The 57,671-nt window shown below is 52.4% G+C and carries 51 protein-coding genes and 1 pseudogene (2 of these 52 running past the window's edge); 44 read left to right on the top strand and 8 right to left on the bottom strand.

What is annotated here, in order from left to right; genetic code table 11:
- From murJ to AC1WNR_RS03650, 5 genes are all read left to right on the top strand, one after another.
- Window positions 1-241, top strand: the 3' portion of a protein-coding gene (gene murJ / locus AC1WNR_RS03630) for a murein biosynthesis integral membrane protein MurJ (RefSeq protein ID WP_481645357.1). It extends 1,253 nt beyond the left edge of the window; only the last 241 of its 1,494 coding nucleotides appear in the window; the start codon falls outside the window, past its left edge; the stop codon is at window positions 239-241.
- Between the two features lie 277 nt (window positions 242-518).
- A complete protein-coding gene (gene ribF / locus AC1WNR_RS03635) occupies window positions 519-1,451 on the top strand; it encodes a bifunctional riboflavin kinase/FAD synthetase (protein WP_481643180.1) in 933 nt (310 codons plus the stop codon).
- A 14-nt stretch (window positions 1,452-1,465) separates the two neighbouring features.
- Complete coding sequence (gene ileS / locus AC1WNR_RS03640; protein ID WP_481643181.1) at window positions 1,466-4,273, top strand: isoleucine--tRNA ligase; 2,808 nt, start codon at window positions 1,466-1,468, stop codon at window positions 4,271-4,273.
- Window positions 4,251-4,778: a signal peptidase II gene (gene lspA, locus AC1WNR_RS03645; RefSeq protein WP_481643182.1), complete on the top strand. Its 528-nt coding sequence runs from the start codon at window positions 4,251-4,253 to the stop codon at window positions 4,776-4,778. Before ileS ends, lspA begins: the two co-directional genes overlap by 23 nt.
- Window positions 4,779-4,786: 8 nt before the next feature.
- Window positions 4,787-5,215, top strand: coding sequence for an FKBP-type peptidyl-prolyl cis-trans isomerase (locus tag AC1WNR_RS03650; RefSeq protein ID WP_481643183.1), 429 nt, complete (start codon window positions 4,787-4,789; stop codon window positions 5,213-5,215).
- On the opposite strand, the gene AC1WNR_RS03655 is transcribed toward AC1WNR_RS03650, so the two are convergent.
- Entirely contained in the window at window positions 5,212-5,625 is a 414-nt protein-coding gene (locus tag AC1WNR_RS03655; protein WP_481643184.1) for a type IV pilin protein, read from the bottom strand. The genes AC1WNR_RS03650 and AC1WNR_RS03655 overlap by 4 nt on opposite strands.
- Before the next feature lie 67 nt (window positions 5,626-5,692).
- Here AC1WNR_RS03655 and AC1WNR_RS03660 point away from each other — a divergent pair, with 67 nt between their 5' ends.
- The 6 genes from AC1WNR_RS03660 (at window position 5,693) to AC1WNR_RS03685 (ending at window position 12,677) form a co-directional block, all read left to right on the top strand.
- On the top strand, window positions 5,693-6,232 hold the full coding sequence (locus tag AC1WNR_RS03660) for a GspH/FimT family pseudopilin (protein ID WP_481643185.1): 540 nt from the start codon (window positions 5,693-5,695) through the stop codon (window positions 6,230-6,232).
- Entirely contained in the window at window positions 6,226-6,864 is a 639-nt protein-coding gene (locus tag AC1WNR_RS03665; RefSeq protein WP_481643186.1) for a prepilin-type N-terminal cleavage/methylation domain-containing protein, read from the top strand. The genes AC1WNR_RS03660 and AC1WNR_RS03665 overlap by 7 nt, the downstream gene beginning before the upstream one ends.
- The gene (locus AC1WNR_RS03670; RefSeq protein WP_481643187.1) at window positions 6,854-8,125 is read left to right on the top strand and encodes a PilX N-terminal domain-containing pilus assembly protein; all 1,272 of its coding nucleotides are present in this window, start codon (window positions 6,854-6,856) and stop codon (window positions 8,123-8,125) included. Before AC1WNR_RS03665 ends, AC1WNR_RS03670 begins: the two co-directional genes overlap by 11 nt.
- Entirely contained in the window at window positions 8,125-10,392 is a 2,268-nt protein-coding gene (locus AC1WNR_RS03675; RefSeq protein WP_481643188.1) for a type IV pilus modification PilV family protein, read from the top strand. Before AC1WNR_RS03670 ends, AC1WNR_RS03675 begins: the two co-directional genes overlap by 1 nt.
- 69 nt (window positions 10,393-10,461) lie before the next feature.
- Entirely contained in the window at window positions 10,462-10,947 is a 486-nt protein-coding gene (locus tag AC1WNR_RS03680) for a pilin (protein WP_481643189.1), read from the top strand.
- Between the two features lie 101 nt (window positions 10,948-11,048).
- On the top strand, window positions 11,049-12,677 hold the full coding sequence (locus AC1WNR_RS03685) for an NAD+ synthase (RefSeq protein ID WP_481643190.1): 1,629 nt from the start codon (window positions 11,049-11,051) through the stop codon (window positions 12,675-12,677).
- Here the strand turns inward: AC1WNR_RS03685 and AC1WNR_RS03690 are convergent.
- Both AC1WNR_RS03690 and AC1WNR_RS03695 read right to left on the bottom strand, forming a co-directional pair.
- The gene (locus AC1WNR_RS03690; RefSeq protein ID WP_481643191.1) at window positions 12,674-13,291 is read right to left on the bottom strand and encodes a methyltransferase family protein; all 618 of its coding nucleotides are present in this window, start codon (window positions 13,289-13,291) and stop codon (window positions 12,674-12,676) included. The two genes, AC1WNR_RS03685 and AC1WNR_RS03690, sit on opposite strands and share 4 nt — an antisense overlap.
- A 273-nt stretch (window positions 13,292-13,564) precedes the next feature.
- Window positions 13,565-14,530, bottom strand: a complete 966-nt coding sequence (locus AC1WNR_RS03695) for an outer membrane protein assembly factor BamD (RefSeq protein WP_481643192.1) — start codon at window positions 14,528-14,530, stop codon at window positions 13,565-13,567.
- 172 nt (window positions 14,531-14,702) lie between these two features.
- Between AC1WNR_RS03695 and rluD the strand changes: the two genes are divergently transcribed.
- Window positions 14,703-15,671 carry a 23S rRNA pseudouridine(1911/1915/1917) synthase RluD gene (gene rluD / locus AC1WNR_RS03700; RefSeq protein ID WP_481643193.1) on the top strand — a complete coding sequence of 323 codons (969 nt, stop codon included), beginning with the start codon at window positions 14,703-14,705 and terminating at the stop codon, window positions 15,669-15,671.
- Window positions 15,668-16,405: a peptidoglycan editing factor PgeF gene (gene pgeF, locus AC1WNR_RS03705; protein ID WP_481643194.1), complete on the top strand. Its 738-nt coding sequence runs from the start codon at window positions 15,668-15,670 to the stop codon at window positions 16,403-16,405. The genes rluD and pgeF overlap by 4 nt, the downstream gene beginning before the upstream one ends.
- A 17-nt stretch (window positions 16,406-16,422) precedes the next feature.
- Here the strand turns inward: pgeF and AC1WNR_RS03710 are convergent, their stop codons facing one another.
- The gene (locus AC1WNR_RS03710; RefSeq protein ID WP_481643195.1) at window positions 16,423-19,290 is read right to left on the bottom strand and encodes an HD domain-containing phosphohydrolase; all 2,868 of its coding nucleotides are present in this window, start codon (window positions 19,288-19,290) and stop codon (window positions 16,423-16,425) included.
- A 281-nt stretch (window positions 19,291-19,571) separates the two neighbouring features.
- On the opposite strand from AC1WNR_RS03710, the gene imuA reads away from it, so the two are divergent.
- From imuA to AC1WNR_RS03725, 3 genes are read left to right on the top strand one after another with little or no spacing between them, the layout of a single operon-like run.
- Window positions 19,572-20,201, top strand: a complete 630-nt coding sequence (gene imuA, locus AC1WNR_RS03715) for a translesion DNA synthesis-associated protein ImuA (protein WP_481643196.1) — start codon at window positions 19,572-19,574, stop codon at window positions 20,199-20,201.
- On the top strand, window positions 20,201-21,592 hold the full coding sequence (locus tag AC1WNR_RS03720) for a Y-family DNA polymerase (RefSeq protein ID WP_481643197.1): 1,392 nt from the start codon (window positions 20,201-20,203) through the stop codon (window positions 21,590-21,592). Before imuA ends, AC1WNR_RS03720 begins: the two co-directional genes overlap by 1 nt.
- Complete coding sequence (locus AC1WNR_RS03725) at window positions 21,576-24,755, top strand: error-prone DNA polymerase (RefSeq protein ID WP_481643198.1); 3,180 nt, start codon at window positions 21,576-21,578, stop codon at window positions 24,753-24,755. The genes AC1WNR_RS03720 and AC1WNR_RS03725 overlap by 17 nt, the downstream gene beginning before the upstream one ends.
- Before the next feature lie 22 nt (window positions 24,756-24,777).
- Here AC1WNR_RS03725 and AC1WNR_RS03730 read toward each other — a convergent pair whose 3' ends face one another.
- Window positions 24,778-25,719 carry a DMT family transporter gene (locus AC1WNR_RS03730; protein WP_481643199.1) on the bottom strand — a complete coding sequence of 314 codons (942 nt, stop codon included), beginning with the start codon at window positions 25,717-25,719 and terminating at the stop codon, window positions 24,778-24,780.
- Between the two features lie 284 nt (window positions 25,720-26,003).
- Here AC1WNR_RS03730 and AC1WNR_RS03735 point away from each other — a divergent pair, with 284 nt between their 5' ends.
- The 7 genes and pseudogenes from AC1WNR_RS03735 to AC1WNR_RS03765 all read left to right on the top strand — a co-directional run.
- On the top strand, window positions 26,004-28,301 hold the full coding sequence (locus tag AC1WNR_RS03735) for a hybrid sensor histidine kinase/response regulator (protein WP_481643200.1): 2,298 nt from the start codon (window positions 26,004-26,006) through the stop codon (window positions 28,299-28,301).
- Window positions 28,294-29,403 carry a response regulator gene (locus tag AC1WNR_RS03740; protein ID WP_481643201.1) on the top strand — a complete coding sequence of 370 codons (1,110 nt, stop codon included), beginning with the start codon at window positions 28,294-28,296 and terminating at the stop codon, window positions 29,401-29,403. Before AC1WNR_RS03735 ends, AC1WNR_RS03740 begins: the two co-directional genes overlap by 8 nt.
- A complete protein-coding gene (locus AC1WNR_RS03745; RefSeq protein WP_481643202.1) occupies window positions 29,403-30,566 on the top strand; it encodes a sensor histidine kinase in 1,164 nt (387 codons plus the stop codon). The genes AC1WNR_RS03740 and AC1WNR_RS03745 overlap by 1 nt, the downstream gene beginning before the upstream one ends.
- A 226-nt stretch (window positions 30,567-30,792) precedes the next feature.
- Window positions 30,793-31,512 carry a hypothetical protein gene (locus tag AC1WNR_RS03750; protein ID WP_481643203.1) on the top strand — a complete coding sequence of 240 codons (720 nt, stop codon included), beginning with the start codon at window positions 30,793-30,795 and terminating at the stop codon, window positions 31,510-31,512.
- 169 nt (window positions 31,513-31,681) lie between these two features.
- On the top strand, window positions 31,682-34,258 hold the full coding sequence (gene clpB, locus AC1WNR_RS03755) for an ATP-dependent chaperone ClpB (RefSeq protein WP_481643204.1): 2,577 nt from the start codon (window positions 31,682-31,684) through the stop codon (window positions 34,256-34,258).
- Window positions 34,259-34,365: 107 nt separating this feature from the next.
- Window positions 34,366-34,497, top strand: coding sequence for a DUF4160 domain-containing protein (locus AC1WNR_RS03760; protein WP_481643205.1), 132 nt, complete (start codon window positions 34,366-34,368; stop codon window positions 34,495-34,497).
- A 33-nt stretch (window positions 34,498-34,530) separates the two neighbouring features.
- A pseudogene (locus AC1WNR_RS03765) lies at window positions 34,531-34,710 on the top strand (DUF2442 domain-containing protein); the annotation flags it as partial.
- Window positions 34,711-34,769: 59 nt separating this feature from the next.
- On the opposite strand, the gene pyrC reads toward AC1WNR_RS03765, so the two are convergent.
- A complete protein-coding gene (pyrC, locus tag AC1WNR_RS03770; RefSeq protein WP_481643206.1) occupies window positions 34,770-35,807 on the bottom strand; it encodes a dihydroorotase in 1,038 nt (345 codons plus the stop codon).
- A 114-nt stretch (window positions 35,808-35,921) separates the two neighbouring features.
- On the opposite strand from pyrC, the gene AC1WNR_RS03775 reads away from it, so the two are divergent.
- A complete protein-coding gene (locus AC1WNR_RS03775; RefSeq protein ID WP_481643207.1) occupies window positions 35,922-36,593 on the top strand; it encodes a hypothetical protein in 672 nt (223 codons plus the stop codon).
- Window positions 36,593-37,429 carry a 23S rRNA (adenine(2030)-N(6))-methyltransferase RlmJ gene (locus AC1WNR_RS03780; RefSeq protein WP_481643208.1) on the top strand — a complete coding sequence of 279 codons (837 nt, stop codon included), beginning with the start codon at window positions 36,593-36,595 and terminating at the stop codon, window positions 37,427-37,429. The genes AC1WNR_RS03775 and AC1WNR_RS03780 overlap by 1 nt, the downstream gene beginning before the upstream one ends.
- Before the next feature lie 12 nt (window positions 37,430-37,441).
- On the opposite strand, the gene AC1WNR_RS03785 is transcribed toward AC1WNR_RS03780, so the two are convergent.
- Complete coding sequence (locus tag AC1WNR_RS03785) at window positions 37,442-37,711, bottom strand: hypothetical protein (RefSeq protein ID WP_481643209.1); 270 nt, start codon at window positions 37,709-37,711, stop codon at window positions 37,442-37,444.
- Between the two features lie 513 nt (window positions 37,712-38,224).
- Between AC1WNR_RS03785 and AC1WNR_RS03790 the strand changes: the two genes are divergently transcribed.
- The 16 genes from AC1WNR_RS03790 (at window position 38,225) to AC1WNR_RS03865 (ending at window position 55,613) form a co-directional block, all read left to right on the top strand.
- Window positions 38,225-39,946 carry an acetolactate synthase 3 large subunit gene (locus tag AC1WNR_RS03790; RefSeq protein WP_481643210.1) on the top strand — a complete coding sequence of 574 codons (1,722 nt, stop codon included), beginning with the start codon at window positions 38,225-38,227 and terminating at the stop codon, window positions 39,944-39,946.
- A gap of 3 nt (window positions 39,947-39,949) precedes the next feature.
- A complete protein-coding gene (ilvN, locus tag AC1WNR_RS03795) occupies window positions 39,950-40,441 on the top strand; it encodes an acetolactate synthase small subunit (RefSeq protein ID WP_481643211.1) in 492 nt (163 codons plus the stop codon).
- Window positions 40,442-41,027: 586 nt separating this feature from the next.
- Window positions 41,028-42,029, top strand: a complete 1,002-nt coding sequence (locus AC1WNR_RS03800) for a BMP family lipoprotein (protein ID WP_481643212.1) — start codon at window positions 41,028-41,030, stop codon at window positions 42,027-42,029.
- 10 nt (window positions 42,030-42,039) lie between these two features.
- Window positions 42,040-43,626 carry an ABC transporter ATP-binding protein gene (locus AC1WNR_RS03805; protein ID WP_481643213.1) on the top strand — a complete coding sequence of 529 codons (1,587 nt, stop codon included), beginning with the start codon at window positions 42,040-42,042 and terminating at the stop codon, window positions 43,624-43,626.
- A complete protein-coding gene (locus AC1WNR_RS03810) occupies window positions 43,623-44,747 on the top strand; it encodes an ABC transporter permease (protein WP_481643214.1) in 1,125 nt (374 codons plus the stop codon). The genes AC1WNR_RS03805 and AC1WNR_RS03810 overlap by 4 nt, the downstream gene beginning before the upstream one ends.
- Window positions 44,747-45,721, top strand: a complete 975-nt coding sequence (locus tag AC1WNR_RS03815; RefSeq protein WP_481643215.1) for an ABC transporter permease — start codon at window positions 44,747-44,749, stop codon at window positions 45,719-45,721. The genes AC1WNR_RS03810 and AC1WNR_RS03815 overlap by 1 nt, the downstream gene beginning before the upstream one ends.
- Before the next feature lie 22 nt (window positions 45,722-45,743).
- Window positions 45,744-46,709, top strand: coding sequence for a nucleoside hydrolase (locus tag AC1WNR_RS03820; protein ID WP_481643216.1), 966 nt, complete (start codon window positions 45,744-45,746; stop codon window positions 46,707-46,709).
- Between the two features lie 515 nt (window positions 46,710-47,224).
- Window positions 47,225-48,052 (top strand): dienelactone hydrolase family protein, encoded by an 828-nt coding sequence (locus AC1WNR_RS03825; protein ID WP_481643217.1) that lies wholly within the window; start codon window positions 47,225-47,227, stop codon window positions 48,050-48,052.
- Window positions 48,053-48,196: 144 nt separating this feature from the next.
- Entirely contained in the window at window positions 48,197-48,970 is a 774-nt protein-coding gene (gene pssA / locus AC1WNR_RS03830) for a CDP-diacylglycerol--serine O-phosphatidyltransferase (RefSeq protein ID WP_481643218.1), read from the top strand.
- A 244-nt stretch (window positions 48,971-49,214) separates the two neighbouring features.
- Window positions 49,215-50,213, top strand: coding sequence for a protein-methionine-sulfoxide reductase catalytic subunit MsrP (gene msrP, locus AC1WNR_RS03835; protein WP_481643219.1), 999 nt, complete (start codon window positions 49,215-49,217; stop codon window positions 50,211-50,213).
- Between the two features lie 4 nt (window positions 50,214-50,217).
- Window positions 50,218-50,835: a protein-methionine-sulfoxide reductase heme-binding subunit MsrQ gene (locus AC1WNR_RS03840; RefSeq protein ID WP_481643220.1), complete on the top strand. Its 618-nt coding sequence runs from the start codon at window positions 50,218-50,220 to the stop codon at window positions 50,833-50,835.
- Entirely contained in the window at window positions 50,832-51,026 is a 195-nt protein-coding gene (locus tag AC1WNR_RS03845) for a DUF2970 domain-containing protein (protein ID WP_481643221.1), read from the top strand. The genes AC1WNR_RS03840 and AC1WNR_RS03845 overlap by 4 nt, the downstream gene beginning before the upstream one ends.
- 106 nt (window positions 51,027-51,132) lie before the next feature.
- Entirely contained in the window at window positions 51,133-52,569 is a 1,437-nt protein-coding gene (gene coxB / locus AC1WNR_RS03850; protein ID WP_481643222.1) for a cytochrome c oxidase subunit II, read from the top strand.
- Window positions 52,566-54,167, top strand: a complete 1,602-nt coding sequence (gene ctaD, locus AC1WNR_RS03855; RefSeq protein WP_481643223.1) for a cytochrome c oxidase subunit I — start codon at window positions 52,566-52,568, stop codon at window positions 54,165-54,167. The genes coxB and ctaD overlap by 4 nt, the downstream gene beginning before the upstream one ends.
- A gap of 1 nt (window position 54,168) precedes the next feature.
- Window positions 54,169-54,747, top strand: a complete 579-nt coding sequence (locus AC1WNR_RS03860; RefSeq protein ID WP_481643224.1) for a cytochrome c oxidase assembly protein — start codon at window positions 54,169-54,171, stop codon at window positions 54,745-54,747.
- Window positions 54,744-55,613, top strand: coding sequence for a cytochrome c oxidase subunit 3 (locus tag AC1WNR_RS03865; protein WP_481643225.1), 870 nt, complete (start codon window positions 54,744-54,746; stop codon window positions 55,611-55,613). The genes AC1WNR_RS03860 and AC1WNR_RS03865 overlap by 4 nt, the downstream gene beginning before the upstream one ends.
- A gap of 9 nt (window positions 55,614-55,622) precedes the next feature.
- On the opposite strand, the gene AC1WNR_RS03870 is transcribed toward AC1WNR_RS03865, so the two are convergent.
- Window positions 55,623-55,826, bottom strand: coding sequence for a DUF2909 domain-containing protein (locus AC1WNR_RS03870; protein ID WP_481643226.1), 204 nt, complete (start codon window positions 55,824-55,826; stop codon window positions 55,623-55,625).
- 3 nt (window positions 55,827-55,829) lie between these two features.
- Here AC1WNR_RS03870 and AC1WNR_RS03875 point away from each other — a divergent pair, with 3 nt between their 5' ends.
- The 3 genes in view from AC1WNR_RS03875 to AC1WNR_RS03885 are tightly spaced (each overlapping or abutting the next) and all read left to right on the top strand, a layout consistent with a single transcriptional unit that may run on beyond the window.
- The gene (locus AC1WNR_RS03875; protein WP_481643227.1) at window positions 55,830-56,573 is read left to right on the top strand and encodes an SURF1 family protein; all 744 of its coding nucleotides are present in this window, start codon (window positions 55,830-55,832) and stop codon (window positions 56,571-56,573) included.
- Window positions 56,570-57,019 carry a hypothetical protein gene (locus tag AC1WNR_RS03880; RefSeq protein ID WP_481643228.1) on the top strand — a complete coding sequence of 150 codons (450 nt, stop codon included), beginning with the start codon at window positions 56,570-56,572 and terminating at the stop codon, window positions 57,017-57,019. Before AC1WNR_RS03875 ends, AC1WNR_RS03880 begins: the two co-directional genes overlap by 4 nt.
- Window positions 57,020-57,671 carry the 5' portion of a COX15/CtaA family protein gene (locus tag AC1WNR_RS03885; protein ID WP_481643229.1) on the top strand. The gene runs 353 nt beyond the window's last position, so 652 of the gene's 1,005 nt are visible here — the first part of the coding sequence; it begins with the start codon at window positions 57,020-57,022; its stop codon lies off the right edge, out of view.

The following is a 57,671-nucleotide window of genomic DNA, read 5'->3' on the forward strand; positions in this document are numbered from 1 at the left end:
GCTTAAGCAGGGCGTTTATAAGTTTGCGCCGGGTTGGGGTAAGTGGATCTTTCAGCTCACTGCCGCGAACGTTGCGATGGGAGTTTTGCTTTACACGTTTGCGCCGGCTCCGGCGGGCTGGCTAGCGGCAGGGCTTTGGGATCGTGTGACGTGGATGGCGATGCTGGTTGTTGGTGGTGGGGCTGTTTATGCGGTTGTTTTGGTTTTGCTGGGGCTGCGGCCGCGTCATTTGAAAGGGTGAGGTTGTTTTAAAAGCTGACCCACTAGTTTAGATCGTCTCTTGAGGCGACAAACTTGTTTGTCCAGCAAGAGCTTTGTCGCGAACGTGCGTTTTGCGCAGATCGCTCGTACCTCTCGAGTCGCGAACGTGCGCTTTGCGCAGATCGCCCCTACCCAATCCATTCAAAATTGCCGAAAAATCCTTGGTTTCTACCGCTTGGGTCTTAATCCGCACCCCTTGCATGCGCTATACTTGCACGCTTGTGTATAGCTATTGCCACAGTGGTGTGTATATCTGAATGGAACTGATTCGAGGGCTTCATAATCTGCGCGATAAGCATCGCGGCTGCGTTGCCACAATCGGTAATTTCGATGGTGTGCATCGTGGGCATCAGCAGGTGCTTAACTCGGTGCGTCGTAAGGCGGATGAGTTGGGTTTGCCGAGTATGGCGATTATCTTTGAGCCGCAGCCAAACGAGTTCTTTAATCCAGACAAAGCGCCGCCACGTCTGACGCGCTTTGGCGAGAAGGTGCGTTTGCTTCAAGCCGAAGGTATCGACCGCATTCTCTGTTTGAGTTTTAACGAACGTCTGCGTTCGCTTTCGGCCGACCAGTTTATCGAAGAGCTGCTGCTAAAAGGCATCGCAGTGAAGCACTTTGTGGTGGGTGATGACTTCCGTTTTGGTTGTGACCGACGGGGTGACTACGCTCTGCTAAAAGAAGCAGGCGAACGCCACGGGTTTACCGTTGCTGACACTGAAACATTGAAGATAGATGGCGATCGCGTCAGCAGCACACGTATCCGTGAAGTGTTGCTGAACAATGATCTGCAACTGGCCGCGCGCCTGCTGGGTCGTCGCTACCGTGTGACTGGCCGGGTGCAACATGGCCAGAAGTTGGGTCGTGAGCTCGGTGCGCCGACTGCCAACGTGCGTATGCACAAGCATATCTGCCCAATGCGTGGTGTCTATGCAGTGCGCTGTAGTATTCGCAACGAACGATACCTTGGCGTCTGCAACGTAGGTATGCGACCAACCGTGAACGGCCTGCGCCCGGCGCTGGAAGTTCATCTGTTGGATTTTGATGGCGACCTGTACGGGGAGCTGCTGAGCGTTGAATTTCTGCACCCGCTCAGACCAGAGCGCAAGTTCGAGTCTCTCGATGCGCTACAAACACAGATTCAGCTGGATATAGCCGCAGCGCGTGAGTGGTTCGCGTCTGCAAACCTTTAACTTGGGATCAAACAATGACCGATTACAAACCGACTCTTAACCTTCCGGATACAGCGTTTCCGATGCGCGGCAACCTGCCGCAGCGCGAGCCGCAGCGCCTGGCGCAGTGGTACGAGATGGATCTGTATTCGCGAATTCGTGAAGTCAGTGCCGGACGTCCCAAGTTTATTCTGCACGATGGCCCTCCATACGCGAATGGCAGCATCCATATCGGCCACGCGGTGAACAAGGTGATCAAGGATATGATCATCAAGTCCAAGACGCTGTCTGGCTTCGATGCGCCATACACGCCCGGTTGGGATTGTCACGGTCTGCCAATCGAGCACAAAGTTGAGACGATGATCGGTAAGGCGGGTGAGAAAGTTCCGTACCGCGAGTTCCGCCACAAAGCGCGTGAGTACGCAACTGAGCAGATCGCTGGCCAGAAGGAAGATTTCAAGCGTCTGGGCGTTCTCGGTGACTGGGATAATCCCTACCTGACGATGAACTTTAAAACCGAAGCCGACACCGTGCGTGCGCTGGGTAAGATCATCGAGAATGGTCACCTCGTCAAAGGTTACAAGCCGGTGTACTGGAGCGTTGTGGGTAAATCCGCTCTGGCCGAGACCGAGGTTGAGTACCAGGATAAGACCTCTACCGCGATCGATGTACGCTTTCGCTTTGTTGATCAGGCGAAAGTGAACGGTCTGTTCGGTACCGACAAGCCAAACGTCTCACTGGTTATCTGGACCACAACGCCATGGACCATACCAGCGAACCAGGCGGTGTCACTGAATGCTGAGCTGGACTACTCGCTTGTAGAAGTGCACCTCGAAGAGAGTGTGGATTACCAAGTTCTGGCGACTGCGATGGTCGAAGATATCATGCAGCGTTGGGGTGTCGATAAGTACGAAGTGCTAGGCACCGTGAATGGTAAAGAGCTCGAGCTGCTGCAGCTTAAACACCCTGTTTATGACCGCGAAGTGCCGGTAATTCTGGGCGATCACGTTACAACAGATGCCGGTACCGGTGCTGTTCATACTGCGCCAGACCACGGTATGGAAGACTTTGTAGTGGGACAGGCTTACGGTCTGAACACAATGAACCTCGTACAGGCTGACGGTGTCTACACGGATGCAGCGGGTGAGTTCGCGGGCGTTCACGTCTACAAAGCAGACGGCCCGGTGTGCGAAGCGCTTGAGCGTGAAGGCAAACTGGTGCACCTGAAGCGCTTCCAGCACTCCTACCCACACTGCTGGCGCACCAAGACGCCACTGATCTACCGCGCGACGCCACAGTGGTTCATCTCGATGGAGAAAAAGAACCTCAAAGCGGACGCGATGGATGCGATCAAAGGCGTGCAGTGGTTCCCAGATTGGGGTCAGAACCGTATCGAGTCGATGGTTGAAGGTAGCCCAGACTGGTGTGTATCGCGTCAGCGTACCTGGGGTTCACCTATCACTCTGTTCACGCACAAACAGACCGGTGAGATTCACCCCCGTTCGGTTGAGCTGATCGAAGAGATCGCTAAGCACATTGAGGAGGGCGGTATCGACGCTTGGTTCGAGCTGGATGCCGAAGCGCTGCTGGGTGATGAAGCAAAAGATTACGATAAAGTTACCGACACCATGGATGTCTGGTTCGACTCGGGCGTGACGCACCACTCCGTGTTGCGTCAGGTCGATAGCCTTCACTTCCCAGCGGATATGTACCTTGAGGGTTCAGATCAGCACCGCGGTTGGTTCCAGTCGTCGTTGAAGACCTCGATTGCGATCAATGGTGTTGCTCCATACAAGCAGGTACTGACCCACGGTTTCACTGTCGACGAGAAGGGCTACAAGATGTCCAAGTCGCTCGGTAACGTGGTTGCTCCGCAGTCGGTGAATGACAAACTTGGCGCTGATATCTTGCGTCTATGGGTAGCCTCGACTGACTACTCTGGCGACATGGCGGTATCGGATCAGATCCTGCAGCGGACTGCCGATAGCTACCGTCGTATCCGTAACACCGCGCGCTTCCTGCTGTCGAACCTCAACGGTTTCGATCCTAAGGATGCAGTGCCTGCAACCGAGATGATGGCTCTAGACCGTTGGGCTGTTGATGCGGCGCTGCGTCTGCAGAAGCGTGTTGAGGATGCTTACAACTCATACCGTTTCCTTGAGGTTTATCAGGCGGTGCACAACTTCTGTGTTGCAGAGCTGGGCGGTTTCTACCTCGATATCATCAAAGATCGCCAGTACACCACGCGGGCAAACAGCCTGGCGCGTCGCAGCTGTCAGACGGCTCTATACCATATTGCTGAGGCATTGGTGCGTTGGATTGCCCCAATCACTAGCTTCACCGCAGATGAGATCAACGATGTACTGCCAGGCGAGCGTGTAGACTCTGTGATGCTGCTGACTTGGTACGAAGGCTTGTTTGCACTTTCTGATAACGACGCTTTTGGCCGCGATTACTGGGCGCGAGTTATGAAGGTGAAAGAGGCGGTTAACAAGTGTCTTGAAGATGCCCGTAACGAGAAGTTAGTTAAGGCCTCTCTGGGCGCTGAAGTGACGCTGTATGTTGATGACGCTCTGAAAGCTGACCTCGATCGCCTTGGTGATGAGCTGCGCTTCGTACTGATCACCTCAACTGCGACGCTGAAGCCTCTATCTGACGCGGGTGATTCGCGTGAGACGCTGGTAGACGGTCTGAAGGTAGCGGTTAAAGCGTCGGAGCACGCCAAGTGCGCGCGCTGCTGGCACCATCGTGAAGATGTAGGTCAGCATGCTGAACACGAAGAGCTTTGTGGCCGTTGTATTGAGAACGTAGAGGGTGAGGGTGAGCAGCGAAGCTTCGCCTAAACCCGCATCGATCGCCGCAAGTGCGCTGAGCTGGTTATGGCTCAGCGTGCTGGTGATTGTTCTGGATCTGGGGACCAAATTCTGGGCTAGTAGTGTCTTGCTTTATAACGACCCAGTTCCAGTGCTCCCGGTTTTCGATCTACGTTTATTGCACAACACCGGCGCAGCGTTTAGTTTTCTCGCTGCCGCGGATGGTTGGCAACGCTGGCTGTTTGCCGCGATTGCTCTAGCCGTAAGCTTCTTTATTTTGCGCTGGCTGCGTGAGACTCCCAAGTCGGTTGCGTCGCTTGCGATGGCCTATACCCTGATACTTGGCGGTGCTCTGGGCAACCTGTTCGATCGTATCGTACACGGGTATGTGGTCGACTTTATCTCCGTGCACTACGCCGGCTGGTACTTCCCCGCATTTAATATCGCCGACATCGCCATCACCTGCGGTGCCGCGCTGCTTATTATCGATATGCTGTTCTTCGCCAAAGCGCGTGAAACAGCCGTCACGCAATAGGATTTCCGATGTCTGAACTCACAATCGGCCCCGGCCGCAAAGTCACCATGCACTTCGCCATCAAGCTCGAGGATGGGCAGGTTATCGATACTAACTTCGATAAGGCGCCGGTCGAGTTTGAAGTAGGGGATGGGAATATTCCTGAGGGATTTGAGTCGGCGCTGACTGGCTTGAAGGCGGGTGATCATGTTGAGCTCACGATCGCGCCGGAGCGCGGATTTGGACAGCATAATCCGAGCAATATTCAGCGAATGAAACGTTCGGATTTCAAAGATATGGATCTCGAACCCGGTCTAGTCGTTTCGTTCCAAGAACCGGGTGGTGAGATTCCTGGGGTTGTGGTTGAGTTTGATGATACGAATGTGAGCATCGACTTTAATCATCCGTTGGCAGGGAAGACTCTTACGTTCGAAGTAAAAGTCCTAGGTATCAATTAGTTCTGCCAGCAGTCCGCAGGTGTCTTAACGTTCGACTGATCTAGCGTTAAATTGTCGCTTCCGCCCCCTACGCATTCTTGATGCTGAGATTTGGCATCAATTGGGTTCGCCGTTATTGTGTAACTTGAGGTCCCGACGCTGCTTAAACTGAATAGATAGTAACCATCATCCGTTGTTATCGCTAAGCTCTCATCGGAAAGTGACGTCGCATTGGACGGATAACTGTTGTTGTAGCCACGGTAGCGCTCCATCTTTATTTGAATATCCAGCATGTTGGCTTGCGCATCAGAGCGACGAGCCTTCTTCACGTAGTCCGTATACGCCGGATATGCAACAGCAGCCAAAATCCCCACAACTGCCACAACAATCATAAGTTCTATCAAAGTAAAACCAGTCACACTTTTTTTCATGTCGATACCGCGAGCGTCTGCTACTTTTAAATCATAGAGTAATACTAGCAGAAGGACACACCTTCACATGGAACGAAGGGATTTTTTCTTGAAGCGCACTCAAGCAGGTTTAACCTTAATCGAGTTAATTGTGACAGTCGTTGTGATTGGAATTCTGGCGACTGTTGCAGCGCCTTCGTTTAGCGGTTTTTTTGAGCGGCAGAGATTAGTTGGTGCCGCAGATTCACTCTACAGTTCGCTGCGTTTTGCTCGCGCAGAAGCACTAAAAGCTGACCAAACAGTAACCTTAACATTTGATGACTCGACTGCAGCTGAGTGGTGTATCGGAATCAAAGATTCAGCTGGTAGTTGTGATTGTGAAGCGTCTGACTGTACGGTCGATGGGGCGCTTAGGGTCGTAAGTTATACTGATTTTCCGGGGGTGTCGGCATCTACTATTGGTAACACTTACCAGTTCGACTCAAAGCGGGGAACTGTGTCTTCGACGGATGAAATCACATTTACAAATTCGTCTGGAAGTCAGCTTAGAATCGAAATGACCAAGTTAGGACGACCTTCTTTGTGTGCTCCTTCAGGTTCGACCGTTTCGGGGTATAGCGGATGTTAAAAACTCAGCGCGGTATTACGCTAATTGAGCTGATGGTCGGAATGGTGCTCGGTCTGCTCGTAACAGGTATTGCGATTCAGATGTACATTTCCACTCTCGGTATTACGAAGCAAACTACAGAAACCATCAGGTTGAATCAGGAACTCCGAGCGGTAGCCGATCTAATTGTTACCGACCTCCGACGAGCTGGCTATTGGTCAGGTGCTTCGGCTGGCACCACAAATCCATACTCTGAACTAGTTAGTGATGGTTCGGGTGGTGGTGCGCATGTTGGAGTTTTTAATTCCGGAACATGTGTTGTGCTTGCCTACGAGAATTCCACAGCAAGTCCAAATGAACACATATACGGTTATCGCGTTAGTGGGGCAGTAGTACAGATGCTTACCGTAACAAGCTATGCATCAGGTAGCTATGCTGATTGTGGTACTCCCGTTGGAACAGGCAGTTGGGATGATCTGACTGATTCCCGCGCGGTACAAATCGAATCGTTGACGTTTACTCTCGATCCTGCGACCTCTTGGGCTGAAGCCAGTTCTAAGTCAATTCAAGTTGATTTAGTCGGAACGGCAACCGGAGATGGTAACTTAAGACGCGCCATATCCGAACAGGTGAGGATCCGAAATGAGTACTAGGGCTTTACTTTTAAAAACTAAAAAACAGTCGGGGATGGCGACGCTAGTGATTGTTGTAATTCTCCTCGCACTGCTTACTTTAACAGTTCTGATCGTCAGTCGCGCTACGGTGACCGAGTTGAAGGTGTCAAGCAATCAAAATAGAGAGAAGGAAGCCTTTGCTGCAGCCCAAGCTGGGCTCGATAGAGGGGCGCAATCTTTCCTGCAGTCTGGATCCGTTGTTACTAGTAGTGGCGCCATAGGTTCGACAGATTCTGTTTATACCTATTCGGGCACTGTTTCGGGTGGCGAAGCAACTATCACGGGATTTGGCTCGTCACTTGATGGTACAGGTAGTGCAACTGTTTCTGAAATTATCACGCTATCTTCAGCTCCAGGGTACGGTAAGCTTGTGCCGTTTCTTGCGAGCGGAAATATTCCTACTGGCGGAGGTTTCACACTGGTGCCGAATCCCAACGCAGGCAGTCAGATTGACGGTAATGGGGTTCCAGTAGCAGCGTGGTCAAGCAATGCTGGTGCGAGTGGTCTTTCATCTTGGGACGTTTGCGAGTACGACGAATATAAAAGCGATCAATGCATAGGTGCTGCAAGCAAAGGCGGTTATATGTGCACTAAAGATATCGAAGATAATTGCCCGGCATTCGTCCAAGATAGTGGTGTACCCGATCCATTTGCTACGCTTTTTAACTTGGAGAATATCGGTTGCGATGCCAATGGTTTTAGTGATGACTCCAGCAGTTGTGCGATAACACTCCTTCGCAACTCTTATACGGCCGCAAATAATGGGAGTAACCCTTTCACTTGTGGTACTGATGGACCAAGACCAGCCTCTGGGCTTACATTCGACGAGGCCATATCCAAGAGCAAGGCATTTGGTCCGCTTGGGCTGCCTGTGATTTGGATTGAAGGTGATTGCGATATTAAATCCGATTTGGGTTCAGAAGATTCACCAGTAATCGTAGTAATAGAAGGTGATGTTGGACTACAAAGTGGCGAAACTTTTGGAATCGTACTTGCATTGACTGATGAGTATACCGCTGCGGGGCAAACGGCAATTGCTGATAACGGTGGCTCTTATAATGAGCTCAAATATAACGGTAATGCGGTTATCAATGGTGCGGTTCTAACAAATAATGAGATCACACAAACAAACGGTAGCGGAGTTGTTGCTTGGTCGCCAGGGGTGCTGTCAAAGCTCACAGAAGATGGTGAAGATGGTCTAGGTGTAGTTCGTGCTCAAGGTACATGGAGGGACTTCTAATGAAACGCTCCGAATATCCTAACTCCCGTCTTTCGCTTGGATTTACGTTGCTAGAGGTATTGATTGCTCTCGTTATACTAGCCGTTGGTACGGTTGCGGTAATTCAGCTACAGTCCGCCCTGCTTGATACAGCACGCGAATCTGAACAGAGAGCAATTGCTTACAGTATTGCCGACGCTATGATCGAGGACTTGAGAAACTACCAGAGTAAAGCAGATTTTTATCAGATTAGTTCCTCAAGTTTGGTATCTACCTCCCCAACGCTTGATTATGGTAACAGTGGAGCAGCGCTAACGTTTAACTTCAATGGTAGTGTTGTAAACGCTTTTGACGCAGATGGAGTGAGTGTCGATGTAGCCTCCGATACAGCAAAATATAAAGAGATCGAACTCCGAGTAAATTGGAATGAGAGCGAATCGATCACGTTGAACACCATTATTGGGTTAGTTGATCCAGCTTTACGGGGGTACGCAAACGCAGCAGGGGATGGCGCGGGCGGCGCTACCCCTGATGTTGACTATCAGGTTGGGGATCAGCCCGATGTAATACCAATTCAGATTGGGGATGGCACAAATAAAGAATCAACTCGGCCGCTTCCTGAGGTCTCGTCAAAAGGTGGAAGTACAGAAGTTAGTTTTCAGGCAATTCGCTACACACCAGATGGCAGTGGAGAGTCAGGAGTTGAAGAAACACTAGAGGATTACGTTTCAGTAAATTGTACCTGTGAGTATCCATCTGATCCCGACCAGGTAATTGGCAGCGGGCTGAAGCCGGCTTATCTGGAATACAACACTGAGACGCAAGCTTTAGAAGTTAATTATTCCACAGAGTTTGTATCAAAAGCCGTTGCATCGCCATATGTTCCATCGGGCGAGCAAGAACAATCTTTTTTATGTACACGTTGTTGCAGAGATCATCACGATGGCGGCTCAGATGAGGAGAGACTCGCTCGTTGGTATTGGCCTGAGCGCACTGCCAATAATAATGAATATTGGTACGATACTTTGGGTCCAACGCTGGGGGATCATGAGCACTTTTATAATGAAACGGGCGATACAACCTACGTAAGAGCTTTACCATTCTCGTCAAGCCCAGGTGCTAACAAGCTATATGTTGAGAACTGCCGTTTTCGCCGCGTTGACGGAATATACCGCTTGATGCAGGACTGGAGGTTGGTTGACCTTACTGTATTGCCATCGGCCTATGTTGAAACAGATACCGGATTGCTGGCATACCAGAATTATTTCGTTAGCGCTGCGGCGTCCATGCTTGCCTCTGCAGCAGTCAGTTCTGATGGATTCGGTTCAGTTATACCATCTGGAGTGTCGAAGCCGACGGCCAGAGACTACAACGTAGCGGGCCTAGGCGTCTTGGGTACGGAGAGGAATCGCCAGCTTCAGGTTCGTGCAACGTTCGTTGATCCTTTACCCTCAACAGCGGCCCAGAGCATCCTGGCAATAAAGGAAGCGGGTGGGACGTGGCTGGACAAAGTTCCAATCGTAGAGGTTAATTACACTCTATTGGCTGAGTGGGCTAGTTCGGATGATTCAACGGCTAGCGTGACAGCTAAACCGGTGAAATCGATAGAAGATCCTGACAATTACCTTGAGTACGACGGCAATTACAGTCGCGGTTTGATAACGACTGGTAATGATGGGTCCGCGACTATAACTGCTACCGCAGCAATTACAAATACAGGCGTGGTAGGTCACCGCGTTCAGACTGCAATCAATGACGACACTCAGTTTAAGTACGTTTGGACTGATAGCATATACGATCCTCTAAACACTATCAGTGACTTTATTGAGGTTGTTGTATCAGAGGCAGCGGCATCGGAATCTATCACGCGTATCGCTGGGACAATAGAATGTTATCAGTGGACATTTAATGACAATGACGAGGATAGTTTAGATACCTATACGTACAGCAGTTGCGCTGCGTCTAAGGTTCCAGTGGAGTCCATTAATATCTCAGTGAACGGCACCTCCTGCGCATCTCCATACAAAGAAGGTAGCGCAGTGCTATTCGCATGCGACGATATTCCGATTACGACTCAGTATGACATTACCTTTGCGGCTTCGGGGCTGACATATACTCACGAAAATACTTCAGTGGTGGCCGGAGTAGAAACAACTAGCACAGTATCCCTTTCTCCAGAATTTTATGCTGACACAGACTTTACTTTGGACTCAGCCTCAAACCCGTACACGGAGACTAATATTGGGGATGGAGCGGGGAAGGCATTCCACATAATAGTGAAAAAATAGGATCAAGTTAAAGGGGAAGGGCCCCTCAAACGATAAGTGTCAAAAACCCTCAAGGATGAGGAAAGAACAATGGAAAGGATTCCAATCTCAGCCCCAGGCAGGGGCTTTACACTCATAGAGCTGATGATCGTAGTCGCGATCATCGGGGTCCTCTCATCGGTCGCGATTCCTCAGTACCGTAACTACGTCACTAAGGCCAAACTAACCGAAGCCTTCTACGCCATCACGCCAGTGAAATATGGTCTGGTTGAGTACGTTTCGGTCAACGGTGATACATCAGGGCTGGCTGGCAAATCATGGACGACGGTCCTTAAAGAGATCGGCGTAACCAGTAACTTCTTTGGCGATAACTCCCGTTACGTCAAAAATGTCTGGTGGAACAACACTAAATCCGAAATCCGCGTCTCGTTTACAGATAACCTTCCCGAAGCGAGCGGGCGCTATTTGGTCATGCGTGCGGATCTGTCGGGCGGTGCTTTTCGTTGGAGCTGCTTATCTTCTGCTACGTACTCGTTGGCACTGCCGCCGGAGTATCTTCCGTCCAGCTGCCTCTGAGTTTCTAGCCTATCCAAATCAACTGGCTGGGTCGCGGGTTGGCGAGTGCTGGCGTATAATCTCTGTCCTTAAATGTTCGCTTTAGGATTGGATAACTCCTTATGTCGCAGAAGCTTGTTGTTGCTCTGGCTCAAATCAACTTTCTTGTCGGTGATATCCCCGGTAACACGCAGCGCGTAATTGACTGTGCTAATTCGGTTGCGGCTGAGGGTGGTTGTGATCTGGTGCTGTTCTCTGAGTTGGCGCTGACTGGTTATCCGCCGGAAGATTTGTTGCTGCGTCCAAGCCTGAAACGCCGTATTGATGAGGCGCTGGCGCGGATTCGGGCTGAGGTGCGCGGCGTTGCTGTTGTTGTCGGTTATCCGAAGGAGCAGGGCGGTAAGCTGCGTAATATGGCCGGTGTAATTACTGACGGCCAACTGTTGTACGAGTACGCCAAGCAGTGTCTGCCTAACTATCAGGTGTTCGATGAGAAGCGCTACTTCGAGCCCTCGTCTGAGACGGGGATTTTCGAACTAAACGGTCAGAAGATCGGTCTCGCTATCTGTGAAGATGTTTGGCATCCAGAGCCCATCGTCGCGATGAAAGAGGCGGGTGCCCGCGCCATCCTCTCTTTGAACGCTTCGCCATTCCACAAAGGTAAAACAAAAGAGCGCACGCAGTTGATGGCTGAGCATGCTCGCCTCGCTGGATTGCCGCTGATCTATGTGAACCAGGTGGGCGCGCAGGATGAGTTGGTCTTTGATGGTGGTTCGCAGGTGCTTGATGCTGAGGGTGAACTCGCCTTTATCGGCGCGCACTATGAAGAGGCGACCTACAAGGTTGAGCTAGATCTTGAGACCGGCGCGGTGAATCCTCTGCAACCGTCGATTCCAGAGCCATCTTACGAGGCGAGTATCTATCAAGCCCTGGTTGTTGGTGTGCGTGACTACATCAACAAAAATGGTTTCAAGGGTGTGGTGTTTGGCCTGTCTGGCGGTATTGATTCGGCGCTCACTGCAGCGGTTGCTGTTGATGCGCTGGGCCCGGACCGCGTGGAGTGTGTCATGATGCCATTCACCTATACATCTTCAATGAGTATCGAGGATGCTGCGCTTGAAGCTGAGGCTTTGGGCATTAAGCACTCGGTGATCTCAATCGAGCCGATGTATGAGAGCTTTATGCAGCAGCTATCAGGTGAGTTTGAGGGCTTGCCGCTGGACGCGACTGAAGAGAACCTCCAAGCGCGCTGTCGAGGTGTACTGCTAATGGCGATCTCGAATAAGAAGGGTTATCTGGTGCTGACCACCAGTAACAAATCTGAGACCGCGGTGGGCTATTCAACTCTTTACGGTGATATGGCCGGTGGTTTCTGTGTTTTGAAGGATATCCCGAAGACATTGGTTTATCGCCTATCTCGTTACCGCAATACCCTCAGTCCGGTTATTCCCGAGCGGGTTATTGAACGTCCACCTTCAGCTGAATTGCGCCCGGATCAGACCGATCAGGATAGCCTGCCCGATTACGATGAACTGGATGCCATTCTCGAGCTCTATATCGAGAAAGATCTGAGTGCCCGAGCGATTATCGATAAGGGCTACTCGGAAGAGACGGTCTTGCGAGTGGTGCGTTTGGTGGATATCAACGAGTACAAGCGTCGCCAGGCGCCTATAGGTACGCGTATTACCCAGCGTGGTTTCGGGCGTGACCGTCGTTATCCTATCACCTCGGGCTGGAAAGCTGGCGTTTAAGCCTGCTCCTTCGCATTCCCAAACGGCCATTTTGCTGTCTGTTGCAGGTAACCTGAGTACTCGGGTTCCTGCACCAACTGCTTCTCCTCTTCGCCCGCCTGGCGCGTCAGCGCCCACACACCGGCTATCAGACAGACAAGTGTAAAGAGACTGGGTAGCGCCATCGCAAACCCCAGCATGCCTAGCATTACCGCCGAAAACAGCGGATGGCGGCAGTAGTGGTAAGGTCCAGAATCGAGCAGTTTGAAATGCTTGGTATCCAATCCCGATTGCCATTGGCTGGCCATGTAGGCGTGGGTGTAGCTGATAAAGAAGAAGCTCACTAGCATGGTGATTGCACCTATCGCACGCACGAACTCCTCGGCTGGGAAGCTAAAGCGCATAATGATGCTGTCTAGATCTGGATAGAAGAGGCGCAAGATAACGAGCAGGAGTATAGCGAGCCGAAAAGCGTTGAATACCCAGCGTACGACCCAGGTACGGGAGCCAGACTTACCGTAGTAGATACGGGTGCGGCCGTCACGATGCTTCAGGCCAAGGGTTGTAGCGGTGTAGTGCAGACCGATTATTGTGAAGTAAGCGGCCATAAAGATGTCGACCAGTAACGCAGTCATACCTGGCCTCCGTTTTTTGTTGTTGTCTTAGGGTAGGTGATTCTGGAGGGTTTGGCTAGCCGGTCTGACCAAATGGAATAGGACAGAAAAAGGGTCGAACAAACAAAAACAGAGCCGCTGGGCTCTGTTTCTGATAAGTCGCGACCTGCGGCTTTGCCGCAGATCCCTCGTACAGAAGTAAGTGGTCGCGAACCTGCGCTTTGCGCAGATCGCTTTACGCCATGGATGGCGTGTATGCAGCCAATGCAGGAGAAATTGGCTGCCACACCAAAATTACTTGTCGTCGGAAGAGAAGACGCCGAAGGTGATGCGATCGAAGAAGCCGCGCTCCTCCTCTTGAGGGATCGCTTCTAGAGTCTCGCCCTCTGCTGGCGCGACTGGCTCTGGAAATTCTGTAGGTGCCAGCGGACGCGCAACGGGCTCATCCGAACCTTCGCCGATCAGGCCGAAAGTTGCAGTGTAGACTAGATCATTACGGTTCTCTTGGAAGGTGCGCACTTCGTAGCTGGGGTAGTTCAGTTCCAGAACGGAGCGCGCATCAGCAGCCAGATCATCTAAGCCCAGTTCAGTGTAGGCTTCGGCCATAATCGCAAGTGCATCAGCTACGGCTGGGGTTTCCTGCATGTTTTCAACTACGTATCGGCCGCGGTTAGCCGCAGCCAGCCAAGCCTGGCGCTTCATATAGTAGGTCGCAACATGAATCTCGTAGGTTGCTAGGCGGTTCTTCAGGTACTGCATACGCTTCTGCGCATCCAGAGCATATTCAGAATCTGGGTAGCGGTTAAGCAGGGTTGTAAATGCGTCAAAGGAGTCACGTGCCATACCGGGGTCGCGCTGGGCAACATCGATTGGTAGGAAGCGCGCGAAGAATGAGCGCTCAGCTTCGAATGCAGCTAGGCCCTTCATGTAGTAGGCGTAGTCGATGTTCTCGTGATTGGGGTGTAGACGGATAAAGCGATCTGCTGCAGCGGCAGCTGAGGTCTGCTTATTGTTTTTGAAGTAGGCGTGGATCAGCTCGAGTTGTGCCTGCTCAGAGTAGCGTCCGAAAGGGTAGCGCGCTTCGAGTTTCTGCAGTTTTTCGATTGCGAGCAACCAGTTACCGGCATCAATCGCGCTGATAGACTCCTCGTAAAGCTGATCTTCAGGAATATCGGGCTCCGCGCGCTCGCCACTGAAGATGCTACAGCCGGTTAACAGGCTGACAATAACAAAGGTGGAGAGCAGTTTGGTTAAACGCATGTTCTGTTCCTAGTTCGTCCGGTCCGCTCGGCGGAGCGGGGTGGATTCGGATATACTGTCCATTGTTGAGCTATTTAAACATAGACTTAGACCTGCTGGAATCCAGAAACCGACCGGATTTCGTGCTTTTAACCGCTATTTTTTGCGTTCCTCGCTCAGATTAAGGCCAAAGATGTCAGAACAGATCCAACTTGAAGCAACCGTACCCGATTCCATGTTTGGACTGCGTCTGGACCAAGCGGTAGCACAGCTATTTCCCGACTATTCGCGCTCGCGCATTCAGGGTTGGATTAAAGAGGGTGAGCTTACCGTCGACGGCAAGGTGATTCGTCCGCGCGATAAGCTCAACGGTGGTGAGCAGATTGTTGTTGCTGCGACCATCGCCGTGATCGAAGAGCACAAGGCCGAACAGATTCCACTCGATATTGTGTTTGAAGATGAGCATATCCTGGTGCTGAATAAGCCCTCGGGTTTGGTTGTGCACCCTGCAGCCGGTCATGCTGATGGCACACTGCTCAATGCGCTGCTGCATCATGCACCCGAAGTGGCGCAGGTGCCGCGGGCCGGTATTGTCCACCGTCTGGACCGCGAAACCACAGGTTTGATGGTGGTCGCCAAGACAATTCAGGCACAGACGGACCTGGTTGAGCAGCTGCAAGACCGCTCGATGGGGCGTGAGTATGAAGCGGTGGTACAGGGCGTGATGATTGGTGGCGGTAAGGTCGATGCACCGATGGGGCGTCACTCGAAGAACCGCCAAAAGATGGCGGTTGTCGGTATCGGTAAGGAGGCAGTGACGCACTACCGTGTACTGCATAAGTTCCGCTCGCATACCCATATTCGCTTAAAACTTGAGACAGGTCGTACGCATCAAATTCGCGTGCACATGTCGCATATCAACTATCCGCTGGTGGGCGATCCGATGTATGGCGGCCGTTTCCGTTTGCCGAAAAATACCAGTGAGAAGATGCAGCAGGTGTTGAAGAACTTCCGTCGACAGGCACTGCACGCTAAGAAGCTTGAACTCTGGCACCCATCAACGGGCGAGCACTGCAGCTGGGAGATTGATCTGCCAGAGGATATGCAGCAGCTTCTCGCCGTACTTACCAGAGATGCTGACAGGTACGACTACGAACTATGAGGCTGATTCGCGCTAACTGGGATGCACCGGCGCAGGTTCATGCGCTGACCACGACTCGCCTCGGTGGGCAGTCGGTGGCACCCTATAACGGTTTGAATCTGGGGGATCATGTGGATGATCTACCAGAGGCTGTCAGCGCGAATCGCCAGCTATTGATGCAGGCGACTGGGCTAGAGCGCTCGCCGCAGTGGCTGCAGCAGATTCACGGTACAGACGTTGTCGAAGCCAAAGATGATGCGCAGGTTCGAACGGCAGATGCCTGTTTCTCCGCCCGACCTGGTCAGGGGTGCATCGTGATGACGGCAGACTGTCTACCTGTTCTGTTTACCAACGCCCAGGGTACTCAAGTAGCCGCGGCTCATGCTGGCTGGCGCGGTTTGGCGGCGGGCGTTCTGGAAAATACACTCAAAACCTTTAATCCTAACGACGAAATTTTAGCCTGGTTAGGTCCAGCTATCGGTCCGCTGGCCTTTGAGGTAGGTGGCGAAGTGAAGCAGGTCTTTGTTGAAGAGCACGCTGAAGCTCAGAGCGCTTTTCGGGCTAGCCCTACACATCCGCAAGACCGTTTTTTAGCTGACATCTATCATCTCGCTCGCATTCGCCTCGCCGCTGCTGGAGTGGCTCGTGTGAGCGGAGGTGATTACTGCACGTTCAGCGATACTGAAAACTTCTTCTCCTACCGCCGTGACGGAATAACTGGTCGCATGGCGAGCTTGATCTGGATCGAGGATTAAGCCCATTTAAGTGCTTTTTAGCTCGCGACTGCCCCGGTTAAGCGGGCTTCAAAGATCTTAATGATTGCGCGCTTATCGACGTCGTCGCGCTGCTCATGGTCCAGGAAACTCTTGGCATAGCTCAGGTAAACCTCCTCCTCCACGAAGAGTTTGAAGATATGTGGATCTATGTGTCCTTCGGCTGCCATATTGGCCAGAATAACGAGCGACTGTGATAGTTTCTTTGCCGGTTTATAGGGCCGGTCAGAGGCTGTAAGTGCCTCAAAGACGTCGGCAATCGCCATGATGCGCTCTGGAATACTCAACTCACTTGCCGTGAGCTTGCGTGGATAACCTCTGCCATCCATACGCTCGTGATGGTTGCCAGCAATTGCAGGTACATCACGCATGTTGCGGGGTAGCGGCAGGGACTCGAGCATTACAATGCTCTGTACAACGTGCTCGTTGACCTTGAAGCGCTCTTCAGCTGTAAGTGTCCCGCGTTGCACGCTGAGGTTATAGAGTTCACCTAGATTACGCGCATGGGTGGGTAACTGCATATCAAAACCCCAGCGGTTATTGGGGTCGTCCTTCTGTACCGGTGGAAGTTTTTTGCCCCACTCAATCAGGTGATCTTCGCGGTCCTCGAGTAAATGCTCCGTCGCCGGCAGAGTATCGAATTTGGTCCCCGCTTTTTGGAGGCGATCGGCCTCTGCGTAGCTCAACCCAATTCGGCGGTCGAAATGACGGGTCCAGGTCTGTTTAGCGATCAGGTGTAGTTGTTCGATCTCTTCGGCTTTTAGCGGTACATCTCCGATATTTGCTCGCGCGACCAGATCGAACTCCTGACGTAAACGCGCCTGTGTGGCTTTGAGTTCGTTACGGAGCGCCATTTCATTACCCTTATTGACCAGACCAGAGAGATAGTGAATCTCTGCATCACGCCAGAGCACCTCAAACCGAGTGCGTATTTCATGGATACGGTTGTACAGAGTCTCAAGCTTGACGGCTTTATCCACCACATACTCGGGGCTAGTGATTTTACCGCAGTCATGAAGCCAGGCCGCGACCGAGAGCGAGTAGCGCTCCTGCTCGGTTAGTTTGAACGACTTAAACTCCGGTGCATTCGAGTGCTCTACAGCATTAGTCAGCAGTTTGGCCAGTTCAGGAACGCGTGCGCAGTGGCCGTGTGTGTATGGGGATTTCGCATCAATGGCATCGGCCAGCAGTTTAATGATCGCTTCGGTCAATTGTTTCTGTTCAGCGATTAGAGATCGTGTTGCAATCGCGGTGGCGGCGAGTCCGGATAGCTCGTGTACAAACGCACGGTAATCGGAATTCTGGCGCAGGGAGCTGTCGTACAGCTCGATTTCAACAAGGCCGAGGGTTTCATGATCCCGATCAAACAGTGGGATGACCAGATACTGATGCTCACTTTTTGGCAGCTCCAGTTTCAGCCGCTCGACCTGTGCCTTACTGTCATTCGGCACATTGGTTATGACCTCGGGTGTGCCATGGCTCTGGCCGTAATGACTCGTGCGGGTCAGAGTACGTTGGTCGATATCGTACAGGTAGATAAGACTGCGGCGTCCACCGACGGTTTCAGCAAGTAGGTGGTTGACCTTGTGCAGCATCCTATCCGTGTTTTGCTCGGCCGCCAGTGTATGTGCGATCTGACGAAAACGGGTGATTGTAGCGGTCATACTCTCAAGTTGATTGCAGAGTTCATTGACCTCTTTCACATTGGAATCCACCTCTGGCGGCTGGCTAAAGTCAAACGCAGCCAGGCGCGCTACCTGGTCTCCCAACTGCTGCAACGGTCGTGCAATGCGCCGCCCAATCCACCAGCCTCCGCTGAGCATCAACCCTGTTAATACTAAGGCGATAAGCAGGGTGTTACGCTGCAGAGAAATAACATCACCAATCAGGTTTTTCGCCGGTATGCTAACCAGAAGATCGATCTGAATGTTCCACTGCTCGAATATGCTCATCCGATAGCCAAGGTAATCATTGCCGGCGCTATGCCCCTCCACCAGAGTTTCTAGCGGGATGTCGGTAAACTGATTGATCGAAAATTCGGGATGGTCCGAGAGGCGGGTAAGTTGTAAATCCGCCTGATCTGTCGCGACGGGCTCTACATCCGGAGATGCGATAACGCGCAAGTCTCGAGTGATCAATGCAAGTTCCACACCCTCCCCAAGGGACTGATTTGCCAAGTATTTTGAGAGGTCGTTGAGTGCGAAATCGATACCGATAACTGCACCTGTCGGCGAGCCACGGCTCAGTGTTACGCCCGCTTCTCGGGTTGTGAAAAAAACATAGGGGTCAGACACCTGCATCTGATCTGACTTGAGTGCGATATCAAACCAGGGACGTACTCGGGGGTCGTAGGTTACAGCTGGGTCGATGCGCCGTCCGATCTGTTGTAACTGCGCATTATAGAAACGCCACTCTTCAAGCCCGTCCTGTTCAATAAATTCACCCACAAAGCGTGTGCCTACGGGTGCTTTGAGTAGCGCGCGTACGCGCTCGGTGCGCACGGGCCGCACCAGAATAAAGTCACCATCGTCAAAGCCGACATAGATGGCATCAGTGACGGGATCATTACGCAACATATCCGCGAGCTGGGGTAGGCTGCGCAGACGCTGTTCAGTAGTTTCGCTATACATCAATTGATCCCAGCGCATCAATTCCAGTGTGCGCTGTGCCGGCAGGAAGGTTTTCTGTAGCAGTCCGTTTAGCTCATCAGCAGCTAGCTGTACGCGATCAAGCGTCGCGTCTTTAAGCAGTTCACGGTTGTAACTGTAGCTGATTGCCATGATCACACTGGCGACAAGCACGATAGCGATGACGATTGCGCCGCTAATCATCGATTGGAGTGAGTAACTGCGGTTATTCCAAGACATCGGTGTATTTCCTTACCTTTATACACTTAGTTTAGCAGCGAATTTTCTAGGCTCCTGATTCTAAAAAGAATTTATTCCTGGGGTAGTAACTTAGAACAATATCGACTCTATCAATGCCATTTTCGTACTTGAAATAGTCCAGGTACTGGATAAGAATACTGTATAAATAAACAGTATATTTGGTTTTTCATAGCAGCTTTCATATCTGCCATAAGGGTCGCCTCGAGGGCCGCTTTTATGGCGGTTCCTATAGCTGCTCCTATAAAAAGGAGGAAGTGCAGATGTTGGCCGAGCTTATTCAGCAAGGGCAGGTTTGGCGTGCACAGGACGCCCCTGCACGCCCGGCGCAGCCACTGCTGCCTACAGGGTATCCTGAGTTAGACCAGTGTTTGGCCGGAGGCTGGATGCCAGGTCAGTTGATTGAACTCTTGGTTGATCAGCCGAGCAGTGGCGAGTTGCGCCTATTGCTGCCGCTGCTCTCCAAAGTGAGTCAGCAGCCGGGCCTCATTATGTGGATAGATCCACCCATGCACCCCTATCCGCTGGCATTAGCCCAAGCGGGTATTCGCTTGAAGGATCATCGCGTTATTCGGACTCAATCTCTGGATGAGCGTCTTTGGGTGATGGAACAGGCGCTGAAAAGTGGTTGTGCACCGGTTGTGATGGGATGGTTGGATAAAGTCCCCGCAACAGCGTTACGACGTCTGCAGTTGGCGGTGCATCAAGGCGAGGGGCTGGCGTTTATTGTGCGTTCTAGTGCAATGGCGGCTCAACCATCGCCGGCAACCTTTAGACTGCACCTCAAAGCTCAGACTGACGGTGTTAAGGTCGATCTGTTAAAACGTCGCCAAGCTTGGGCGACTGAAGGGCCAGTTCTACCACTCATACAAAAAGATCTGCGAGCGAGTTGATGCGCTGGTTGGTGGTCTACTTCCCTTTGCTGGCGCTGGAGTGGGAGCAGGAGAACGCGACTCCGCGCGCCCTGCTCGATGGCGCTGCACGGCGCATTGTATTGGCTAACCCTGAGGCAGAAGCCGTAGGCGTAGTGCCGGGCCTTGCTCTAGCTACAGCGCTGTCACTCGCCCCAGATTTGGAAACTGCCAGCTATGATGATGAACGACTGAAGCGTGCCAGTCAGACTTTAGCGCTGGAGTTAGGACGCTGGTCGGGTCGTATTAGCTGTATCGACTCGCTAACGATTCTAGCTGAGGTCGCTTCGATGCAGCGCTACTTCAATGGCATCGAAGCTTTGGTTAGCGATCTGAAACAGGCGTTGCAGACACAGCAACTGAGCTTTGTTCTGGGACTAGCCAATACTCCACGCGCAGCATTGGCACTGGCGCGTGCCAAAGTACAGTTAACCTATGATGAGTCCGCCATAGCGCAGCAGATAAGCCAACTGCCTCTACGTCTTCTGGGATTGCCCGCCAAAGATCTGGATGCACTGCGTGGACTTGGCATAGAGCGTGTAGAGCAACTGGAGCGTCTGCCGCGCCAAGAGCTTGGCAGCCGCTTTCATCCAGATCTTCTCAAACGTATTGATCAGTTACGAGGTAAACAGGAGTGGTTACCGCCTGCGTTTGAACCCCCCGAAATTTTTGAGCAGCATGCCGATTTACAGGCCGAGATCAGTTACGCTCAAGGCCTGCTGTTTCCTCTGCAACGCATTTTGGGGCGCTTAGAGGGCTATCTTAATCTGCGTCAACAGCATGCGCTGGTCATGAGTATTGTGCTCTTTCATCGCGATAAAACCGAGTCACACCTGCGCCTTGGGCATGCGGGTGGCTGTTACAGAGCGCAGGAGTGGCTGGCACTATTGCGTCTGAAGCTAGAGCGCTACCGCCTGACTCAACCGGTACTGGAACTCTCCGTTCGAGTAGAGCAGTTTCGCGACTGGGATGAGCCCGCGCGTGATCTGTTTGAACCAACACAGGCCGGTCAGGAGACGCCGGAGCAACTCCTCAGTCGTATCCAGATCCGCTTGGGTTCTCGCGCCATTGATGAATTGGCGATCAGTCATACCCATCTGCCGGGTGGCGTTGCCAGCCTGCTTGAGCCAACCAAAGATCAGCGCCTGCCGTATGCCCAGCGTCCTCTCTGGTTAGTGGAACCGCCGCAGCGCTTGAGCCGCAATAGGCTTGAGCATCTGCGCTTCAGCTTGGGACCTGAGCGGATTCAATCAGACTGGTGGAATGATGCGCCTCGGCGTGACTACTTCACCGTCGACTGGAGCGACGGGCGTTCAGCCTGGGTCTTCAGAGATCCACAACAACACTGGTATCTACATGGCTGGTTCAGTTAGTTACCTCTCGGCGGTTAAAAAGCAACGCACTAAAGCTCTAGAGTCGGCTGATAAGGCCGAGTCAACTGCGTCTGTTGCGGCTCCTCAAGAGCCTGATTATGCCGAGCTACATATGCTCTCCAACTTTACCTTTCTGGAGGGGGCGAGCCATCCAGAGGAGCTTGTACTGCGTGCGGCCGAACTAGGCTACAAGGCGGTAGCGATTACCGATGAGTGCACCCTCAGTGGCGCGGTGCGCGCGCACATAGAGGCAAAAGTTCAGGGTATTAAGTTGTTAGTCGGTAGCCGTTTCAAAGTGGATGGACGGTTGATCATTTTGCTGGCGATGGATCGTCAAGGTTATGCGCAACTCTGCGAACTGATTACCCGCGGGCGCAGGCGGGCAGAGAAGGGGAGTTACCAGCTTGCACTTGCAGACTTCAAGCAAGGTTTAGAGCGCTGTCTCTGTTTGCTACAACCCGGGCCTGAAATCAGAGATCTTGAAGTTGAATCTAGCTGGTTAGCCGAGCACTTTCCTCAACGTGGCTGGTTACTGGCTGAGCGCCTGCTGGATAGCGACGACGGCTGGCGCTATCAGCGTATCGCCGATTGGGCGCGTGATCACAAGTTTCCCTGTGTCGCAGCCGGTGCTGTGCTAATGCATAGCGCCAAGCGCAAACCGCTACAGGATATGTTGCGTGCGATAAAACTTTGTAAGCCCATCGATCAATGCGGATGGGCGCTGGCAGCGAACGCTGAGGGAGCACTGCGTTCGCGTCAAAAGCTGGCGCAGCTCTATGCGCCTGAGCTTTTGCAAGAGACTCTGCGCGTCGCTAATGCCTGCGACTTCTCATTAGATGAGCTGCGCTATGAGTACCCAGCGGAGCTGGTACCTGAGTGGCTCAGTGCGCCAGAGCATCTGCGCAGGCTCGTGGAAGAGGGTGTACTGCAACGCTTTCCAGACGGAGTGCCACAGAAAGTACGTGATCTGATTGAGCATGAGTTAGCAGTCATTGCCCAGCTTAACTACGAGCCCTACTTTCTCACCATCGATGATATCGTCCGCTTCGCACGCTCGCAGGGGATTCTTTGTCAGGGACGCGGTTCTGCAGCGAACTCGGTGGTCTGTTACTGCCTGCATATCACCGAGGTTAACCCACTCAAGGTGAATCTACTGTTCGAGCGCTTTATTTCGCCTGAGCGTAACGAGCCGCCCGATATCGACGTTGATTTTGAGCACCAACGCCGTGAAGAGGTCATCCAATATATCTACAGCCGCTATGGGCGAGACCGGGCGGGACTGGCTGCTGCAATTACTACTTACCGCACCCGCAGTGCGTTGCGTGATGCCGGCAAAGCGCTCGGTTTTGACGAGCAGTATATCGCTTGGTTGCTGTCGCAACTGGATAGGCGTGACCGAGTGCACAACTGGTTTGAACAGTTGGAGACTCTGCTTGGTGAGAAGCGTTCAGAGCGCATGCAGTGGTTACTGGTGCTGGTGCAACAGCTCCTCGGTTTCCCGCGTCACTTAACGCAGCATGTGGGGGGCTTTGTTATATCAGCCGGTCCTCTGCATCAACTGGTGCCGATCGAGAATGCAGCGATGGCAGAGCGCACGCTGATTCAGTGGGATAAGAATGACCTCGAAGCCTTAGGACTGTTGAAGGTCGATGTACTGGCGCTCGGTATGCTCAGTGCTATTCAGGGCGCACTGCGCATGATGAGTGAGCGCGACGCTAAACGCTGGCGTCTGCAGGATATTCCGCTTGAGGATCCGCAGGTCTACGAGATGCTTTCCCAAGGTGACTCCATGGGCGTGTTTCAGGTGGAGTCTCGCGCGCAGATGAATATGCTGCCGCGCCTGCAGCCGCGAACCTACTATGACCTCGTTATTGAGATCGCCATAGTACGCCCTGGGCCGATTCAAGGGGATATGGTGCACCCCTATCTGCGCCGGCGGCAGGGGCTAGAGGAGGTTATCTACCCCAGTGATGCTGTACGTGAAGTGCTGGAGCCGACCCTAGGCGTGCCTATCTTTCAGGAGCAGGTGATTAAACTTGCGATGGTCGCCGCCGGTTTTACTGGGGGGGAGGCGGATCAACTGCGCCGCTCGATGGCCGCCTGGCGTCGGCGCGGTAAGTTGACTGAGTGGCAGGAGCGTTTGACGCGCGGGATGCTGGAGCGCGGTTATGACTTAAGCTTTGCTGAACGTATCTGCCGTCAGATAGAGGGCTTTGGTGAGTACGGTTTCCCCGAGTCACATGCAGCTAGCTTTGCGCTACTGGTCTACTACTCCGCCTGGCTCAAACATTATGAACCCGCCATCTTCTGTGCAGCCCTGCTGAATGCTCAACCCATGGGGTTTTACTCACCCTCACAGCTTGTTAAAGATCTGCGCGAGCATAAGCATGAAGTGCTGCCGGTCTGCGTTAACCGCAGTGATTGGTTGAGTTCAATCGAGCAGGTCAATGGTAAAACGGTGCTGCGTTTGGGGCTACACCGCGTACGTAATCTTTCTGAACAGGCGGGGCAGCAATTGGTGGAGCGTCGTCCCGCTAATGAAGGCTACCAAAACTTAGCGCAGCTACGCCGTACAGTCTCGTTGAATAAGGGCGAATGGGATGCACTGGCAGCGGCAGATGCACTGCATAGTCTGACCGGTGATCGCCGCTCCACCCGTTGGGCATTGCTAGAGAGCCGGCCTGATCTGGCATTAGGTGAGAGTGAGTTTGAGGTGCAAGAGGCAGTTGTGCTTCCGCAGGCGAGTGCGCAACAAGAGCTTGAAGAGGATTATCAACATCTGGGTTTGAGCTTGCGTGGCCACCCGATAGCACTGTTGCGCAGTGAGGGTAAACTTTGGCGCAGTCGCACTGCTGAAGAACTGATGCATCTGACGCCGGGTAAGCCGGTGCGCGTCTGTGGCCTAGTCGTCTGTCGCCAGCGACCTGGCACCGCGTCAGGCGTCACCTTTGTGACCCTCGAAGATGAGACCGGCAATATCAACCTAATCGTCTGGCAAGCCACCGCCCGCGCCCAACGCCAAGCGCTCATACGCGCCCGACTGCTACAGGTCGATGGCATCCTACAGCGCGAAGGCAGCGTCATCCACGTTGTCGCCGGCAAACTCACCGACCGTACCGACCTCTGGCAAGCCCTAGATGCCCGCTCAAGGGATTTTCACTAACGAGGTGGACAACTGACAACTATTAACGGATGGTTCGTTTGAGTTTGGTTTTCAACTCATTAGGCTTGAGGTAGCGCATCACACCCGACGTGAGAATGCCGGAGATGATAATTATCGCTGTACCGATCAGCGTCCAGCTATCTGGGAGGTCGGCGAAGAACATCCAGCCCCAGATAATGCTCCAGATGATCATGGTGTACTGCAGCGGGGCCAGGATCACTGCGAAGGTGATATCCAGCGCGCGGATGATGAAGAACTCTCCAAAACCGGCGGTCAAAGCCACTAGAAAGAAGAGACCATACTGGTAGAGCGTCTCGGGTGTTTTCCAGTAGAAGGGCAGAATAAAGCTCAGCACGAGAACAGAGACGGTACCTGCGTAGGCCACTGTGGTACTGGTTCGATCGACCCCAGCAACCATGCGTGATATCACCTGGCGCAGTGCAAAAGCGGTTGCTGCCAGCAGCACAAATACTGTACCAAACTGAAATACTCCCAGCCCCGGACGCACAATAATCAGCGTTCCAATAAAAGCGCCGAGAATGCCAAAGAACTGCTTGCGGCTAATGTGCTCGTTCAGCATCAAAGCGCCAAAAATCACAACAAGAAAGGGGGCAACAAAGGAGACCGCGACGGCGTCCGCCAGAGATATCTGCGCCACTGCCATAGTAAAAAGTACCGGTGAGGTAGAGGCGATTACTCCGCGCGCAATCTGTAAACCCGGTCTTTTGGTGTGAAACACGATAAACCCGCGCTGGATCAGCAGAAATATCACACCACTCAACAGCCCAAGTTGGCGCGTCCAACCGATTTGTACGGCATGAAAATCCGCAGTCAGCAACTTAGCCACTAGGTCCGACAGGGAGTAGAGCAGGAAAGCAAAACTCATCAACAAGACGCCGCGCCACATATTGGCGCGATCGAGAGCCGCTGTGGCCGGTTCTGTTTGAGTAGAATCGGTTTTCAAAGATAAGTCCAGCGCAGAGGTTAAACGCAGATGATGCGCCAAACTGTCTGTCTACACCAGAAGTATCTGAGTGCGTTCGCGCAACAAAAAAATCTGGCCTCGGTCATTTGGGCAAACTAAAGCAGTTGTGACTACACTTATTTGTGCGACTCCCGCAATCGCGGAATAAGCAAAAGAATGGCCCGCAGGACCTCTGGCCCGGTGACCCAATGCAACGATGAAAAGTAATAAAAAACATGGATAAGTTAGAGCAAAACCGTCGATCGAGATTTGGAGCCCTTTTTGTGGTGCTAGCCACCCTGACTGCACTGCTAGCTTATTTCGGTTACTCGGCACTCAAGCAGGAACTTTTCGCCGAGCAACTTCTCGTCAACGAGAGTAAGACCGACGCGCTTGCTGTGCGAATCGATCGTTGGCTCTCGACGCGTAAAACCGAGATCAGTGCACTTGCGAACACTCCTGTCATACGAGCCATGGATTGGTCACAATCCGGACCATTTCTAAAAGAGAAACACGAGCGCTACCCCTGGTTCTACATCTTCGCGCAGATTAATCCCGATGGGACCTACTACAACTCGAAGGTCGACTACGCAGAGGGTAAAAACCTCAGTGACCGGGCGCACTTCAAGGCGTCGATCGCCGGCAATGTCTATGCGTCGGATCCGGTCGTCTCACGCACGCTGGGAACCGATATCGTCGCAGTCACCTCGCCGGTTTACAGCAATGATCGATCTGACGCCAAGATCATCGGCGTTTTCGGCGGAATGATCGATACATCGACGATCGTCGATGAGCTTGGACGATTTGAAAATGGCCCGGATAGTTATGCCTTTGCGGTGAACTCATCTGGCATCGCGATCTCGCATCCCGATGAAGCCAGACGCGGCAACATCAACACTAAGGCTACCTCGCTGCTCGAAGATGCAGATATCGGCTTGCGTACGGCGGTTGAGGAGATGCTGGGTGGAGCAACAGGTTGGCGTAAACTGAACATCGACAGTCGCGAAGCCTATGTAAACTTCACACCGATCACTGAAGCAGACTGGTACGTGGCTACAGTGTCGGATGCAGATTTCATCGATGGTCAGTTTGTTATCGTCGATTATGCGAGTGGATTCGTTGCGCTGGTTCTCTCCGTCGGATTCGTTATGATTTGGCGTTCTCGCCGCTTAGAGGTCGAGACACTTAATCAGCAGCGCGAGGTGTTTGCTGAGAAGAGTCGCGCTAAATCGGCGTTTCTCGCCAGCATGAGTCATGAATTGAGGACTCCCCTAAACGCAGTGATTGGCTATTCACAGATGTTGATCGCCAATCCCAAAGTGGATGAGGAGTCGCGCAAGACGCTGAGTGTGGTCCTAAACTCTGGACGCCATCTGCTTATGCTGATCAATCGAGTACTGGACCTGTCAAAGATCGAGGCAGGAAAGCTTGAGCTCGATCTGCGTACGGTCAATCCGCAAAGTCTCATTAGTGAGTTGATTCAGATTTTTGAGATCGAACGCACCAAGTATTCGGTTCAACTCCATGCCAACGTTGACAGTAAGCTGCCCAAAGCCGCCCTGCTTGACCCTGATAAGTTAACTCAGGTCGTTACTAACATTGTGGTTAATGCATTTAAGTATGGCCAAGGCGGCGATGTCTCTCTCAAGTTTGCGCACGACCCTGGCGCTCAAAGTCTACTGATCACGGTCGAGGATCAAGGTGCAGGGATGAGTGAAGAGCAGCTGTCTCGGCTGTTTACCCCTTTTGAACAGGTGAACAACAAGTCCGAGGGGGCGGGCTTGGGGATGTCGATTGTCAAAGAGCTGGTGCAACTGATGGGTGGTCAGATCTATGTGGACTCTAAGGTTGGTAAAGGTACGCGAATCACGATTAACCTACCTTATGCGCCGGTAGAGGATGAGGCGCTGGAGATGACAGCCCGCACTCGTCTTCCAGAAAGTATCGCCAGGGGTTTAAAACCGAGCGTTCTTGTAGTCGACGATCACCCCCAAAACCGTGAACTGCTTCGATCGTTACTAGCACCCATGGGGTTCGTCATAACCGAAGCTGTAGACGGCGTAGATGCACAAGCCAAGTTCGAGCAGTCTGCATTTGATCTGGTGATAACTGATCTGGTGATGCCCAACATGGATGGTGTTGAGCTGGTGAGTTGGATACGGCAAACACACCCCGATAAGCACCTGCCGATTATCGTCGCGTCGGCGAGTGCCTTCTACGATGATCAGGTGCGTAGCCTCTCTGTCGGGGCTGATAGCTTTATGTCTAAGCCGATCGATCCGTTCGAACTGCTGGGACGAATCGCTCAACTTTGCGAACTCGAGTATACCGACAGTGCAACAGCCGACGCGCCCCAGAAAGCAGCTGAGCTATCCATTGATTGGAGCGATTCAAGAAACCAGGCTCTGCGCGCTGCCGTTATCGACGCGGCTAATCTCGGGCAGATGCAGAAAATCGAACAGCTACTTGAGTCGATTGAAAGCGAGGATAGCTATGCTCAATGGCGTGAGTTGCTGCAAAGCGCTATCGATGAGCATGATGATGAGCGAATTATAGAAGTGCTGGAGAATGTGAATGCTTGATTCTGCGGCTACGCGCGGTGTAATTAACCTAGCTCGTACTCCCCGTATTCTGTTGGTCGATGATGTACCGGACAACCTGAAATTGCTCGGATCTCTGTTCGACTCCAACGAGCTGGAGCTCTCCTTTGCTAAGAATGGTATTCGGGCACAGAAGCTTGCAGAGATGAGTGACTTCGAGCTAGCCGTGCTGGATATAAACCTGCCTGATATTGATGGCTTTTCACTAGCCGAACGCATAAGTGAACATCAACCCCACTGCGAAATCATCTTCTGTTCTGCTCATTCCGAGCGGGAGAACCGAGAACGCGGCTCGCTGCTTGGGGCGATCGATTTTATCGAGAAACCCTATGACCTAGATATCACTCGGTCCAGAGTAAAGCTCCACATGGAGCGTATTCTGCTACGTCATCGCATCGCCCAAGAGCGCGATCGCAACGAAGCGATCCTCGCTAACATCCGCGATGCTGTCATTACCGTTAACGCAACAGAGATGGTGGTTGACTGGAATCAGGGGGCTAGTGATCTGTTCAGTATCTCTGAAGCTGAGATGACAGGAAAACCCATGAGTGTGCTGTTCCCCGATGATGCCCGTCACCGAAGCTTCACCGAAATGCTGGCCAGTATCACCCCTGACGAGCGCGGTGTAGTACGCGTGGTCAATGAAATGAGGACCTGGCAGGGAGAGCCCTTTATGGCAGAGCTCTCACTCTCTGGGCCGTTTGAAGCGAGCGAACCGCTGATTACCGCCACAGTACGTAAAATTGCTGAGAGCATCACGTTGAAGCAGCGCGCGAGCCTTTATCGAGAGGTTCTGGATGGCCAAAGGATGGCTTATCTGATGCTTACTCATGAGGGTGTCATTCTTGAACAGAGTGACGCTTTCAGTTCGTTGAGTGAAGAGCTGGGGCTCTGGTGTGGCGAGGTTGGTTCAACGTTGGAGAGCTGTTTTGTTTCTGAGGCTTTTCAACGCGTGTTAGCGGGCGAGCGCGAGTTTAGTTGTCAGCGCCCTTGCGATGCATCTGAGTTGGTGCTGCGGGTTTATGAAGATCAGAGTCACCGCGCTGCTTACCTGATCACCTTTAGTCAGAAGCGGGAGTCGTAATGGTAGACCAGCTGTTAGACTGTTTTAGCTTCACCCTGACTTTCGATCAGGGGGAGTGCATAGAAGTATCGCCGCCGCTGCTGAAAATTTTGAACCAAAACTCTATCGCAGCTGCGTATGAGCTGTTGCCGGTGGATGTCACTTCATCGCCTGGCACGCAGATCAAGTCTGCTGGCTCATCCGGTCTCAATTTTCATGTGATCTTCAACCATGAAACACCAGAGAAGCGACTGGTTGCTCTAACTCTAGACGCTCAGAGTATCCCGTTGGCACGTGAGTCAGGGTTCATTAAAGATGACCTGAGTTTGATGGATCCGGTGCGCAGCTATTGGGAGGAGATCGAACGAATTGAGTCAGAGTTGGAGCTGCGTGGTACGGAGCTGATGCACTCTGAGCGCATGGCATCGCTTGGAACACTGGCCGCGGGCGTGGCGCACGAGATCAATAACCCTCTGGCGTTTATCAAAAGTAATTTAATGTCGTTAGAGGGGTTCCTGCAGCCGATGGTAGGTACGGTCAGATCTCTGCTGGTGCTCGAAGAGAAGGTTCCAGAACTGATAGCTGACCTGACAACCAAGGGGCTTGAATATGAGGCTGAGGAGCTCGGTTTTATAGTAGAAGACCTCGATGAAATCCTGCAGGACCTACGCGATGGTAGTGAACGAATCGTTACGATCGTCAGCGGCTTGCGCCAGTTCTCTCATCCGAGCGAGAGCGCGCTTGTGGGAACCGATCTCAATGACGCTGCGCGCGTCGCGATAGAGTTGTCCCGTAACGAGTTTAAGTATCACGCCACGCTGGATACAGACCTCAATCCACTGCCCACAGTCGAAGCAAACTCCCCCAAAATCACTCAGGTGCTGGTGAATCTGATCGTCAATGCCGCTCAAGCGATCGAGGAGTCCGGCATGATTCGTGTTGGTAGTCGTGTTAAAGACGATAATGTAGAGATCTGGGTTGAGGACAATGGCGGCGGGATTCATCCGGAGCATTTATCGAAGATCTTTAACCCCTTCTACACCACTAAAGAGGTTGGCAAAGGCACGGGTCTTGGGTTGGCCATCAGTCACCGAATTATGGCTGAGCATGGCGGTTCTATTGACGTTGAATCTAAGCTAGGTGAAGGGACTCGCTTCACGCTTAAATTTCCTGTGCATACTTAAATGACCAGTGTTCATGCAACCTAAAAGCTATGATTGCTCAGTAAACTGAAGGGTAAATCCCTGATGCATTTTTCGTCCTGCCCGACGGCTACGTCCTCGTCCGTGATGATGCGTCTTACACCATCCGTGAAACGTTGGCATCTGATAGCAAGCTCTGTCGTGTTGTCGAGATCGATCAGCCCGGGCGGTTTGACGTTGAGTCGTTTTGTAAGGTGCGCGGCGGTCTGTGGCGCTAGAGAGCAAAACATACCTATTGAAAGCTCCCTTCGGGGAGCTTTTTCTGTGTCTGCCGGAGCCGTTAGCCATCGGACTCGTTGAGACGCATCGTGGGATAGAACTTATTCAGCATGAAGTTCAAGCGAATTCGTGTTCAATACGTGCAGATAAGACTGATGGTGTTTATCAAATTAATCGACCGCGCACGGAGTTCCAAGTTCAGTACTCTGATCTGATTGATTGCCTGAATGAGCTTCTGTTACAGCTCATCTATGAGTTCATGATTCTGCTGCCGGACTGGGAGCTGCTGCATTGTTCTGCCGCTCAATCAAAAAGCGGTAAGTCTATCGTTGCCTTTGGTGATAAACGCGCAGGCAAATCTGTTTGGTCTTTTCAGCAGACTCTTATGGGAGGTAAGCTTCTTGCAGATGATCTGCTTGCATGGGACCGAGTAAAAAGCCGTTTTATCTGTTTTGGAGTTGCTTCTCGGCTCCGGCGTCCGGTTGATCACGCAGCCTTTGAAACCCTCCCAAAGGAAGCTTTTCTGCCAGGAGAACGGCTCAGCTATGTCCGACATTCATACCTTAATCTCGCAGCCTGCGGTGAGCAGTTTTTGCCTGATCGCATCGTCGAAATCGACAGACAATCCCACAGCCCGAAGCCAATATCGATGTTGAAAATTTTGGATCGTATCCAGCGAAGCTGTATCCCACGAAGCCTCTACTGTTAGTTGTTTGATTTGCATCAAACTAATGAGTGGTGTGGCGTTATATTTATAAAAATGCCGCTATTTTTTTATTTATGCCCTTGAAACCGCTCAAATACCCACCATAAAGGTAAGGAGAAAGAGTAATTCGCACCTTGCCGAATGCGGGAGGTGTACATCAGTGGAGGCAAGAATGCGCCCAGATAAATTTACCACCAAGCTACAAGAGGCCTTGGCCGATGCGCAATCAATGGCGATCGGAAAAGACCACAACATGATCGAGCCCGTGCACCTGTTGGCAGCCCTACTGGAACAGCGCGGCGGAGCGGTTCGTCCGCTACTTAAGCAGGCGGGAGCTGACCTACCAATGCTGGCCCGTAAAGTGGGTGAAGCACTGGATCGACTACCCGTCGTTTCGAACCCGGATGGCGATATCCGCATGTCTCAGGATATGGCACGCCTATTCAATCTCACCGATAAACTCGCGCAGCAGCGCGGTGATCAGTTTGTTGCCAGTGAGTTGATTGTATTGGCAATGGCAAATGACAAAGGCGAAGCGGGTAAAGCCCTGCAAGGCGCCGGTGTTACCAGTGAATCTCTGGCCAAAGCGATTAACGAGGTTCGAGGTGATGAAGCGGTGATGGATGCCAACGCCGAAGAGAACCGTCAGGCACTGGATAAATACTGTATCGACCTGACTGAGCGCGCCGAGAGCGGCAAGCTTGACCCGGTTATCGGCCGTGATGATGAGATTCGCCGTACCATTCAGGTGCTGCAACGTCGCACCAAAAACAACCCTGTGCTCATCGGTGAACCGGGTGTCGGTAAAACCGCCATCGTTGAGGGTTTGGCGCAGCGCATCGTTAATGGTGAGGTTCCTGAGGGGCTGAAGCACAAGCGCGTGCTGTCACTTGATATGGGCTCATTGATCGCGGGTGCTAAGTTCCGCGGTGAATTCGAAGAGCGTCTGAAATCCGTACTGAACGAATTGTCGAAGCAGGAGGGTCAGATCATCCTTTTCATCGACGAGCTGCACACCATGGTAGGCGCCGGTAAGGGCGATGGTGCGATGGACGCCGGTAATATGCTCAAGCCTGCGCTGGCACGTGGTGAGCTGCACTGTGTTGGCGCCACTACACTCGATGAGTACCGCCAGTATGTTGAGAAGGATGCTGCGCTTGAGCGCCGTTTCCAGAAGGTCATAGTCGATGAGCCTAATGAAGAGGACACCATCGCCATTCTGCGTGGTCTGAAAGAGCGCTATGAAGTGCACCACGGTGTCGATATCACCGATTCTGCGATTATCGCTTCAGCTAAATTGAGCCAGCGCTACATCACTGACCGCCAGTTGCCGGATAAGGCGATCGATCTGATAGACGAAGCGGCATCACGTATCCGTATGGAGATGGACTCCAAGCCTGAAGAGATGGACCGCCTAGAACGCCGTCTGATTCAGCTGAAGATGGAGCGCGAAGCGCTGAAGAAAGAGAAAGATGAAGCCGCCAAGAAGCGTCTGGCAGAGCTTGAGCAGACCATCGAGCGTCTGGATAAAGAGTACTCCGACCTCGAGGAGGTGTGGAAAGCCGACAAAGCGACACTGCAGGGTTCGCAGCAGATTAAAGAGCAACTGGACCAAGCGCGTATTGAGATGGAGCAGGCACGCCGTGCCGGTGATCTGGCGAAGATGTCTGAGCTGCAGTACGGCAAGATTCCAGAGCTGGAGCGTCAGCTTCAGGCCGCTGATTCAACGGAGCAAGCGGAAGCGGTAACCAAGTTGTTGCGCAATAAGGTAACGGAAGAGGAGGTTGCCGAGGTTGTATCGCGCTGGACCGGTATTCCTGTCGCGAAGATGCTAGAAGGTGAGCGCGAGAAGCTGCTGAAGATGGAAGACGCGCTGCACGATCGCGTAGTGGGTCAGTCTGAGGCGGTGAGTGCCGTATCCAATGCGGTACGCCGTTCACGCGCGGGCCTTGCAGACCCTAACCGTCCGAATGGTTCGTTCCTCTTCCTTGGCCCGACGGGTGTGGGTAAGACAGAACTATGTAAAGCCTTGGCCACCTATCTATTCGACACCGAAGAGGCTCTGGTGCGTATTGATATGTCCGAGTTTATGGAGAAACACTCCGTGGCCCGTCTGATCGGTGCGCCTCCGGGCTATGTCGGATACGAAGAGGGTGGTTACCTGACGGAAGCCGTGCGCCGTAAACCATACTCAGTATTGTTACTGGATGAGGTAGAGAAAGCGCATCCGGATGTATTCAACATCCTATTACAGGTGCTTGAGGATGGCCGTCTTACGGATGGCCAGGGCCGCACAGTCGACTTCCGCAACACCATCGTGGTGATGACATCGAATCTGGGCTCGGATCTGATTCAGAACTTCTCAGATGATGACGACTACGACCTGATGAAGGCTGCGTTGATGGAGACAGTAGGCACTCACTTCCGTCCTGAGGTTATTAACCGTATCGACGAAGTGGTGGTGTTCCATAGCCTGCGTAAAGATCAGGTGTCTGGCATCGCCAATATTCAGCTCGATCGCCTGCGCAAGCGTCTGGCTGAGCACGAGCTGAGTCTGACAATGACTAGCACGGCGATGGATAAACTGGTGGATGTAGGTTTTGAGCCCATCTACGGTGCCCGCCCACTCAAACGCGCTATTCAGCAGTGGATAGAAAACCCACTCGCCCAACGCTTGTTGGCCGGTGATTTCGCTCCGGGAGCTGAAATAGCAGTCGATGTTGAGGGTGATCATTTCACCTTCCGGTAGTTGGACCCTGAACCCAAAAAATGGCGACCCCTCCCTGAGGCTGTCGCCATTTTTGTTTGGTCTAGACTAAAAACTCATACAGCAGAACGAAAACAAGGAGGTTTTCGATGCCGACGATCAGTGAGTTTTTCGGCATCCTGATACGGATGTACTACCACGACCATAACCCCGCACATTTTCATGCCTACTACGGAGATTTCGAAGCAATAATCCGAATCGACATACTCGAGGTTCTTTAGGGTGAACTACCAAAACGAGCGTTAACCTTTGACGACGGTACACAAGGTGAGGTTTGCCTGTCTGACAGACTCTTTGGTCCCATGTTCGAACCCCTAAAAGATCCCGAATTCTTCAACCTTGTATCGGTAGACCAGTTCGGAGCAGTCTGTTGGCCCAACAACGCCGACCTTGCACCCGACGCGCTCTATCGGCGCGTGATCGAAGAGTGCTGATACCTTTAGGTTCTTGTCCGCGTTATGAGAGATAGTTATTAGGCTCTAGCAGGTAGGTTCTAATTAACGAGCTTCCAACGCAGGGTTTCACCCGCCCGAATCGGCACAATAATATCGCTACCAAATGGCATTTCATCTGGCACTTGCCACTCTTGTTTAGCCAGCGTGATCGTTTCGCTGTTACGTGGCAGACCATAGAAGTCTGCACCATGATGGCTGGCGAAACCTTCAAGTTTGTCGAGCACACCTAGGTCCTCAAAGATCTCTGCGTAGAGCTCAATCGCCGCATAAGCTGAGTAACAACCGGCACAACCGCACGCACTCTCCTTGGCACCTTTGGCATGAGGAGCCGAATCGGTACCGAGGAAGAACTTCGAGCTTCCACTCACCACTGCATCCTGCAGTGCCTGTTGGTGGACGTTGCGCTTTAGGATTGGCAGGCAAAAGAGGTGTGGGCGAATGCCGCCGACTAGCATGTGGTTGCGGTTATAGGCGAGGTGCTGCACTGTAATTGTCGCGCCGACATTATCACCCTGAGATGCCACAAACTCAGCCGCATCTTTGGTGGTGATATGTTCAACCACCATCTTCATGCTTGAGTGCTTTGCAGCCAAAGGCGCAAGAATCTCGTCCAAGAACTGCTTCTCACGGTCAAAAATATCAACATGGTTGTGAGTCACTTCACCGTGAATCAGTAGCGGCATACCCGCTTCATTCAACGCATCGCAAACCGCATCAAGTTTGCCGAGGTCAGTAACACCCGAGTCGGAGTTAGTGGTTGCCCCTGCAGGGTAAAGTTTTACCGCTTTCACGACACCGGTTGCCGCTGCTTCGGCAATGATCTCGGGTGAGGTGTTGTCGGTGAGGTATAACGTCATTAGTGGCTCAAAGTTAGAGCCGGCGGGACGGTGCGCCAGGATGCGCTCGCGGTAGGCCAGAGCCTGCTCAGCGTTAGTTACCGGTGGGCGGAGGTTTGGCATAACGATTGCACGACCCATCTGATTAGCTGTTGCCGGTACGACATGCTGTAAAACCTCACCATCGCGCAGGTGCAGGTGCCAGTCGTCGGGGCGGGTAATCGTTAATCTATCGCTCATGTGCATAACTCCAAACCTAATTTTTGCTGGCGCGGAGTATAGCATTGTGTGCTATTCAATGAGTATGAACGACAACAATTACAGAAGTTTTGGGGGCCAGTGGTGGAGAGAGTTGTGAAGCGAAGTTTCATCGGCAGTTTGTTCATCTCTATGCTGTTGGCAGGTTGTAGCGCTCCGCCACCTAAAACTTCGGCTAAGCTGGAGCCGAGTGTCACGCCGCTGCCGCTCTCTCGGGTATTCTCTGCGACTTCGGATTCGGGCTCCGATTTGGCGGCCCTGTTGCTCGATCACTATCTAACCGCTCCATCCTACAAAATGTCCAATCCTCTAATGCTGACGAGGTATCAGGCTGGGGATTCGGCTCTCTCGAGTGACGGTAAACAGCTGCTTCAACTGTATAAATCGGCTAACAGTTGGGGCTTTGTGAGTGTCTCAACCGGATATTCACCTACTGTGAATCTGTTCGAGCTGTTTGATGGTCAGAAGAGGAATTACGCCCTCGTGCTGAAGGACGTAAAGATCTGTATGGTTGAAGGGGCGGACCGAGCGCCGAAGTGGAGTGGCACGCAGCTGGTTCACTCCAAAGTACAGCCTGGAAAATTCGAGTGCTCAGGCAATACTCGAACATCACTGTTCCAACCTTACTCAGGTATGCCCGGGCGTTTAGGCATCTACTTTGAGTCTGGCGACACGGTGCTTTATGATTCGGATCGTCAACGCCTCGAGCGCATTGCTGCGCTTCTGGCACAACGGTTCAGTCATTTAAGCATCCCGGAAGCGATTTAGTGCTCAGTTATCAACACGGTTTTCACGCCGGTAATTTTGCCGACCTTCATAAACACCTGACTCTGGCGCTGTTGCTAGAGTCGCTCAATCGCAAGACCAAGCCGTGGAGCTACCTCGAGACCCACTCAGGTAGAGGGCGTTATGATCTGCGTGATGCGCAGGCGGAGAAGACTGGCGAGTACTTGGAGGGTATTGCCAAACTCTGGCAATTAAATATCGATAACGCCTTGGGGCGCTACCTGGATCTGGTTCGGTCATTGAATGACAGCGAACTGCACACTTATCCTGGTTCGCCGCTGATCGCGGCTGAGATGGCGCGAGACGATGACAGAATCCATCTGATGGAATTGCACCCGCAAGAGGTGCAGGTGCTCAAACGTAACTTACGCCAGTATGCGCAGGTTGGCGTGCATCATCGTGATGGCTACGAGGGGGTTCTTAGTATGCTTCCGCCTAAGCCTAACCGCGGTCTGGTGTTGATCGATCCGGCTTACGAGGTGAAAACCGAGTATCTTCAGGTAGCTGGTTTCATGCCCAAAGCATTGCGTGCATGGGGTAATGGAAGTTTCGCTATATGGTATCCGGTGCTCGGCGCAAATCGTCATGAGGAGATGGTCGCAGCGGTCGTCAAACACTGCCCGGATGTAGCAATACTTCGTTCTGAGATGCACGTCGCTGCACCTGTCGAACGGGGTATGTTCGCTTCCGGCATGCTACTGCTTAACCCACCCTGGCAGCTCGACCAGCAACTAGCTGAGCTAGTACCTAGCTTGCTTGAAAGTTTGGCAGTCGAGGACGGGAAGGCTACGCTGAGCTGGCTGAGAGAACCGGCCTAATTGCCAAAAGACTCAGTAGAGCGCAGTCTCGTCGCGAACAACATCTTTCAATAGTTCCAAAAAGAGGGTGTCGGCTTCGCTATGCTCAAGCGGTATACGTACGCTAGTGCTCCCTGAAAGCTCGTCCGCGATAAGCTGATTAGCGTGCTTCGCATCCATATGTTTACGGGCAATCTCTTTGGCCTGCTCGCATATTTGCGGCTCTGCTAGTACTTTGCGAGTGAATCGCAGCAGCTCTTCAATAACACGTTCTTTGTTCTTCAGATCGGAAACGTTCTGCATCACTTAGCTCCTTATGCACATCTCTTAATATAACCAGAGGTGCGCTCTCTCGCCAATGCCTAACCAATAATAGTGGATGGGCCAAACTTGAGATCAACCGCTGGTAAATCAGCATTTTCTTATAAAGTCTGTTTTTTATGGGGTTTTTCCAGCTGAAACTCGCGTAATTAGGGCGTTTTCCGGGTTGAACTCGCTGCACACCGATGCGAAAATACCCGGCTAAACCCCAGGTTGCATCCAACCCCGCAATCATGGGCCAAACAAGGCTGTTAGAAGCAATACCCGGCTTAGGTCTAGAGCCACCCGACGGAGCGACCCTCCCGTAGGTGGACAGAGTAGTTTTTGCTCACAAAAAATGCGCCAGCAATAGAAGCTTGAAGCGCGTGCTCGGGGCTAACCCCCGGCGGAGCAACTGCTCACTTTTTCAGAAGGTCTATTGTGTGATCTTCGGAAGTTAAAACTGACTAAACATCGAATGAGTGCCATCAATGGCACATTCTAGAGGGTAACAAAGTGGAATTACTTTCCGGCGCAGAAATGGTGGTACGCGCGCTCCGAGATCAGGGCGTGAAGTACATCTATGGCTATCCTGGTGGTGCGTTGCTGCATGTATACGACGCAATTTTTCAACAGGAAGAGGTCCAGCACGTTTTGGTGCGCCATGAGCAGGCTGCTACACACATGGCTGATGCTTATGCGCGCGCGACCAACAAGGCCGGCGTGGCGCTCGTCACCTCAGGTCCGGGTGCGACCAACGCAGTGACAGGCATCGCAACTGCCTACATGGATTCAATCCCAATGGTTGTTATTACCGGTCAGGTAATGAGCTACCTCATTGGTGAAGATGCATTCCAGGAAACCGATATGCTCGGTATCTCCCGTCCGATAGTTAAACACAACTTCAGTGTTCAGCGTCCAGAAGATATCCCGGCGATCATCAAAAAAGCGTTCTACATTGCAGAGTCTGGTCGTCCAGGCCCAGTCGTTGTTGATATTCCCAAGGATATGACAACTCCAACCGAGCGCTACCCGTACGAGTTCCCAGCGTCTGTGAAGATGCGCTCGTACAACCCAATCAGCCGCGGTCACAGCGGTCAGATTAAGAAAGCAGTGGATATGCTGTTGGCTGCTAAGCGCCCTGTGATCTACACCGGTGGCGGTGTTATCATGGGTGGTGCAAGCGAGCAGTTGATCAAGCTGGCGCAGACACTGAACTACCCAGTGACTAACACCCTAATGGGCCTCGGTGGCTACCCCGGTACTGACCGTCAGTCACTTGGCATGCTGGGTATGCACGGCAGCTACGAAGCCAATATGGCGATGCACCACGCGGATCTGATTCTGGCTGTGGGCGCACGTTTTGATGACCGTGTAACTAACGCAACGGATAAGTTCTGTCCGACAGCACGCATCGTGCATATCGATATCGATCCAGCGTCTATCTCGAAGACCGTTGAAGTCGACGTACCGATCGTTGGCCCAGCAGGTGCTGTACTGGAGGAGATGAGTGAGCTGGTCGCAGCGGCGGGTATTAAGCCTGATGCTGAAGCAATTGCTTCGTGGTGGACGCAGATCGACGAGTGGCGCGGACGCCATGGCGGTCGCTACCGTACCGATGACAGTGAGATGATGAAGCCACAGCAGGTGATCGAAACGTTGTCGAAAGTAACTAACGGCGACGCTTTTGTCTGTTCGGACGTAGGCCAGCACCAAATGTATGCTGCGCAGTACTACAAGTTTAACAAGCCAAACCGTTGGATCAACTCAGGTGGCCTTGGCACCATGGGCTTCGGTCTACCTGCAGCGATGGGGGTTAAAATGAACTTCCCTGATGCAGACGTGGCCTGTGTTACCGGTGAAGGCTCTATCCAGATGAACATCCAAGAGCTTTCGACTTGTAAGCAGTATGAGATTCCTGTGAAGGTTATCAACCTAAATAACCAGTCTTTGGGTATGGTGCGTCAGTGGCAGGATATGAACTACGAGTCACGTCACTCGCAGTCCTACGTTAAAGCGCTGCCAGACTTCATCAAACTAGCCGAGGCCTACGGTCATGTCGGTATGAAGGTTGAGAAACTCTCTGACTTGGAAGGCGCTATGCGCGAAGCCTTCTCTTTGAAAGATCGTCTGGTCTTTATGGATATCTATGTAGATCCATTCGAGCACGTTTACCCAATGCAGGTACCGCGCGGCTCTATGCGTGACATGTGGCTCAGCAAAACGGAGAGGACTTAAGCAATGCGTCATATAATTTCTGTTCTGCTTGAGAACGAACCGGGTGCTCTGTCACGTGTTGTTGGGCTGTTTTCACAGCGTCAGTACAACATCGAGTCGCTGACGGTTGCACCAACTGAAGACCCAACGCTGTCACGTCTGACTGTAACCACTATCGGTAACGACCGCGTGGTCGAACAGATCACTAAGCAGCTGAACAAGCTGGTAGACGTGGTTAAGGTGGTCGATCTGTCTGAGGGTGATCACATTGAGCGCGAGCTGATGATGATCAAGCTCAAGGCCAACGGCCAGATGCGCGCAGAGATCAAACGCACCTGTGACATCTTCCGCGGTCAGATCATCGACGTAACACCAAACGCCTACACTGTTCAGCTGATCGGTGATTCATCGAAACTCGATGCGTTCATCGCGGCACTGGGTACAGCTTCTATTATGGAAGTTGTGCGCTCGGGTGTTTCGGGTATCGCGCGCGGTGAGAAGGTTCTTAGCGTTTAAGCTGGAACCGTTCTCAGCATCGAAAGGAGGCCTCGGCCTCCTTTTTTGATGTCCAAATCCAATGTAGGAACGTAATTTATTGCGCGATTCTGGCCTTGCACTGGCTTAACCCGTGGGCCTATTACCCTAAATTTATGGCAGAAGCGAACCCTGTATACCCTCCCCAGACCCGCTCGAGTACATCCGTGTAACGCTTCGCATTTGCCATCCATGGCAAATGAGAGTCTGGGGAGGGTACACAGGGCCCGCTTTACCTAAGAAAATAGCCCTCCTATCACCGCGTAGTTCAGGCTTGGGTTAGCTCGAGCGTGCCCTGCGTTACCTTCTTAGAATCTCATTTCACATTAGAGTGAAGCGTTACAGGGATATGTTCAGGGACGAACGGTATGCTGCGCGACGCAGGAGCAAGCGCGCAGCAGTACTCGAGCGGGTCTGAGAAGGTAATGCAGGGTGCGATCGGGCAATCGTTGGACGGGAATCTATACTCTTGTTTTGCCGGTTCTTTGGGGATAAGGTTGGACAACTAGTTGGTGTAACTGACCTGGACAATAACTACGTAAATCCTTCATTAAGAAAGGGGAACCTCATGAAAAAAGCAGTGCTGAAAACCCTAGCTCTCTCTGTTGTACTGGCCTCGGGTGCGCAGGCCGCGGATCTGAATCCAGCGGTTGTGTTCGATATGGGCGGCAAGTTTGATAAGTCGTTCAACCAGTCTGTATACGACGGCATGGAGCGATTTAAAGGCGAGAGCGGTGTTAACTACCGTGAATTTGAGGTGACCAATGCGTCCCAGCGCGAGCAGGCGATTCGTCGATTCGCGCAGCGTGGTGCTAACCCGATTATTAGTGTCGGCTTCGCGCAGGCAGCAGCGGTAGACGTAGTTGCGGGTGAGAACCCAGACGTAAATATTACGCTGATTGATATGGTGGTGGATAAGCCAAACGTTCAGTCGGTTGTATTCAAGGAAGAGCAGGGCTCTTTCCTTGTAGGCCTGCTGGCAGCAATGAAGTCAGAGACCGGCACAGTCAGCTTCGTTGGTGGTATGGATATTCCGCTGATTCGTAAGTTTGCCTGTGGTTACGCTCAGGGAGCGAAGTACGCTAATCCTAACGCGACTGTTATCAGTAACATGACTGGTACTACGCCAAGCGCGTGGAACGATCCAGCTAAGGGTACAGAGCTGGCGGTGAGTCAGTTTGACCGTGGCTCTGATGTTGTATTCGCAGCTGCGGGCGGTACCGGCGTCGGTGTTTACCAGGCAGCGGCTGATGCGGGTAAGTACGCAATCGGTGTCGACTCTAACCAGAACTACATGCATCCGGGCACAATGCTCACCTCCATGGTTAAGCGCGTTGACGTTGCGGCGTACAACTCACTTAAGGCGATGCAGGATGGCACTTGGCAGGGCGGCTTCCAGTCACTGGGTCTAGCGGAAGGCGGTGTAGACTGGGCGCTGGATGAGCACAATGCTGCGCTGATCACCGATGAGATGAAAGCAGCGGTTGAAGCGGCTAAACAGGCCATTATTAGTGGTGAGCTGAAAGTTCACGACTACATGTCAGATAACACCTGTCCAGCACTCGACTAAGAGGTCGCGAGTGACAGACGTACAACAACAGGGCCAGCAGGGCCCTGTTTCTCATGCAATTCGTCTCGAGAAAATAAACAAAAGCTTTGGCGCTGTGCATGCCAATGCGGATGTTAGTTTAGCGGTTGAGGCAGGCGAAATTCATGCGATCGTTGGGGAGAATGGCGCCGGTAAATCCACGCTAATGTCTATCCTTTACGGTTTCTATTCGGCCGACTCCGGCCGTATCTTTGTGGCCGACTCTGAGGTCGAGATCAGCGATTCGAAAAAGGCGATTCAGCTCGGAATTGGTATGGTGCACCAGCACTTTATGCTAGTGGAGAACTTTACTGTTCTAGAGAACATCGTACTGGGTGCTGAGGGGCATTGGTCGCTGAGTGTATCACTAGGCAGTGCGCGCAGGCGTCTGCAAGAGATTTCAGATACCTATGGCCTATCGGTTGATCTGGATGCGTTGATTTCTGAGCTGCCCGTTGGTTTGCAGCAGCGCGTCGAGATTCTCAAAGCGCTCTATCGTGGCGCACGTATACTGATTCTCGATGAACCTACAGGAGTGCTGACACCCCAGGAGGTAGATCAGCTTTTCGCTATCCTACGCACTCTAAAACAGCAAGGCGTCAGTGTATTGCTGATCACACACAAGCTGCAGGAGGTGATCGCGATTAGCGATCGCGTCTCGGTGATGCGTGGTGGGCGAATGGTCGATACGCTGAATACTGCGTCTACAAACCGTGAAGAGCTTGCTGAGTTGATGGTTGGACGTAAAGTTCTTCTTCGAGTCGATAAAGAGAGTGCGAAACCCGAGAAGGTGTTGCTCGCAACTCAGCATCTGACTTGGGTTGATGATTCCGGTGTGCCGCGTCTTGATGACGTCAGTTTTGAAGTGCGAGCCGGAGAGATTGTTGGTATTGCTGGAGTCTCTGGTAACGGTCAGACAGAACTACTCAGAGTACTGTCCGGTATGCTGGATGTGCAGCGGGGCAGTGTAGAGATCGATGGCACCACCATGGACGCGAAGCAGCAAATGACACCCAAGCAGGTGCGTCATCTTGGTGTTGGGCATGTGGCAGAGGACCGTCACCGCGACGGAATGGTCGGCGCTTTTGAAGCGCAAGAGACCGCCATTATGGGCTTCCAGGATGAGCCCGAATTTAATCGCTCTGGCTTGCTAGATCGAGCGGCGATCAACCAGCACTGCGTTGATCTGATGAATGAGTTTGACGTGCGCCCGGCGGCACCCACTCTCAAAAGCGGCGGTTTCTCTGGCGGTAACCAGCAGAAGCTGGTGATTGCGCGTGAGATGGCACCTAAGCCAAAGATTCTTCTGGTTGGCCAGCCCACTCGTGGTGTCGATATCGGTGCAATAGAGTTTATCCATCAGCAGATTGTTGCCCTTAGGGATGCGGGAAGTGCGGTCCTAGTTGTATCGGTCGAGCTGGAGGAGATTCTCTCGCTCTGCGACCGCATACTGGTTATGTCTGAAGGCCGAATAGTTGGTGATGTTCTAGCATCCGAGACAGATGCCCGGTCCTTGGGTCTGATGATGTCGATTTCACGCGGTGGAGAACAGCAGGAACAACAGGAGCCGTTGCAGTGAGTAAACGAGCTAAGTTACCCGTTTGGGCAGATGTTGCCCTGATTCCGCTGATCAACGTCACTCTGGCATTTTTAGCCGCGGGTGTGGTTGTTGCCCTGATTGGTGAGAATCCGCTAGCTGCGGTTGAGGTATTAGTGCGTGGAGCCTTCGGATATGACGAGGGGGTCGGCTATACCCTCTATTACACCACCAACTTCATATTTACTGGTTTGGCCGTTGCGGTGGCTTTCCACGCGGGGCTGTTCAATATCGGTGGGGAAGGGCAGGCTTATATCGGTGGCTTGGGCGTGGGGCTGGTCTGTTTGGCCCTAGATCATCTGATGCCCTGGTGGATGCTGTTGCCGTTGGCGATCGGAGCTGGGATGCTGTTTGGTGCAGCCTGGGCGTTTATTCCCGGGTATCTGCAAGCCTATCGCGGTAGCCACGTGGTCATTACAACCATCATGTTTAACTTCATCGCCTCGGCTTTGATGGTTTATTTGCTGGTTAATGTGCTAATTAAACCGGGTCAGATGGCTCCAGAGACGCGTGATATAGCTGACAGTGCCAGTCTTCCGTTGATGCACGAGCTATTCGCCCAGTTCGGCATCAAAATCACCCAGACTCCACTGAATCTATCGATCTTTGTTGCTCTGATCGCGTCCTTCCTTGTCTGGGTGCTAATTTGGCGAACACGCTGGGGCTATGCGATTCGCATGATTGGCCATAATGAGTCGGCGGCTGTCTACTCGGGCATCAATCCGAAGAAAATGGTCGTAGTTGCCATGGCGATTTCCGGATCGCTTGCGGGGCTAGTAGCCATCAATGAAGTGATGGGTGCTCAGGGGCGCATCGTTCTCGACTTTGTGGCCGGTTCAGGTTTCACCGGTATCGCAGTAGCGCTGATGGGTCGCAACCATCCGGTCGGTATTATTCTGGCTAGTCTGCTCTTTGGCGCGCTCTTCCAGGGCGGTGCTGAACTCGCTTTTGAGTTCTCTACGATCACCCGTGACCTCGTTGTGGTTATCCAAGGTCTAGTTATTCTATTCTGTGGTGCGCTTGCCTATATGATGCGCGCTCCTTTGGAGCGTCTATTTGGGCTGTTGAGTGGGCGCGCTGCTAAGCCAGAGGAGTCGCGCTGATGGATATCTGGGTTCAGCTGATCTCCGCGCTAGATTCGACCCTGCGCTTGGCAACGCCACTCATTCTCTGTGCAATGGCGGGCCTGTTCTCAGAGCGCTCGGGCATAGTAGATATCGGTCTAGAGGGGAAGATGCTGGCTGGCGCATTCGCTGCTGCGGCTACCACGGCCGTCACTGGTTCAGTATGGCTCGGGTTGCTAACAGCGATGGCGGTCTCTATCGCGATGGCGCTGCTGCATGGTTTTGCCTGTATTACCCATCGTGGTGATCAGGTCGTATCGGGCTTGGCGATCAACATACTGGCAGCGGGCTTGTCTGTGGTCTTGGGTATCGCCTGGTTTAAACGCGGCGGCCAAACCCCGTCCTTGTCGGGCGATCAGCGTTTCGGGCCGATCGAGTTTCCTTTTGCTGAAGCACTCTCGGATGTGCCGTTAGTCGGGCCGATCTACTCGGATCTGATTAGCGGCCATAATCTACTGGTTTATTTGGCTTTCTTGGCTGTGCCGCTTACCTACTTTATCGTCTATCGGACCCGTTTCGGACTGCGTTTACGTGCCGTGGGTGAGAATCCACAAGCGGTCGACACCGCGGGTATCTCTGTGGCCTGGTTGCGCTATCGTGCCGTGATTATGGCGGGCCTGTTCTGTGGTTTGGCAGGCGCCTATCTCTCGATTGCGTTAGGAGCGGGTTTTGTGCGGGATATGTCAGCCGGTAAGGGATATATCGCCTTGGCGGCACTGATATTCGGCAAGTGGCGCCCAGTGACTGCTATGTTTGCTTGCTTGCTATTCGGCTTCCTAGAAGCGCTAGCAACCCGCCTACAGGGCGTTGATCTACCTCTAGTGGGTCAAATTGAAGTGCAGTTTATGCAGGCACTGCCGTATGTACTGACGGTGATCCTGTTGGCCGGCTTCATTGGTCGTGCAATCGCACCTAAAGCGATCGGCGTACCCTACTCAAAAGATCGAGCCTAGACACTATAAGCCTGGACGAATAATGAGCGATCAGATGCACAAGATGATTATCGATACGGATCCTGGTATCGACGATGCGATGGCGATATTCACCGCCATGGCGCACCCACAGATTGACCTATTGGGCCTAACGACCACCTACGGTAACGTCTCGGTTGAGCAAGCGACGACCAATGCGCTAAAACTCGTTGAGATGGCTGGCCTCGATATACCCGTTGCTAAAGGCGTTGCGACACCTTGGTTTAAGCCCCTAGCTCCCTTTCCCGATTTTGTTCATGGCGTTGACGGTTTCGGTAATCTGAATCTGGACGCTCCCCAGCGCACGCCAGTTTCTCAAAGTGCCGCTGAATTTATTGTCGAACAGGTGAATAGACATCCGGGCGAAATCTCGCTGGTGGCCATCGGCCCGCTAGGCAACTTGGCTACCGCTCTGCATCTCGACCCTGACCTGCCAAATAAAGTGAAGCAGGTGGTCATCATGGGTGGTGTGATCGCCACCGACGGCAATGTTTCTCCCGTTGCAGAAGCTAATATCCTCTCCGATCCACACGCGGCAGATCGCGTTTTCGCTGCGCCGTGGAAACTAACCATGGTCGGCCTGGATGTAACTCATTCCATCATGGTGCCCCGATCGCTCTTTGAAGAGATCGCTGAACAGAACCCAAAAGTTGGTGCCTTTATGCGTGACTCAGCCAAGTTCTATATCGACTTCTACTCACAGGTGCGGGATATAGACGGCTGCTACGGGCATGATGTCTCGGCGGTGATCTACGTCGTTCAACCCGAACTTTTTGGAACCGTTTCTGGGCCTGTCTGTGTGGCTACAGAGGGTTGCGCTATTGGCCAAACCATCATGAGCCGCTATGGAATTCCTTACCCGCTCTCTCACTGGAATGACCGACCTGCGCAACATGCGTGTATGACGGTTGATGACCAAGGCGTTCTTAAAACCTTCAGAGAGTCGATGACCTCTTCTTATTGGAGCTAGTCCCAGGGCGAGCGGACCCGGATACCCCTTTCTGGGCCCGCTCGAGACTTCCCTGTATCGCTTCGTGTTTTACTGCCGCGCGCTTGCTCCTGCGTCGCGCGGCATACCGGCAATCCATGGCCATATCCATGTAAAACAAGATCCCTGAAAGGTACTCCCAGAGCTTCTCTCCATACCTTCGTTCAGCACCATTCTTGTGTTTTTTGAGCGATGGTCAGTAGCGGAATTTAGTCTCGCCTTAGGATTGAGCTCTGCTGCGCTGTGTACCCTCCTGAGAGTCTTGATCGCATGGATGCGATCACGAAGCCTACAGGGACGTATCCACGGCGTCTCTCAGGAGGGTATACAGGGTTGTAGAGCGTCGCGGGCTTAAAAGTCACATAATCTCTATAAGTCATTATCAGTAAAGAGAAATTTTCGCGATCACTGGATGAATAAGGATCTGAGCTCAAAACCACATCGTATTGGCCAGAGTGTTCATAACAAAGCCTACTCTGAGGCGAGGAGAGCTACCGATGTGTACTGAGATCGGATGTGGTTACAAGAATTCTGACAAACCGTTGCCAACTGCAACGGATCAGCAGCGTCGACTGTTTTTGAAAGGTATGGCTGCACTACCGCTGGCGGTTGTGTTGGCAGACCCTAAATTGGCAGCGGAGGCAGGACATAAGATGCCGACGGTTGAGGTCAGCTTGCCCGATGGTTCGATGGCAACAGCTGATATTGCTCTACCTGCCACTACGGAGAAAGCGCCAACTGTGCTACTGATCCACGAATGGTGGGGTCTGAATGATCAAATCCGTGCGGTTGCGAATGAGCTGGCAGAGCAGGGTTACATAGCTCTGGCGGTGGATCTTTACGATGGCCAGTACGGCGGCACCCCGAAAGAGGCGATGGCTCTGATGCGTGCGCTGAATCCGCAACGTGCCACTGATACGCTGGTGGCGTGGGTCGATTGGCTGAAAAATCATGAGCGTTCGAATGGTAAGGTCGCAACTCTGGGGTGGTGCTTTGGTGGCGGCTGGTCACTCAATGCGTCCTTGGCGACTTCAGTTGATGCAACGGTTATCTACTACGGGAATGTGGCTAAGAGCGCTGATGATCTTGCGAGCTTGAACTCGCCGGTACTGGGTCACTTTGGCACGTTGGATAAGAACATCAACGAAGAGATGGTTGCAGGGTTTGAGTCTTCGCTAAAGGCGGCTGGAAAAACCGATTACACCCTGCACTGGTATGAGGCCGACCATGCCTTTGCAAACCCTAGCGGTGCGCGTTACGACGAGGCTGATGCTGCGTTGGCTTGGGAACGTACTAGTGAGTTCTTAGCGGCAAATCTTAGCTAGGCAGTAGCGCTTTCGATCATGCCTCGGCACTTCTTGGGGGATAGGGTGTCGGGGCTTTTTCATCTTTCACAAAACATCCTCAAGTGAACTTTATGCCTGAGCAGATTTTTCGATACAATAGGGGATCTTCTACAGGAACTCCTCATGTCTGATCAGAATCAAAGCGACGACCTTAAACCACAGGTCGACGGACCTAACTCTAACGATGACGAGAGTGCGAAGCGTCCTCGAGGCGTTTACCTACTTCCCAACCTTTTCACTACCGGCGCGCTCTTCTCTGGATTCTATGCCGTTATTGCTGGCATGAATGGTCATTTTGAGGCTGCTGCCATCGCGATCTTCGTGGCGATGGTATTTGATGGCCTTGATGGTCGCGTTGCGCGCATGACTAATACTCAGAGTAAGTTTGGTGCCGAGTATGACTCCCTCTCCGACATGGTTTCGTTCGGTGTTGCACCTGCGCTAGTCGCCTTCACCTGGAGTCTGAATGAGGCGGGTAAGTGGGGTTGGCTCGCGGCTTTCATTTATTGTGCCTGTGCAGCCCTGCGACTCGCCCGTTTCAACACGCAGATTGGTTCAATGGATAAGCGCTTCTTCATGGGGCTTCCAAGCCCTGCTGCCGCTGCAACAGTAGCCGGTTTGATCTGGTGGGCCGACGTAGAGGGTTGGAGCCCTGAGGGCGTTGCCGGTTTAATCGCTGTCTATGTAGCTATTATCGGGCTGCTGATGGTCAGTAATGTGCTCTATCACAGCGGCAAAGAGTTTAACCTCAAAGGACGCATATCATTCCCCAAGATGATCATTGTCGTTCTAGTCGCAGGCTTCATCTCCACCGAACCCCAGCTCTGGCTCTGGCTGATCCTGCTGGGTTACACAATCTCTGGCCCAATCCTTTGGCTGAAAAGAAAAGCCTCCTAACTCCCTGGGAGTTAACCGGTTACCAGCGCTGGCGCTAGACTGCCTGCCGGGAGGGTGTTTGTCAGATTGTTGACAGCAGGGATGCTGTCACCAAGCCCCCATGGACGGGTTCACGGCGTATCTGACAAATACCCTCCCGGTAGGCGCTCCAAAACATCCAGTGCTGTAATCCGTTAAACGAAAATATATGTAAGGAGAGAGTAAGTTCACCGACTAAACTGTAAACGAACAGTGCGAGGTCCATATGCTTATTCTCAAACCTAACAAGATTCCTTCAAGCGAAATCACTCCTGAGTCGGTTTACCTGAACCGACGTCGATTTATGCAGGCCTTTGCCGGTATGGGGCTGGCGGCAGCAGCGATGCCTGCTTCAGCGCTGCTCTCGCCGGGTGAGACTGAGCTCCCTATCTACCCGGGACCTACTTGGCTGCAGCCAAAACTGAAGGCAGCACCGACCACCATTGTCGCCGAAGATGATGTGGCGCCTTATGACGCGGTCATCACTCACAACAATTTCTATGAGTTTGGTACAAAGAAGTCAGATCCGTTCGAGAAGGCTCAGGATTTCAATACGGACCCTTGGAAGGTTGAGGTGAGCGGAGAGGTTGAAAACCCCGGTGTTTATAACCTCGAAGATCTGATCGCTAAAGTGGGTCTGGAAGAGAGAGTTTATCGGCTCCGCTGCGTTGAAGCCTGGTCGATGGTGATTCCTTGGATCGGATTTGAACTGGGTTCGCTGCTCAAACAGTTTAACCCCACCTCGAAAGCCAAATACGTTGAGTTCGTGACGCTTGTTGATAAGGATCAGATGCCTGGCCAGCATGGATTCTTCAGTTCGTTGGACTGGCCCTACACCGAAGGGCTGCGGATGGACGAGGCGATGCATCCGCTGACGTTAATGGCGGTTGGTCTCTATGGAAACTCGCTGCCGCCGCAAAATGGTGCCCCGTTCAGGCTGGTAGTTCCATGGAAGTACGGCTTTAAGAGTATCAAGTCGATTGTTGCAATTCGGTTGACTGAAACTATGCCCAAGGCGACTTGGAATCAGACAGCTCCCAATGAGTACGGTTTCTACGCCAATGTGAACCCTAAGGTTGATCATCCGCGCTGGAGTCAGGCGACTGAGCGACGTCTGCCGGCAAGCTTGTTAAACCCTCGCATCATCGATACGCAAATGTTCAACGGTTATGCCGATGAGGTTGCCAGGCTCTACAGCGATATGGACCTAACTAAGTGGTATTAACGCTATGTTAGTCGCTCAGAAGCTCGCGTCTCTGCGTTGGGGGTGGATCGCTCAGTGGTGGCTTGTATTTCTCGCAGCGCTACTACCCTTGCTGCTGCTCATCGATGCTGTAATCGGCAACCGGCTTGGAGCAGACCCTGCCAAGACGATTGTTGATGAGCTGGGTACCTGGGCGTTGATCTTCTTGTGGCTTACGTTGTCCATCACACCGGCTCGAAGGCTTTTTAACTGGCGCAAGCCGCTGCTTTTTCGTCGAATGATGGGGTTGTATGCCTTCTTTTATGCGGTGCTTCACTTGGCCTCGGTGGGCACCTTCATTTTAGGTTGGCGTGCAGACCTGATTGTGCGCGAGGTAACCGAGCGTCCTTATGTCATTGCCGGCTTCTTCGCCTTCCTACTTTTAATACCGCTCGCGGTCACATCAACAAGTGGTTGGCAGGCGCGTTTGGGACGAAAGTGGAGGTCGCTCCATCGTTTGGTCTATCCAGCGTCTGTTTTGGTCCTGCTGCATTTCGTTTGGCTCATCCGAGCGAGCTACGCAGAGGCCCTTTTATACGGATTGCTACTTGCATTTCTACTGGGAATACGTTTGTATTACACCCGCAATGGGAGGACCAGATGAACTCATTTTTTAGCGCTATGCGCAGTACGCTCTCAAGTTTTCTTGGAGTGCAATCTGAAAAACAGCGTGAAGAAGATTTCACTAACGGTCGTCCGATTCACTTCATAGTGAGCGGGGTAATACTTGCAGCGGCATTCGTAGTGGTCGTAATGCTGGTTGTTGAAGGGGTATTGGCACTCGCCCAGAAGTGACATTGCAGGCTCGCAGTAATGGAATAAAGTCTGCGGGCTGGTTACACAATAATCACAAAAGAAACGCGTCTGCCGGATGATCTTCGGTTGATACGAGAGGCCAAGCATGGAAATAAGAAAAAATATCCTGCGAGGCAGCCTTTTTGGTGCGTTGACGATGCCATCAGCTGCTTTTGCAGAGTGGGGTCTGAACATGCCATCAGGTGTGACTGAGATTAGTCGCTCAGTCTTCAGCCTTCACATGACTATTTTTTGGGTTTGTGTCGCCATCGCCGTAGTGGTGTTTGGTGTCATGTTCTACTCAATGTTCCACCACCGGAAGTCTCGTGGTGCTAAATCGGCACACTTTCACGAGAACACCACTGTCGAAGTTATCTGGACCGTCATTCCTGTTGCGATTCTTGTCGCGATGGCAGTGCCCTCGGCGGCGACTCTGATTGAGATGTATGATCCCTCCGATGCTGAGATCGACGTTCAGGTCACCGGCTATCAGTGGAAGTGGAAGTACGATTACCTCGACGAAGATATCAGCTTCTTCTCGAATCTCTCGACCTCTCGTGACGCGATTTACAATGCAGAACAGAAAGGTGAAAACTACCTGCTAGAGGTAGATAACCACCTAGTTGTTCCGGTTGACACCAAAATCCGTTTCCTGCTTACAGCCAACGATGTAATCCACAGCTGGTGGGTGCCAGATCTGGCTGTCAAGAAGGATGCTATCCCAGGCTTCATCAACGAAGCGTGGACCATCATTGAAAAGCCAGGGATCTACCGCGGTCAGTGTACTGAGCTCTGTGGTAAAGACCACGGGTACATGCCAGTTGTTGTAGAAGCCGTAAGTAAGGAAGACTACGCCTCTTGGGTGGCAACGGTTAAGGCAGAAGCCGCAGCTAAAGCTGACCTTGCTGGCAAAACTTGGACTCTCGACGAGCTGATGACCGAAGGTGAACAAGTTTACCTGAAAGCTTGTGCTGCCTGTCACCAGCCGAATGGTGAAGGTTTGCCAGGCGCGTTCCCTGCACTCAAGAATAGCCCAATCGCTGTTGGCGACGTTGCAGCACACATCGATATCGTAGTTAACGGCAAGCCAGGCACTGCGATGCAGGCCTACAAAGACCAGCTGAGTGCGGTCGAGATGGCTGCGGTTATCACCTACGAGCGTAACGCTTGGGGTAATAATACCGGCGAAGCGGTTACGCCAAATCAGATTGCTGACATGTCTTGGGATATGGACCGTCTGATGACCGTCGGTGAAGAAGTTTACGGCAAGGCTTGTGCAGCCTGTCACCAGCCAAACGGCCAGGGTATTCCTGGTGCGTTCCCCGGTTTGGTTGGCACCGACATCGTTATGGGCGATATCGGCGCGCACATCGACATCGTCGTGAACGGTAAAACCGGCACTGCGATGCAAGCTTTCAAAGATCAGCTCTCTCCTGAGGAGATTGCAGCAGTTGTAACCTACGAGCGTAATGCTTGGGGTAATAATGTGGGCGACAGCGTGAAGCCATCAACTGTGGCTAGCTGGAATGGAGGTGAAAAATGAGTACTGCTGATATCACTGCAGAACACCATGACGAACACCACGACCACGGTCCGGCTAAGGGACTGAGTCGTTGGTTATTCACTACCAACCACAAGGACATCGGTTCGATGTACCTGTGGTTCAGTTTGGCGATGTTCCTGATCGGTGGCTGTATGGCCCTCGTCATCCGAGCAGAGCTGTTCCAACCGGGTCTGCAGCTTGTTGAGCCTGGTTTCTTTAACCAGATGACAACCATGCACGGCCTGATCATGGTATTCGGTGCAGTAATGCCTGCCTTTGTAGGCTTGGCTAACTGGATGGTGCCAATGATGATCGGTGCGCCTGATATGGCGCTGCCACGCATGAACAACTGGAGCTTCTGGATTCTGCCGTTCGCTTTCGGCATGTTGTTGCTGACGCTGTTCATGGACGGTGGTGCACCGAACTTCGGTTGGACCTTCTACGCTCCGCTTTCAACAACCTACGCGCCTGACAGCGTGACCTTCTTCATCTTTGCTGTGCATATGATGGGTGTCAGTTCAATCATGGGTGCGATCAACATCGTAGCAACCATTCTGAACATGCGTGCTCCAGGCATGACGCTGATGAAGATGCCACTGTTCGTTTGGACCTGGTTGATCACTGCATACCTGCTGATTGCTGTAATGCCAGTACTGGCAGGCGTAGTAACCATGATGTTGATGGATATCCACTTCGGTACCAGCTTCTTTGATGCAGCTGGCGGCGGTGACCCTGTACTGTTCCAGCACGTGTTCTGGTTCTTCGGTCACCCTGAGGTGTACATCATGATCCTGCCTGCGTTCGGTATTGTGAGTGCGATCATCCCGACCTTTGCTCGTAAGCAGCTATTCGGTTACGCCTCAATGGTTTACGCAACGGCATCTATCGCATTCCTGTCGTTCATCGTGTGGGCTCACCACATGTTTACAGTCGGTATGCCGCTGGCTGGCGAACTGTTCTTTATGTTCGCAACCATGCTGATTGCGGTACCAACAGGCGTTAAGGTGTTTAACTGGATCGCGACCATGTGGCGCGGTTCTATGACATTCGAGACTCCAATGCTGTTCGCGCTGGCGTTCGTAATTCTGTTCACCATCGGTGGTCTATCGGGTCTGATGCTGGCGATTGCACCAGCTGACTTCCAGTACCATGACACCTACTTCGTTGTGGCTCACTTCCACTACGTACTGGTGCCGGGTGCTATCTTCTCGATCATGGCTGCGGTTTACTACTGGCTGCCTAAGTGGACTGGCCACCAGCTCAACGAAGCTGCGGGTAAATTCCACTTCTGGATGAGCTTTATCGGTGTAAACATCACCTTCTTCCCGATGCACTTTATCGGTCTTGCGGGTATGCCTCGTCGTATCCCTGACTACGCGCTGCAGTTCGCTGATTTCAACGCGGTAGCTTCAGTGGGTGCATTTATCTTCGGTCTGTCTCAGTTGATTTTCGTCTGGAACGTTATCCAGAACATCCGCACTGGCAAGAAAGCTGAAGCTAAATGCTGGGAAGGTGCAGAAGGTCTGGAGTGGAGTGTTCCTTCACCAGCGCCTTACCACACCTTCACTACGCCTCCACAGATTGAGGGAGCAAAGTAAGATGAGCGTAGCCGCAGACACTAAAAAGCTTGTGACTCGCCTCGTGCTCGGAACGGTTCTGATGTTCGGTTTCGGCTTCGCGATGGTGCCTATCTACAACGTCTTCTGTGAGATCACCGGTCTCAACGGCAAGATCACGCGGACAGGTGAGTCAGAGCAGCCGCTAGTCGTTAATCAGGACCGAACCGTCAAAGTACGGTTCATCTCTGTGTTCAACGAGGAGATGCCTTGGGAGTTCGAGCCAATGCAGAAGGTCTACAGGGTTAATCCTGGGCAGATGCAACAGACTGCATTCATAGCGACAAATCCGACGGCAAATAACATGGTAGCGCAGGCGATTCCTTCGGTATCGCCTTCTGAAGCTGCTCAGTACTTGCAGAAAGTGAACTGTTTCTGTTTCGACAGGCAGCCACTGGATGCTGGCGCGACAGCGGAAATGCCCATGGTATTCTTTATCGACCCAGAGATTCCAGAGCACTTAGACTCTATTACGCTCTCATACACCCTGTTTGATATTACTGATCAGCAGGAGGTGGCTGAGGCGAAAAACGATAATAACGACAAGAGGTCAACCCTATGAGTGCAACTACGGAATATTACGTTCCAGCGCAGAGTCGCTTGCCGATTCTCGCATCTATCGCACTTTTCTTGATGGCATTCGGCGCTGGCGGGATGCTCAATGAGAGTTCGTACGGCGGTATAACACTGTTAGTCGGTGCACTAGCAATGATTGCAGTGGTATATAACTGGTTTGGTAAAGTCATTGAGGAGAGTCACCAGGGGCTCTACTCGGCGCAGATGGATCGCTCCTTCCGATGGGGTATGAGCTGGTTCATCTTCTCAGAAGTGATGTTCTTCGCGGCCTTCTTCGGTACGCTTTTCTATGTGCGCACGTTCGCGGTGCCATGGCTTGGCGGTGAAGGCGATAAAGGCGTGTCAAACATGCTTTGGGAGGGTTTCACAGCTCAGTGGCCGCTGATGGAGACTCCGGGGGATAAATTCTCTGGTCCTGAAGGTATCATCAGCCCATGGGCGCTCCCGCTGGTCAACACTGTTCTGCTGGTAACCTCGAGTTTCACCCTGACCTTCGCTCATAAAGCGCTGGTACATGGCGGTACCCGCGAGAACGTTATCAAGTGGATGTGGGTGACTATCGCTCTAGGCGTTGTGTTCCTGTTCTGCCAGGGTTACGAGTACTACGAAGCATACAACCACTATGGCCTTACTCTGCAGTCAGGTATCTACGGTGCAACTTTCTTCATGCTAACTGGTTTCCACGGCGCGCACGTAACGCTGGGTACCATTATGATGATCATCATCACTCTGCGTCTGATGAAAGGTCACTTTACCGCTGATAATCACTTCGGTTTCGAAGCGACAGCTTGGTACTGGCACTTCGTAGATGTAGTGTGGATCGGTCTGTTTATCTTCGTATACGTGTTCTAAGCGGTTTAGTTACCAAGGTACATTAGAAGATAGCTGCCCCGTCGTGAAGCCTACTACCAGTATCACCAGTAGTGCGATACTGAAGATGACTCGCCACATTAGGCGGTTAACGGTACTAGGATTTCCGGCGGGGCTTTTCATTAGAGAGTAAAGGCTCGAGAAGAGAGCGATCACAATCGCTGCGAAGAAAAGAACTACAATAGCGCGGTACATAATGTGAACTCCGAAGTTAGTGAGCAGAGTAAACCTGACAAACGTTCAACTTTCAATCGCTTACAGTTGGTGTTTGGTCTGATCTTCCTTCCCGTATTTGTTTCGCTTGGGTTTTGGCAACTTGATAGAGCCGACCTAAAAGAGTTACGTCAAAAAGAGTACGATGCGGCACCGCGGCAACTATCTGATGCCTCTGAAGCGGAGCGTTTACTCGCCGGACGGTTGCTTCAGCCGATTAAATCGGTGATATCTAAAACCGACGGGCGGTACTTCTTGTTAGACAATCGCACCCTTGAGGGTAGAGCCGGCTATGAAGTTATGTTGCCTGTTCAGGTAGGGCAGGGTTGGATGCTCGCGAATCTAGGTTGGGTTCAGGCCAATCCTGATCGGCGGATTTTGCCGGATCTGGATCTTGGTCAAGATGAGCGATTTGAGATTGAGGGCGTGCTCTCATTGCCCGAGAATCTAATCCAGCTAACTGAGACTATGCCCGAGGGGACTGACTGGCCGTTGCGAATTCAGTCGATCGATCTACAACTTTTCGGGAAGATGCTTGAATTGCCTGTTGAGCCGATCCTTGTCAAAGTTTACTCTCAGATCGACGAAAATATTGCTCCTCATAAAGCGGCGCTTAACTCAATGCCGCCTGAGCGGCACATAGGATACGCCGTCCAGTGGTTCGGATTAGCCATTGCTATGTTTATTTGGCTTGTAGTTTCGATGTTTATTTCAAGGAGAGAAAGTTGAATTCCAGAAAAGTCACCATGCTGTTGATTCTCGGTAGTTCTGTGCTGCCGATTATACTAGCGGTCGTGGTCTATTTTGGCGGTTTTGCCCCGCAGAGCTCGATTGCAAAAGGTGAACTCCTTGATCCTGTCCTCACTGTAGAAGAGTGGGGCGGTGAGGCTGAAGTATTCTCCGGCAGCTGGAGCATTCTCAAGACTCAAGCGGGTGCCTGTGACGCGGCCTGTGACCAGAGTTTGGAGCCGCTGCGGCGCGTACACGATGCGCTGGGTAAAGAGGCTGATCGTGTGCAGGTAGTTGGCTTGGGTTCGGATAAGACGTCTCTAGAGCCCGGGATTTGGATAGTCGATCCCCTAGGTAATCTGGTTATGCGTTACTCATTAGAAGCCGAACTAAAGGGCTTGTTAGCAGATCTAAAAAAATTATTAAAAGTATCGAGGATTGGTTAAATGACAGCATCACGTGTAGTGAATGGTGCGATCATCTTTGCCCTAGTAGTTATCCTACTCGGCGGCTGGACGCGCCTGAATGATGCAGGACTTGGATGTCCGGATTGGCCGGGTTGTTTCGGCACCTTAGTTTTACCAGCAGATCAGGCGAAGGTCGAAGCTGTGGCACCGCATTTCGGTGTGGAAGAGGTAGACATGTTCAAAGGCTGGTTGGAGATGATCCACCGCTACGCCGCATCTCTTCTGGGTTTAATCATTGTGTTCATTGCGGGTATCGCTTGGAAGAACCGTAAGGTGGAGGGTTACCCTGTGAAACTCAGCTACACCCTGTTAGCACTTGTTATTGCTCAGGGAGTCTTCGGTATGTGGACTGTTACGATGCTGCTGCTTCCAATAGTCGTGACAACGCACCTAATGGGCGGTCTGACAACGCTCACGCTGTTGGTGTTGTTGCGACAAGCGCTGGGACGTATGAAAGAACCAGTCAAAACGAGTCCCCGTCCTCTGGTTAAGCTGCTGTTCCTCGCGCTGTTCATCCAGCTCTTCTTGGGTGGTTGGACCAGCACAAACTACGCGGGTTGGGCTTGTAGCGACTGGGTCTACTGTCATCAGGATTATGATACGCAATATGACTTTGCAGAGGCGCTCAACC

It is taken from the genome of Marinobacterium marisflavi (assembly GCF_982447095.1).

What these genes read in the sequence shown, in the direction of transcription:
- AC1WNR_RS03690 (WP_481643191.1), bottom strand. Translation starts at nt 13,291, where the DNA reads ATGACTGCGTTACTGGTCGACATCTTTATGGCCGCTTACTTCACAATA.
- AC1WNR_RS03820 (WP_481643216.1), top strand. Translation starts at nt 45,744, where the DNA reads ATGAGCGATCAGATGCACAAGATGATTATCGATACGGATCCTGGTATC.
- rluD (WP_481643193.1), top strand. Translation starts at nt 14,703, where the DNA reads ATGTCAGAACAGATCCAACTTGAAGCAACCGTACCCGATTCCATGTTT.
- coxB (WP_481643222.1), top strand. Translation starts at nt 51,133, where the DNA reads ATGGAAATAAGAAAAAATATCCTGCGAGGCAGCCTTTTTGGTGCGTTG.
- AC1WNR_RS03650 (WP_481643183.1), top strand. Translation starts at nt 4,787, where the DNA reads ATGTCTGAACTCACAATCGGCCCCGGCCGCAAAGTCACCATGCACTTC.
- AC1WNR_RS03670 (WP_481643187.1), top strand. Translation starts at nt 6,854, where the DNA reads ATGAGTACTAGGGCTTTACTTTTAAAAACTAAAAAACAGTCGGGGATG.
- AC1WNR_RS03870 (WP_481643226.1), bottom strand. Translation starts at nt 55,826, where the DNA reads ATGTACCGCGCTATTGTAGTTCTTTTCTTCGCAGCGATTGTGATCGCT.
- ilvN (WP_481643211.1), top strand. Translation starts at nt 39,950, where the DNA reads ATGCGTCATATAATTTCTGTTCTGCTTGAGAACGAACCGGGTGCTCTG.
- AC1WNR_RS03840 (WP_481643220.1), top strand. Translation starts at nt 50,218, where the DNA reads ATGTTAGTCGCTCAGAAGCTCGCGTCTCTGCGTTGGGGGTGGATCGCT.
- AC1WNR_RS03725 (WP_481643198.1), top strand. Translation starts at nt 21,576, where the DNA reads ATGGCTGGTTCAGTTAGTTACCTCTCGGCGGTTAAAAAGCAACGCACT.
- AC1WNR_RS03740 (WP_481643201.1), top strand. Translation starts at nt 28,294, where the DNA reads ATGCTTGATTCTGCGGCTACGCGCGGTGTAATTAACCTAGCTCGTACT.
- clpB (WP_481643204.1), top strand. Translation starts at nt 31,682, where the DNA reads ATGCGCCCAGATAAATTTACCACCAAGCTACAAGAGGCCTTGGCCGAT.
- AC1WNR_RS03655 (WP_481643184.1), bottom strand. Translation starts at nt 5,625, where the DNA reads ATGAAAAAAAGTGTGACTGGTTTTACTTTGATAGAACTTATGATTGTT.
- AC1WNR_RS03785 (WP_481643209.1), bottom strand. Translation starts at nt 37,711, where the DNA reads ATGCAGAACGTTTCCGATCTGAAGAACAAAGAACGTGTTATTGAAGAG.
- AC1WNR_RS03660 (WP_481643185.1), top strand. Translation starts at nt 5,693, where the DNA reads ATGGAACGAAGGGATTTTTTCTTGAAGCGCACTCAAGCAGGTTTAACC.
- AC1WNR_RS03675 (WP_481643188.1), top strand. Translation starts at nt 8,125, where the DNA reads ATGAAACGCTCCGAATATCCTAACTCCCGTCTTTCGCTTGGATTTACG.
- AC1WNR_RS03865 (WP_481643225.1), top strand. Translation starts at nt 54,744, where the DNA reads ATGAGTGCAACTACGGAATATTACGTTCCAGCGCAGAGTCGCTTGCCG.
- pssA (WP_481643218.1), top strand. Translation starts at nt 48,197, where the DNA reads ATGTCTGATCAGAATCAAAGCGACGACCTTAAACCACAGGTCGACGGA.
- imuA (WP_481643196.1), top strand. Translation starts at nt 19,572, where the DNA reads ATGTTGGCCGAGCTTATTCAGCAAGGGCAGGTTTGGCGTGCACAGGAC.
- AC1WNR_RS03760 (WP_481643205.1), top strand. Translation starts at nt 34,366, where the DNA reads ATGCCGACGATCAGTGAGTTTTTCGGCATCCTGATACGGATGTACTAC.
- msrP (WP_481643219.1), top strand. Translation starts at nt 49,215, where the DNA reads ATGCTTATTCTCAAACCTAACAAGATTCCTTCAAGCGAAATCACTCCT.
- ctaD (WP_481643223.1), top strand. Translation starts at nt 52,566, where the DNA reads ATGAGTACTGCTGATATCACTGCAGAACACCATGACGAACACCACGAC.
- AC1WNR_RS03665 (WP_481643186.1), top strand. Translation starts at nt 6,226, where the DNA reads ATGTTAAAAACTCAGCGCGGTATTACGCTAATTGAGCTGATGGTCGGA.
- AC1WNR_RS03745 (WP_481643202.1), top strand. Translation starts at nt 29,403, where the DNA reads ATGGTAGACCAGCTGTTAGACTGTTTTAGCTTCACCCTGACTTTCGAT.
- AC1WNR_RS03685 (WP_481643190.1), top strand. Translation starts at nt 11,049, where the DNA reads ATGTCGCAGAAGCTTGTTGTTGCTCTGGCTCAAATCAACTTTCTTGTC.
- AC1WNR_RS03695 (WP_481643192.1), bottom strand. Translation starts at nt 14,530, where the DNA reads ATGCGTTTAACCAAACTGCTCTCCACCTTTGTTATTGTCAGCCTGTTA.
- pgeF (WP_481643194.1), top strand. Translation starts at nt 15,668, where the DNA reads ATGAGGCTGATTCGCGCTAACTGGGATGCACCGGCGCAGGTTCATGCG.
- ileS (WP_481643181.1), top strand. Translation starts at nt 1,466, where the DNA reads ATGACCGATTACAAACCGACTCTTAACCTTCCGGATACAGCGTTTCCG.
- ribF (WP_481643180.1), top strand. Translation starts at nt 519, where the DNA reads ATGGAACTGATTCGAGGGCTTCATAATCTGCGCGATAAGCATCGCGGC.
- AC1WNR_RS03720 (WP_481643197.1), top strand. Translation starts at nt 20,201, where the DNA reads ATGCGCTGGTTGGTGGTCTACTTCCCTTTGCTGGCGCTGGAGTGGGAG.
- AC1WNR_RS03825 (WP_481643217.1), top strand. Translation starts at nt 47,225, where the DNA reads ATGTGTACTGAGATCGGATGTGGTTACAAGAATTCTGACAAACCGTTG.
- AC1WNR_RS03815 (WP_481643215.1), top strand. Translation starts at nt 44,747, where the DNA reads ATGGATATCTGGGTTCAGCTGATCTCCGCGCTAGATTCGACCCTGCGC.
- AC1WNR_RS03860 (WP_481643224.1), top strand. Translation starts at nt 54,169, where the DNA reads ATGAGCGTAGCCGCAGACACTAAAAAGCTTGTGACTCGCCTCGTGCTC.
- pyrC (WP_481643206.1), bottom strand. Translation starts at nt 35,807, where the DNA reads ATGAGCGATAGATTAACGATTACCCGCCCCGACGACTGGCACCTGCAC.
- AC1WNR_RS03845 (WP_481643221.1), top strand. Translation starts at nt 50,832, where the DNA reads ATGAACTCATTTTTTAGCGCTATGCGCAGTACGCTCTCAAGTTTTCTT.
- AC1WNR_RS03800 (WP_481643212.1), top strand. Translation starts at nt 41,028, where the DNA reads ATGAAAAAAGCAGTGCTGAAAACCCTAGCTCTCTCTGTTGTACTGGCC.
- AC1WNR_RS03680 (WP_481643189.1), top strand. Translation starts at nt 10,462, where the DNA reads ATGGAAAGGATTCCAATCTCAGCCCCAGGCAGGGGCTTTACACTCATA.
- AC1WNR_RS03710 (WP_481643195.1), bottom strand. Translation starts at nt 19,290, where the DNA reads ATGTCTTGGAATAACCGCAGTTACTCACTCCAATCGATGATTAGCGGC.